The 47,518-nt window shown below is 43.0% G+C and carries 53 protein-coding genes and 2 pseudogenes (1 of these 55 only partly in view); 30 read left to right on the forward strand and 25 right to left on the reverse strand.

All coding sequences use genetic code 11. The features are described from left to right. From ICL16_RS08405 to ICL16_RS08450, 11 genes and pseudogenes are all read left to right on the forward strand, one after another. Positions 1-441 carry the 3' portion of a peroxiredoxin gene (locus tag ICL16_RS08405; RefSeq protein ID WP_190826386.1) on the forward strand. It extends 198 nt beyond the left edge of the window, so the window shows 441 of its 639 coding nt (coding positions 199-639); its start codon lies off the left edge, out of view; it ends in the stop codon at positions 439-441. Positions 442-591: 150 nt separating this feature from the next. Continuing rightward, a complete protein-coding gene (locus tag ICL16_RS08410) occupies positions 592-1,287 on the forward strand; it encodes an MBL fold metallo-hydrolase (protein WP_190826387.1) in 696 nt (231 codons plus the stop codon). A 104-nt stretch (positions 1,288-1,391) separates the two neighbouring features. Continuing rightward, complete coding sequence (locus tag ICL16_RS08415) at positions 1,392-2,210, forward strand: OBAP family protein (protein ID WP_190826388.1); 819 nt, start codon at positions 1,392-1,394, stop codon at positions 2,208-2,210. A gap of 104 nt (positions 2,211-2,314) precedes the next feature. Next, positions 2,315-3,277 (forward strand): cysteine synthase A, encoded by a 963-nt coding sequence (cysK, locus tag ICL16_RS08420; protein WP_190826389.1) that lies wholly within the window; start codon positions 2,315-2,317, stop codon positions 3,275-3,277. Further along, positions 3,232-3,420, forward strand: a pseudogene (locus tag ICL16_RS45455) (J domain-containing protein); the annotation flags it as partial. The gene cysK and the pseudogene ICL16_RS45455, both read left to right, overlap by 46 nt. Positions 3,421-3,525: 105 nt before the next feature. Next, a complete protein-coding gene (locus tag ICL16_RS08425; RefSeq protein ID WP_190826390.1) occupies positions 3,526-4,848 on the forward strand; it encodes an NAD(P)/FAD-dependent oxidoreductase in 1,323 nt (440 codons plus the stop codon). A gap of 140 nt (positions 4,849-4,988) precedes the next feature. Next, positions 4,989-5,177 carry a hypothetical protein gene (locus ICL16_RS08430; RefSeq protein WP_190826391.1) on the forward strand — a complete coding sequence of 63 codons (189 nt, stop codon included), beginning with the start codon at positions 4,989-4,991 and terminating at the stop codon, positions 5,175-5,177. 243 nt (positions 5,178-5,420) lie between these two features. Next, positions 5,421-5,765, forward strand: coding sequence for an ArsR/SmtB family transcription factor (locus ICL16_RS08435; protein WP_190826392.1), 345 nt, complete (start codon positions 5,421-5,423; stop codon positions 5,763-5,765). 2 nt (positions 5,766-5,767) lie between these two features. After that, the gene (locus ICL16_RS08440; protein ID WP_190826393.1) at positions 5,768-8,347 is read left to right on the forward strand and encodes a heavy metal translocating P-type ATPase; all 2,580 of its coding nucleotides are present in this window, start codon (positions 5,768-5,770) and stop codon (positions 8,345-8,347) included. 303 nt (positions 8,348-8,650) lie between these two features. Continuing rightward, the gene (locus tag ICL16_RS08445) at positions 8,651-9,022 is read left to right on the forward strand and encodes a hypothetical protein (RefSeq protein WP_190826394.1); all 372 of its coding nucleotides are present in this window, start codon (positions 8,651-8,653) and stop codon (positions 9,020-9,022) included. Positions 9,023-9,073: 51 nt separating this feature from the next. Continuing rightward, entirely contained in the window at positions 9,074-10,780 is a 1,707-nt protein-coding gene (locus tag ICL16_RS08450; RefSeq protein ID WP_190826395.1) for an IS1634 family transposase, read from the forward strand. Positions 10,781-11,172: 392 nt separating this feature from the next. On the opposite strand, the gene ICL16_RS08455 is transcribed toward ICL16_RS08450, so the two are convergent. Continuing rightward, positions 11,173-11,541, reverse strand: coding sequence for a hypothetical protein (locus ICL16_RS08455; RefSeq protein ID WP_190826396.1), 369 nt, complete (start codon positions 11,539-11,541; stop codon positions 11,173-11,175). 125 nt (positions 11,542-11,666) lie between these two features. On the opposite strand from ICL16_RS08455, the gene ICL16_RS08460 reads away from it, so the two are divergent. The 3 genes from ICL16_RS08460 to lspA all read left to right on the forward strand — a co-directional run bounded on the left by ICL16_RS08460 (position 11,667) and on the right by lspA (position 15,094). Beyond that, on the forward strand, positions 11,667-13,616 hold the full coding sequence (locus ICL16_RS08460; RefSeq protein WP_190826397.1) for a heavy metal translocating P-type ATPase: 1,950 nt from the start codon (positions 11,667-11,669) through the stop codon (positions 13,614-13,616). 190 nt (positions 13,617-13,806) lie between these two features. Beyond that, positions 13,807-14,412 (forward strand): cation diffusion facilitator family transporter, encoded by a 606-nt coding sequence (locus ICL16_RS08465; RefSeq protein WP_190826398.1) that lies wholly within the window; start codon positions 13,807-13,809, stop codon positions 14,410-14,412. A 199-nt stretch (positions 14,413-14,611) separates the two neighbouring features. Beyond that, positions 14,612-15,094 (forward strand): signal peptidase II, encoded by a 483-nt coding sequence (lspA, locus tag ICL16_RS08470; RefSeq protein ID WP_190826445.1) that lies wholly within the window; start codon positions 14,612-14,614, stop codon positions 15,092-15,094. Here lspA and ICL16_RS46700 read toward each other — a convergent pair. The 3 genes from ICL16_RS46700 to ICL16_RS08480 all read right to left on the reverse strand — a co-directional run bounded on the left by ICL16_RS46700 (position 15,091) and on the right by ICL16_RS08480 (position 17,931). Then, the gene (locus ICL16_RS46700) at positions 15,091-15,222 is read right to left on the reverse strand and encodes a hypothetical protein (RefSeq protein WP_273038559.1); all 132 of its coding nucleotides are present in this window, start codon (positions 15,220-15,222) and stop codon (positions 15,091-15,093) included. The two genes, lspA and ICL16_RS46700, sit on opposite strands and share 4 nt — an antisense overlap. A gap of 268 nt (positions 15,223-15,490) precedes the next feature. Next, a complete protein-coding gene (locus ICL16_RS08475) occupies positions 15,491-16,864 on the reverse strand; it encodes a ScyD/ScyE family protein (protein WP_190826399.1) in 1,374 nt (457 codons plus the stop codon). 362 nt (positions 16,865-17,226) lie between these two features. After that, positions 17,227-17,931: a hypothetical protein gene (locus tag ICL16_RS08480; protein WP_190826400.1), complete on the reverse strand. Its 705-nt coding sequence runs from the start codon at positions 17,929-17,931 to the stop codon at positions 17,227-17,229. A gap of 1,241 nt (positions 17,932-19,172) precedes the next feature. Here ICL16_RS08480 and ICL16_RS08485 point away from each other — a divergent pair. Continuing rightward, complete coding sequence (locus tag ICL16_RS08485) at positions 19,173-19,529, forward strand: ArsR/SmtB family transcription factor (RefSeq protein WP_190826401.1); 357 nt, start codon at positions 19,173-19,175, stop codon at positions 19,527-19,529. A 91-nt stretch (positions 19,530-19,620) separates the two neighbouring features. On the opposite strand, the pseudogene ICL16_RS08490 reads toward ICL16_RS08485, so the two are convergent. The 19 genes and pseudogenes from ICL16_RS08490 to ICL16_RS08580 form a co-directional block, all read right to left on the reverse strand. Further along, positions 19,621-20,250, reverse strand: a pseudogene (locus ICL16_RS08490) (sensor histidine kinase); the annotation flags it as partial. Then, entirely contained in the window at positions 20,198-21,079 is an 882-nt protein-coding gene (locus ICL16_RS08495) for a MalT transcriptional regulator family protein (RefSeq protein WP_190826402.1), read from the reverse strand. The pseudogene ICL16_RS08490 and the gene ICL16_RS08495, both read right to left, overlap by 53 nt. A gap of 320 nt (positions 21,080-21,399) precedes the next feature. Further along, entirely contained in the window at positions 21,400-22,068 is a 669-nt protein-coding gene (locus ICL16_RS08500; RefSeq protein ID WP_190826403.1) for a hypothetical protein, read from the reverse strand. Positions 22,069-22,281: 213 nt separating this feature from the next. Beyond that, positions 22,282-23,676, reverse strand: a complete 1,395-nt coding sequence (locus tag ICL16_RS08505; protein WP_190826404.1) for a hypothetical protein — start codon at positions 23,674-23,676, stop codon at positions 22,282-22,284. Between the two features lie 249 nt (positions 23,677-23,925). Further along, entirely contained in the window at positions 23,926-24,399 is a 474-nt protein-coding gene (locus ICL16_RS08510; protein ID WP_190826405.1) for an ATP-binding protein, read from the reverse strand. Positions 24,400-24,472: 73 nt separating this feature from the next. Beyond that, positions 24,473-24,850, reverse strand: coding sequence for a hypothetical protein (locus ICL16_RS08515; protein WP_190826406.1), 378 nt, complete (start codon positions 24,848-24,850; stop codon positions 24,473-24,475). A 133-nt stretch (positions 24,851-24,983) separates the two neighbouring features. After that, positions 24,984-25,397: a RusA family crossover junction endodeoxyribonuclease gene (locus ICL16_RS08520; RefSeq protein WP_190826407.1), complete on the reverse strand. Its 414-nt coding sequence runs from the start codon at positions 25,395-25,397 to the stop codon at positions 24,984-24,986. Continuing rightward, positions 25,387-27,366, reverse strand: a complete 1,980-nt coding sequence (locus ICL16_RS08525; RefSeq protein WP_190826408.1) for a DNA translocase FtsK — start codon at positions 27,364-27,366, stop codon at positions 25,387-25,389. The genes ICL16_RS08520 and ICL16_RS08525 overlap by 11 nt, the downstream gene beginning before the upstream one ends. Further along, positions 27,366-28,166: a glycoside hydrolase family 24 protein gene (locus tag ICL16_RS08530; protein ID WP_190826409.1), complete on the reverse strand. Its 801-nt coding sequence runs from the start codon at positions 28,164-28,166 to the stop codon at positions 27,366-27,368. The genes ICL16_RS08525 and ICL16_RS08530 overlap by 1 nt, the downstream gene beginning before the upstream one ends. Positions 28,167-28,188: 22 nt before the next feature. Continuing rightward, entirely contained in the window at positions 28,189-28,842 is a 654-nt protein-coding gene (locus ICL16_RS08535) for a M23 family metallopeptidase (RefSeq protein WP_190826410.1), read from the reverse strand. Further along, a complete protein-coding gene (locus ICL16_RS08540) occupies positions 28,842-29,714 on the reverse strand; it encodes a hypothetical protein (protein ID WP_190826411.1) in 873 nt (290 codons plus the stop codon). The genes ICL16_RS08535 and ICL16_RS08540 overlap by 1 nt, the downstream gene beginning before the upstream one ends. A gap of 17 nt (positions 29,715-29,731) precedes the next feature. Beyond that, complete coding sequence (locus ICL16_RS08545) at positions 29,732-30,118, reverse strand: hypothetical protein (protein ID WP_190826412.1); 387 nt, start codon at positions 30,116-30,118, stop codon at positions 29,732-29,734. Positions 30,119-30,123: 5 nt separating this feature from the next. Next, positions 30,124-30,615: a hypothetical protein gene (locus ICL16_RS08550; RefSeq protein ID WP_190826413.1), complete on the reverse strand. Its 492-nt coding sequence runs from the start codon at positions 30,613-30,615 to the stop codon at positions 30,124-30,126. 11 nt (positions 30,616-30,626) lie between these two features. Then, positions 30,627-31,103: a hypothetical protein gene (locus tag ICL16_RS08555; protein ID WP_190826414.1), complete on the reverse strand. Its 477-nt coding sequence runs from the start codon at positions 31,101-31,103 to the stop codon at positions 30,627-30,629. 5 nt (positions 31,104-31,108) lie between these two features. Then, the gene (locus ICL16_RS08560) at positions 31,109-31,954 is read right to left on the reverse strand and encodes a phage terminase large subunit family protein (RefSeq protein WP_190826415.1); all 846 of its coding nucleotides are present in this window, start codon (positions 31,952-31,954) and stop codon (positions 31,109-31,111) included. A 12-nt stretch (positions 31,955-31,966) separates the two neighbouring features. Next, positions 31,967-32,194: a hypothetical protein gene (locus ICL16_RS08565; RefSeq protein ID WP_190826416.1), complete on the reverse strand. Its 228-nt coding sequence runs from the start codon at positions 32,192-32,194 to the stop codon at positions 31,967-31,969. Continuing rightward, entirely contained in the window at positions 32,178-32,447 is a 270-nt protein-coding gene (locus tag ICL16_RS45460; RefSeq protein WP_337906953.1) for a hypothetical protein, read from the reverse strand. Before ICL16_RS45460 ends, ICL16_RS08565 begins: the two co-directional genes overlap by 17 nt. A gap of 8 nt (positions 32,448-32,455) precedes the next feature. Further along, positions 32,456-33,061 (reverse strand): hypothetical protein, encoded by a 606-nt coding sequence (locus ICL16_RS08575; protein ID WP_190826418.1) that lies wholly within the window; start codon positions 33,059-33,061, stop codon positions 32,456-32,458. Further along, positions 33,015-33,425, reverse strand: a complete 411-nt coding sequence (locus ICL16_RS08580; RefSeq protein ID WP_190826419.1) for a hypothetical protein — start codon at positions 33,423-33,425, stop codon at positions 33,015-33,017. The genes ICL16_RS08575 and ICL16_RS08580 overlap by 47 nt, the downstream gene beginning before the upstream one ends. Positions 33,426-34,237: 812 nt before the next feature. Here ICL16_RS08580 and ICL16_RS08585 point away from each other — a divergent pair. Continuing rightward, positions 34,238-35,089, forward strand: coding sequence for a class I SAM-dependent methyltransferase (locus ICL16_RS08585; RefSeq protein ID WP_190826420.1), 852 nt, complete (start codon positions 34,238-34,240; stop codon positions 35,087-35,089). A gap of 2 nt (positions 35,090-35,091) precedes the next feature. Here ICL16_RS08585 and ICL16_RS08590 read toward each other — a convergent pair whose 3' ends face one another. Next, positions 35,092-35,826 carry a hypothetical protein gene (locus ICL16_RS08590; protein WP_190826421.1) on the reverse strand — a complete coding sequence of 245 codons (735 nt, stop codon included), beginning with the start codon at positions 35,824-35,826 and terminating at the stop codon, positions 35,092-35,094. A gap of 247 nt (positions 35,827-36,073) precedes the next feature. On the opposite strand from ICL16_RS08590, the gene ICL16_RS08595 reads away from it, so the two are divergent. Continuing rightward, the gene (locus tag ICL16_RS08595; protein ID WP_190826422.1) at positions 36,074-36,673 is read left to right on the forward strand and encodes a hypothetical protein; all 600 of its coding nucleotides are present in this window, start codon (positions 36,074-36,076) and stop codon (positions 36,671-36,673) included. Positions 36,674-36,722: 49 nt separating this feature from the next. Here ICL16_RS08595 and ICL16_RS08600 read toward each other — a convergent pair whose 3' ends face one another. Continuing rightward, positions 36,723-37,484: a hypothetical protein gene (locus ICL16_RS08600; RefSeq protein ID WP_190826423.1), complete on the reverse strand. Its 762-nt coding sequence runs from the start codon at positions 37,482-37,484 to the stop codon at positions 36,723-36,725. Between the two features lie 237 nt (positions 37,485-37,721). Between ICL16_RS08600 and ICL16_RS08605 the strand changes: the two genes are divergently transcribed. The 13 genes from ICL16_RS08605 (at position 37,722) to ICL16_RS08665 (ending at position 47,518) form a co-directional block, all read left to right on the forward strand. Beyond that, positions 37,722-38,321 carry a hypothetical protein gene (locus tag ICL16_RS08605; RefSeq protein WP_190826424.1) on the forward strand — a complete coding sequence of 200 codons (600 nt, stop codon included), beginning with the start codon at positions 37,722-37,724 and terminating at the stop codon, positions 38,319-38,321. 75 nt (positions 38,322-38,396) lie between these two features. Continuing rightward, positions 38,397-39,581 carry a hypothetical protein gene (locus tag ICL16_RS08610; protein WP_190826425.1) on the forward strand — a complete coding sequence of 395 codons (1,185 nt, stop codon included), beginning with the start codon at positions 38,397-38,399 and terminating at the stop codon, positions 39,579-39,581. Positions 39,582-39,628: 47 nt separating this feature from the next. Beyond that, entirely contained in the window at positions 39,629-39,952 is a 324-nt protein-coding gene (locus ICL16_RS08615) for a GIY-YIG nuclease family protein (RefSeq protein WP_190826426.1), read from the forward strand. After that, positions 39,930-40,235, forward strand: a complete 306-nt coding sequence (locus ICL16_RS08620; protein WP_190826427.1) for a DUF3155 domain-containing protein — start codon at positions 39,930-39,932, stop codon at positions 40,233-40,235. The genes ICL16_RS08615 and ICL16_RS08620 overlap by 23 nt, the downstream gene beginning before the upstream one ends. Positions 40,236-40,311: 76 nt before the next feature. Next, positions 40,312-41,229, forward strand: coding sequence for a DUF5131 family protein (locus ICL16_RS08625; protein WP_190826428.1), 918 nt, complete (start codon positions 40,312-40,314; stop codon positions 41,227-41,229). A 468-nt stretch (positions 41,230-41,697) separates the two neighbouring features. Further along, positions 41,698-42,936, forward strand: coding sequence for an AIPR family protein (locus tag ICL16_RS08630; protein ID WP_190826429.1), 1,239 nt, complete (start codon positions 41,698-41,700; stop codon positions 42,934-42,936). A 117-nt stretch (positions 42,937-43,053) separates the two neighbouring features. Further along, positions 43,054-43,200, forward strand: a complete 147-nt coding sequence (locus tag ICL16_RS08635; RefSeq protein WP_190826430.1) for a hypothetical protein — start codon at positions 43,054-43,056, stop codon at positions 43,198-43,200. Positions 43,201-43,287: 87 nt separating this feature from the next. Further along, positions 43,288-43,887, forward strand: coding sequence for a siphovirus Gp157 family protein (locus ICL16_RS08640; protein WP_190826431.1), 600 nt, complete (start codon positions 43,288-43,290; stop codon positions 43,885-43,887). 57 nt (positions 43,888-43,944) lie between these two features. Then, positions 43,945-44,415: a hypothetical protein gene (locus ICL16_RS08645; protein WP_190826432.1), complete on the forward strand. Its 471-nt coding sequence runs from the start codon at positions 43,945-43,947 to the stop codon at positions 44,413-44,415. 458 nt (positions 44,416-44,873) lie between these two features. Continuing rightward, positions 44,874-45,488 carry a hypothetical protein gene (locus tag ICL16_RS08650; protein WP_190826433.1) on the forward strand — a complete coding sequence of 205 codons (615 nt, stop codon included), beginning with the start codon at positions 44,874-44,876 and terminating at the stop codon, positions 45,486-45,488. Positions 45,489-45,662: 174 nt separating this feature from the next. After that, positions 45,663-45,980 carry a hypothetical protein gene (locus ICL16_RS08655; protein WP_190826434.1) on the forward strand — a complete coding sequence of 106 codons (318 nt, stop codon included), beginning with the start codon at positions 45,663-45,665 and terminating at the stop codon, positions 45,978-45,980. Between the two features lie 135 nt (positions 45,981-46,115). Continuing rightward, positions 46,116-46,490 (forward strand): hypothetical protein, encoded by a 375-nt coding sequence (locus tag ICL16_RS08660; protein WP_190826435.1) that lies wholly within the window; start codon positions 46,116-46,118, stop codon positions 46,488-46,490. A gap of 332 nt (positions 46,491-46,822) precedes the next feature. After that, complete coding sequence (locus ICL16_RS08665; RefSeq protein ID WP_190826436.1) at positions 46,823-47,518, forward strand: tyrosine-type recombinase/integrase; 696 nt, start codon at positions 46,823-46,825, stop codon at positions 47,516-47,518.

Here is a 47,518-nt window from a genome sequence, read left to right on the forward strand (position 1 = left end):
CTGGCACTCAGCGTTGATGATGTCGAGTCCCATTTCGGCTGGACCAAAGATATTGAGGAAACTCAAGGAGTGACCTTGAACTACCCAATTCTGGCAGATCCGGATCGCAGGGTATCTGACCTATACGACATGATCCACCCTAATGCCAACGATACCTTAACGGTGCGCTCGGTATTCATCATTGACCCCAACAAGAAACTACGGCTAACACTGACTTACCCTGCCAGTACAGGGCGCAATTTTGATGAGTTACTACGAGTGATTGATTCGCTGCAATTAACAGACAACTACAGTGTTGCCACCCCAGCTAACTGGAAAGATGGAGATGACTGCGTGATTGTTCCTTTGATCAAAGACCCTAAGGAGATCAAGCAAAAGTTTCCTAAGGGCTACAAAGAGGTCAAGCCCTATCTGCGGATGACTCCTCAACCGAATAAGTAGTTCGGCTCATCTATAAAAGCGCTGGTCTAGTCGATAAAGAACAGCTTGCTGAGCGGGGAAAGCAGTTGCGCTTAACTTTACCAGTATCTCCGCCGCAACAGAATTTGCTTGGAGTCAATTGCATTGATTGGTGCATTAGGAGAGCTACAGATGTTTTTTCGGCAGTTGTTCGACCATGAGTCCAGTACTTATACTTACCTAATTGCTGACCCCAATACACAAGAAGCGATTCTGGTCGATCCAGTTTTGGAACAAGTTGAGCGTGACTACCATCTCCTCCAAGAGCTTGGTTTAACGCTCCGGTATTGTCTGGAAACCCATATCCACGCAGACCACATCACAGGAACTGCAAAACTGCGCTCATTGACTCTTTGCTTGGGGGTATTGCCAGAAAATGCTCAGGCAGACTGCGCTGATCAGTTTATTCAAGATGGAGAAATGCTGCATGTGGGAAGCATTACCATCCAGGCGCTTGCTACCCCTGGTCACACTGATAGCCACATGGCTTACCGAGTCAATGGCGACCACGTTCTTACAGGAGATGCTCTGTTTATCCGGGGCTGTGGTCGCACTGATTTTCAAAGTGGTGATGCGGGAGCCTTGTTCGATTCAGTGATGCAACGGCTATTTACGCTGCCCGATCAAACTCTGGTATACCCTGCCCATGACTACCAAGGATGTACAGTGTCCACGATTGGGGAAGAAAAGCGGTGGAATCCTCGGTTTGCCGGACGCGAACGCGCTAGCTTCATTGAGTTTATGGACAACCTGAATCTACCAAAGCCCAAAAAGATGATGGAAGCCGTTCCCGCTAACAAGCGTTGCGGTAACTTAGCAGACCCTTAAAAGCTAGCTAACTCCTCGTACTTAATAGTAAAGAGGTTAACGAGAGCAAATCCCTAGTCCGGAGCTACTTCGCTTCTTACAAGTTTTTTACAAAGGTACTACCGATGAGATTGTCCAGAATACCGTCCATCATCCTTCTCCTTGTCATTATTCTTCTCGTCAATCTATTGGCGGCATTCGGAGGTGGAAACACCGCAGCTGCAGCAAGCGCTACGCCCCCTGGTGAAGAGAAGTCGGTCAAGACCAAAATGCTGGAAACGGGTGCGGCAGTGTTGCAGAATAAAACACCGCTTGATGCGATCAATGTCTATGTGGATGCGTTTCACTTCCACAACGGAAACCTGGATAGACAGTTGGAAGCTCATCACTACTGTAGTGTAGTCAATGAGGACTTCATCCAGTGCACGCTCTACGACAGCAACGGCAAGAATGCACGGCTGATGGGCATTGAGTACATCGTCAGCGAGAAGAGCTTCCAAACTTTACCCCAGGACGAAAAGAAATTGTGGCACAGCCATGTCTATGAGGTGAAGTCTGGTCAGCTGATCGCCCCTGGTATTCCTGAAACGGCAGAGTACGAGCTCATGAAAAAGATCGCTTCGACTTACGGCAAGATTTGGCACACTTGGAATGTAGAGCAACCAAACATGACTCTGCCGCTCGGTTACCCAGCACTAATGATGGGGTTCACGGCTGATGGTCAAGCCAACCCCGCGCTTGTGAAAGACCGCGACGAGCGGTTCAACATTTCCACCTCTGCTAAAAAACAGAACCGAGCGGATATCCCGACTTCTGGCATTCAACCGGGTGCAGACGCTTGGGAAACTGGTCAAACTGTTCAGTTGCAACTAGTGCCTTTATCAGCGCAGGTAAACAAGCCTCTTTCCTCGGATGATGACACAAGTGCTACATACAAACCATAAGGTTAAAGGCTGAATGTTGAACGCCATAACTTAGTTCCTGCTTTGGTTAGGCGGAAAACTTCACAATTGATAATTTTTCTGACAACTAACAACTAATTAAAGCCATGCGTATTGCCAAAAACATTACAGAATTAGTCGGTCGTACTCCCTTGGTGCAGCTGAACAACATCCCGCAAGCAGAGGGTTGTGTCGCGCAAATTGTAGTGAAACTTGAGAGCATGAACCCTGCTGCCTCGGTAAAAGATCGGATTGGTGTGAGCATGATGAATGCGGCAGAGCTTGAGGGGCTAATTTCTCCTGATAAGACGGTTTTGGTCGAACCCACCTCAGGCAATACGGGAATTGCCTTAGCAATGGCGGCGGCGGCGAAAGGGTATCGGCTAGTGTTGACGATGCCGGATACAATGAGTACTGAACGGCGAGCAATGTTGCGAGCTTATGGAGCAGAACTAGAACTTACGCCGGGAATTGAAGGCATGAACGGTGCAATTCGCCGAGCGCAAACAATAGTTGACACCACGCCCCATGCTTATATGCTGCAACAGTTTCGCAACCCAGCAAATGTGCGGATTCATCGGGAGACAACAGCAGAGGAAATCTGGTCAGATACAGACGGGCAGGTAGATATGATCGTGGCTGGGATCGGCACTGGTGGCACGATCACCGGCGTGGCGGAGGTAATCAAACCCCGGAAGCCAAGTTTTAAAGCGATCGCCGTAGAACCCGCAAGTAGCCCAGTTTTGGCAGGAGGACAGCCGGGACCACACAAAATTCAAGGCATTGGTGCTGGGTTTATTCCCCAAGTCCTCAGAGTTGAATTGCTCGATGAAGTGATTGGCGTTACTAATGAGGAAGCGATCGCCTACGGTCGGCGGTTGGCAAAAGAAGAAGGTCTACTGTCTGGCATCTCTACTGGGGCGGCGTTGTGTGCGGCGATCCGCGTGGCTCAGCGCTCGGAAAATAAAGGAAAATTGATTGTGATGATCCAGCCCAGCTTTGGAGAACGCTACTTGAGTACGTCATTGTTTCAAGATTTGGAGCCACGAGTACCCGCTACTGTAAGTTAGCGCTCACCCTAAACGTTTATCCTCATGCAAGCCAAGCGGAAATTAAATAAGTCTATCGCCGCTTGGTCAAGATGTTCCATCCTGACAGCAAGCAGAAAACAGCAGATCGTGAGCGGATTATTCGCTTCAATGCGGTATACAAGACAACTTGCTGTTTTCACGTTTCCTTAATTATTTTATGAATGAAGAATAATTAAGGTCAACCAAGCGTTATTTCGTTTGCGACTTTTAAAGGAGAGAAAAGTATCATGTCAGCGCTAGCTAAGCCAGCGGCTCACAAATCAGCCATTTTAAATGACGCAGTAAGCGTGCAGCACCAAGTTGTAGTTGTCGGGGGTGGAGCTTCCGGCATCACAGTCGCTGCCCAATTGCTGAAAAAAAATCAGCAGCTTGATGTTGCCATTATTGAACCAAGAGACAAACACTACTATCAACCCGCTTGGACACTAGTTGGCGGCGGCATCTACAAAGCTGAAGATACAGTTAGGGACGAAAAAGACTATATCCCTGATGGTGCTACTTGGCTCAAAGACTGTGTAGCTCAGTTAGATCCAGACAACAATACAGTTATTACTCAGGAGGGAAAGCGTATTTGTTATGAATATTTGGTTTTAGCTCCGGGTATTCAAATTAATTGGCATTTAATTAAAGGGCTGAAAGAAGCAATTGGGCAAGATGGCGTTTGCAGTAATTATGCTTATGAATACGCCCCTTACACTTGGGAAGTAATCAAGAACTTCAAAGGCGGTAATGCTATATTCACTTACCCTAATACTCCCGTTAAATGTGGAGGAGCGCCACTGAAGATTATGTATTTGGCTGATGATGCCTTTAGGAAACAAGGGGTTCGCCGTCAGTCAAAAGTCATGTTTTGCACAGCTATGGGGGTAATTTTCAGTGTAAAAGAATTCGCGGAAACACTGCTTTCTGTAGTAGAGCGCAAACAGATAGATGTGAGATACAAACACAATCTCAAAGAAATCAAAGCTGATACCAAAACAGCAATTTTTGATGTATCAACAGATTCGGGTGTCTTAGAAATAGCTATCCAATACGACTTACTCCATATTACGCCACCTATGAGCGCACCAGACTTTATCAAACAGAGCAAATTAGCTGTACTTGATGGAGCAGGTCAAGGCTGGGTTAATGTAAACAAACACACGCTACAGCACAATGTTTACCCCAACGTTTTTAGCTTGGGTGACGCAGCGAGTCTCCCGACATCAAAAACAGCGGCTGCTGTGAGAAAACAAGCGCCAGTTGTTGTTCATAACTTACTGGCTTTAATGAACTCAAAAAACCTCGCTCAAAAATACAACGGTTATACTTGCTGTCCAATAACTACAGGATACGACAAGGTAGTACTTGCCGAATTTGGTTATGACAACAAGCTTTACCCCACATTTCCAATCGATCCAACTAGAGAGCGGTACAGTATGTGGCTGCTAAAAAAATATGGCTTCCCCTATATCTACTGGAATAGAATGTTGAAAGGTAAACCTTTTGAAGGGAAGTTGTTAGGAATTGGCTCAGCGATCTGCTTGCTGTGCCAAAGAGCGCCCAACTGATGCACATGCGCTTAATTCCATAAGCGCATGTGCAAGGTGCAAGCCGTCTGTTATGAAAATGCTCTTGCAGCTTGTAGCCAAAGCGGTCAAATGAAAAAATCCCCCCGCGAATTCGCATTGATTGAATAAGTCGCCCGATAGTGGCAAGTGTTCCCGCCACTGGCACAGCAGCTAAAGCAATCCGACAGAGTGGCGGCGGCATAGTTGTTATGACCGAATCACCTCTTGCTCTATCGGCTGCGGTGCAGGATTTATATACCAATTCTGCCCTAGCTGCTGGGCTAGGTCATAAGGGGAGACAGTTTAACTTACTAATAATCTTCGTTTGAGCAAGCACTCGCGCAGTATGAAGTAGTATTTTCCGAAGTTATCAGTCGCGCATCAACTTTTTTGGATGTCTTGCCGAAAATCAGTTCTCAAAAATCAATCGTTGATGTTTCTTGAACTGAAAGTGCCAGTCTGAGATTCGGCTATGTTCTGTGACATTCCTTTTTTATTACCTTGTTCATATCAGCATCTAGTGATATGATAATGTAATTGAAATACGCCTTAACAACTGGCAACTTAAGCTAATGCTGATTAATGCTCAATCTCAGGCTATCGGCTTGAAAGCGAAGCTCTTTCGCGGTTTTTCTGATACTTCGCGGCTAGCCATTCTTGACGCGCTGCGCTCTGGTTCACTGACTGTAACTGAAATTGCAACGGTAACTGGTCTGAGTCAGTCAAATGCCTCCAACCACCTTGGGTGTTTGCGAGATTGTGGATTAGTCCGAAGTGAGCAGGAAGGTCGTTACGTGCGCTATCAACTTAGCGATCCACGGGTCGGCACAATTCTGCATCTGAGCGATCAGATCCTAGCGGATGTGGCGAAAGGAGTTTATGAATGCACTCGCTACAACTGTTTAGAGGAAGGCTAGTTATGTCCAACCAACAAACCATTGAAGTTATTGAAGTTGTTGTCAACGGTATGGACTGTGCCGATTGTGCGCGACACGTCCAGCACGCTATCGGAAAACTGCCTGGTGTTGAGTCAGTTGATGCTTTATGGTCTTCTAAGAAGGCGGTTGTACGGTTTGATCCAGTACAAGTGGGTTTAACGGACATCCGCTCCGCTGTGATAGCTGCCGGGTATTCCATCCCTACACCAATACAGGACTTGCCTAGTCCATCCAAACATCAAACCCAAGAGTTTCTCGTTAACGGTATGGACTGTGGCGATTGTGCGCGACACGTTCAGAATGCCATAAGCAAGTTGCCTGGTGTTGAGTCAGTAGATGCCTTATGGTCTTCTAAGAAGGCGGTTGTACGGTTTAATCCAGTACAAGTGGGCATAGTAGACATCCACAAGGCAGTAGAAGCTGCGGGTTATTCAATCCTCACACCAACTGTGGACACGCCTGACTCATCTAAAAAGCAAACTCTTGAAGTTGTTGTCAACGGCATGGACTGTGCTGATTGTGCGCGACACGTCCAGCACGCTATCGAGAAATTGCCTGGTGTTAAGTCAGTTGATGTCTTCTTGTCTTCTAAGAAAGCTGTCGTCCGGCTTGATCCGGCACAAGTGAGTTTAACGGACATCCGTATGGCAGTAGAAGCTGCTGGGTATTCGCTTCCGACGGAAACTGTAGACGAGCCAAAACAGAAACCTCTTGGTGATTTCACTAGAACCATTCTGGTCTTGTTTGGCGTTGTCTTTGGTGCAGTGCTATTCATCACGGTGGTGGGCGAACGACTAGGACTCTTTGAAGCTTTGACCAAGTACGTCCCGTGGCCCATTGGCTTAGCCATCGTTTTAATTGGGGGTTATCCGATATTCCGCAACGTCATCCGAACTACGCTTAGAGGGAGAATCACCTCTCACACGCTAATGACCCTTGGCGTCATAGCTGCATTGGCAGTGGGAGAATGGGCTACGGCTTCAATCGTTGTGTTTTTCATGTACATCGGGGAGTATGCTGAGAATTTCACTGCTGAACGCGCCCGCCGCGCAGTCAAAGACTTGACGGCGATGGCTCCCCAGATGGCACGAGTCGAACGTAATGGTGTGGAACAGGTTTTACCAGTGAGTGAGGTTCAGGTTGGCGAGACAGTGATTGTGCGACCTGGCGACAAGATTCCCGTGGACGGGGAGGTGATTAGTGGTCAAGCCACAGTAGACCAAGCGGCTATTACAGGCGAGTCCATACCCGTTGAGGTCGGTCCTAATGCCAAAGTGTTTGCAGCTACTCTAGCGAGCCTGGGCAGTCTGCGTATTCGTGCTACTCATGTGGGTGCAGACACGACTTTTGGGCGGGTAATCAAGCTAGTGCAGGAAGCCGAAATGCACCGGGCTTATGTGCAGCGCATAGCTGACAAGTTCTCGGCTTACTTCCTGCCAGTCGTAATGGGTATTGCTGCGTTCACCTTCGCGGTGCGTCGCGATCCTTTAGCAACAGCAGCTGTATTAGTTGTAGCCTGCTCGTGCTCCTTAGCTCTGGCAACTCCGATTGCAATGCTCGCTTCCATCGGCGCGGGTGCCAAACGCGGTTTGCTGATTAAGGGGGGTAAATATCTGGAGGTTCTTGACCGTGCGGACGTGTTGTTGATTGACAAGACGGGGACACTCACCTTGGGGCGTCCGCAAATTACTGATGTGATACCGTTGAGAAACATTTCTGAGTCTGAGTTACTACTCGTTGCTGCTTCTGCTGAACGTTACTCAGAGCATCCGCTAGCTTTGGCTGTGCGGAATTCAGCCCAACAAAGCCAACTAACTCTGCATGAGCCTATTAATTTTGTCGCCGTTCCTGGTATGGGTGTGCGAGCACAAGTGAATGGTCATGCTGTGACTGTCGGTAATCGACGGATGATGCCAACAGCAGTCTCTTTGCCGATTGCTGATGAACTGGAAGCGCAAGGAAAAACACTACTGCTCGTAACGATAGATGACAAACTAGCTGGCATTCTCGCTGCTGCTGATACTTTACGAACAGAAGTTCCTGGGGCGATCGCTGCCGTGAATCAACTTGGTGTGCGGCATGTTGAACTACTAACTGGTGATAATGAGCGGACTGCTGCTGCTATCGCTGGACACTTAGGAGTGAGTTATCGCGCCAACCTCTTGCCAGAAGATAAGATTGCCATTGTGAAATCCTATCAAGCCAAAGGTCATACTGTCGTTATGGTGGGAGATGGCGTCAACGATGCTCCAGCATTAGCGCAAGCTGATGTCGGCATCGCTATGGGGGCGGCAGGAACCGATGTGGCGATTGAAGCTGCACACGTAGCGCTGCTGCGCGACGATTGGACACTTGTACCCGAACTATTTAGAATTGCCCGCCGCACTATGAAGGTGGTGAAAGGGAACATCGCTTTCACCGCGTTGTACAACCTTGTAGGATTGTCACTGGCAGCCCTAGGCTTCCTACCACCCATCGTAGCAGCAGCTGCACAATCCCTGCCCGACCTGGGTATTCTTGCTAACTCATCTCGCTTGCTCAGAATCCGCTCTCATAGCTGAAAAAATTACTTGGAATAGCTTACAGTCTGTGCGTTCGCTCATTTTTGAAGGGTGAGAGGAATTAATTCAAGACTGGGTAAGGAAACAAAAGAATTATGGATCGTCAAAAGGTAAGACCGTGTAATACTTGGAAAAAGAAGCCAGACCCCCATATATTACACGGAGACACCTGATTTCTCTTCTCCCGTGTAATACATGGAAGTGATTTGTCGTTAACGTCTCCTTAGTGTAATACACAAGTTACATTCTAGCCTTCATCAATAAGCGCGTTAAACTTATGGTGTAATACACGGAATCACAGTAATGTTAAAGCGGGACATTCAAGGGAAGTTTGCACTTAAAAATGATGACTATCGTCTAGTGCGCTCAGTCCGATTGACTGATGAAACCTGGAAGGCTTTGGGAATCACTGCCGAATGCTTAGGTATGAGTAGATCTGACTACTTGGAACAACTGATGAGAGGGAATGCCAACCCAAGTATTACACGGGAAAAAGAGCCGATACATCAAAACAAAACTACTGTTGTTGAACTTGCGACTACCCCATCGACAGTGGCAACACTGGAAACTTTACGTGACCAAGTTTTACTACAATTAAGATTGGGTAAGCAGGCTCCAGGCTACAAAGCAGCACTTAAAGCCCTCAATCACTTTATTGCCGTACTAACCAGCTAGTTAGCACAGGAGTATCAATCCGGTTTCTGTATTAGTGAAGGTCGAAAAACGGTGGAAATAAATTCTGAGCGCATTGACGATATTCCCGTAATAGTGCAGTGGCTTAAACAGATGGAGATTGCTAAATGTATTGACCAAAAACTGAAAGAACCACACGGAAACCACCAAGGACTGAGCTACGGTCAATTGAGTGTATTGTTATTAACATACATCATCACCGAATCAGACCATCGGTTGTGTGCTGTGGAACTTTGGGTGCAGAGGCATCGAACGATTTTAGAGTTAAGTACGGGGTGGTCAATAGGGGAAAAAGATACCACTGATGACCGATTGGCAAGGGTAGTCGAAGAGCTAGGTAAGCAATCAGAGGCAAGGCTGGAGATTGAGGTAAAGTTAGGACGGCATCTGATTCATGCCTACGAATTACCAACAGATGTGGTACGAACTGATACAACTAGTTTTAGCGTAAATCATACTCCAGGAGATTCCTTAGAAGAAAATCTACTGCGCTATGGCTATTCCAAAGATAAACGCCCAGATTTATTACAATACCGTCAACTACTGGCAACTCTTGACCCAATGGGAATGCCATTAATCAGCGCCACCCTCGAAGGTAATGGAGCCGATGACCCACTATATTTCCCCACTTGGGAAAAAATGGTCAAAGTAATTGGGCACAAAAACTTTGTCTTCATTGCTGATTGCAAAGCCGGCTCGATTGCTACTCGCGCTCAAATTGCCGCCAAAGGTGGTATCTACTGCGTTCCTGTCCCCATGAGTGGGCAACACCCCCAATATTTGAAGCAATGGGTACTAAACCCACCAGCAGAAATCCAGTCCATTCATTTACCGCGACAAGATGAAGAAGAACCAGCCGTGGGCAAGGGCTTTGAAGTAGAGTTAGGCAAGTTTTGGTTCAACGAAGAAACCAATAAGTGGGTACGTTGGCATGAACGCTATTTGGTAGTTTATTCCCCTAGCCTTGCAGCATCAATAATACGTGGTCAACAGCAACGCATCAATAGTGCTCAAACAGCTCTCAATAAATTAGCCGCTAAACCACCAGAAGATCCACAAGCATTAGCTCATAAAGTAGAAAACATTCTTGAGCGCTATCGTGTCAAAGATTTCTTCAACACGACAATTACAGAACAAATCATTCAACAGACTCGTCATGTTGGACGGGGACGACCATCAAAAAATTCTCCCACTGAATCGATAACCAGTACTTGTCTTCAACTTCATATCCAGCTTCAAGATGCTGCAATTCAAGAAGCAGAAACCTTGGCAGGATGGCGACTGTATGTCACTAATGCCCCAATTGCTCAACTGAGTCTATCACTTGCTGTCATGTATTACCGGGATGAATGGCTCTTAGAGCGAGGGTTTCACCGTTTTAAACGTGGTTCTCTACCTGCCCTACCCATTTACTTTCAAAATACTGACCGAATCATTGGCTTGATGTTCTTATTGAACATAGCTTTGCGCGTATTTACCCTAATGGAGTTTGTGGTACGGCAGGCACTTGTAGAAACTCAACAATCTTTGGCTGGTCTTTACGATGGCAATCCAAAACGAAAGACTGAGCGTCCATCAGCAGAGAAGATGCTCAAGGCTTTTTGTAATTTAACTCTCTATTTTTTACCCGATTCTAACATCTTCATCACACCAATTAACGCGCTTCAAAAACAAATTCTTTCTTTAATGAAAATGCCAGAGTCCCTTTATCAAGTAGCTCCGATGGGTACTTCGACGTAATTTTTCCATTTATAAAGAATAACACACGGAATTGAAGTCCGATTTCAATATTAGCCATTCGTGTATTACACGGCGCTGTTTAGATTCATGTAATACGCTCGCTCATAAATTGATTCTCCATGTAATACACGAATTTTCTCGGCTGGGTTTACCATGTATTACCCCGTGGCTCTCAATCCCCCTTTTCCACGTATTACACGGTTGGGTTTTTAGCTGATCCACAATCCCATTGAAACCTTACCCTGTCAGGCATTAATTCCTCTCTCCCTTCAAAAATAAGCGAACGTACAGTACAGTGTCCGCGCTTACAGTTGTTTCGTTTGGCTACAGCGACTTCACGTCAAAAGCGGTAGAGTACAACATGTACTCTGCCGCACTGCACTACTAGTCCACTAGACTGGTATAGGAGTTTGACCTCGCATTTGACGAAGAGCATTTATGCACACTACGCAATCGCAGCCAAACAAGGCTATTGAAGTATTACTCTCTTCATCGGTGAATTCCACTGAGGTGATTTGATTTGGTTGGAAGTTCCGCGCTACCTTCACCTCTGTTTTAGGGGCAGTCGCTGTAGTTTTGCTAACCTGTATACATACCAGGCGATGAGTTGCTGAGTGAGGGTCACGTACACAGGAAAGACGGGTTCCCGTAGAAGTTACTGTTTGAGTTGCACTAACTGGTTGGCTCATTATCACCATAGATATCATAGACGCAAACAGTGCAGGGCTGGAAAGCAAGGCAAGGAAAAATTTTTTGTTCATCTACTCAAAAACCTTTGTGACTATATAAGGTATGGCATTGGTAAGCATACACATAAACTCAAGGATGTTATCTCAATATATCATTAGTTGCTGATATGATGAATTAGTAGCTAAGGTGTAATGCTATGACTGAACGAGATGAGCGTGAGGAACTCCAAGCGCAGGCAGTTGATGACGATTTGGATGAGGTCGAAGGCTTTTCTGGACTATGGTACACCTTCCCACCGATTCGCAATGCGCTAATTGCAGGGACACTTTTGGTGACTGGCTGGCTCGTGAGTCAGTTCAATGTTCCGGTCTATGTTCCCAATAGCATCTTTGGGCTTGCTATTTTGATTGGTGCTTATTACTGGGCGCAGGAAGGTTGGAAAGAATTCATTGAGGAGCGCGAAGTTGGTATTGAAGCGCTGATGGCTTTTGCCACACTAGGGGCGGTCATCTTAGAGCAATGGTTTGAAGCAGCATTCCTAGTGTTTCTTTATGCTGGAGCGGAGTCGATCGAAGAATACACCTTTGCCCAGACTCGCACCGCCATTCGCGCTCTTCTAGACTTAGTACCAGAAACTGCTGCTCTTTTAACGGACACGGGAGAAGTGCGGATTCCTGCGAAGGAACTCAAAATTGACAACGTGTTTCTGGTACGTCCCGGTGAACGCATTCCGACTGATGGTGAGATTGTAGAGGGAGCCAGCAGCATTGATGAGGCGGCGGTGACGGGTGAGTCAGTTTCAGTTGAGAAAGCAGTTGGTGACAAAGTTTTTGCTGGAACGATTAATACAACCGGAGTCCTCAAAGTTCGGGCGACGACAAGCTTTGCCTCCAACTCTCTACAAAAAATCATTCAAACGGTTGAAGAAGCCCAGGGTGTCAAATCAAGTGCTCAACGCTGGATTGACCGCTTTGGACGCCGCTATAGCCCCAGCGTCCTAGTTGTTGCACTTCTGTTGGTAGTTATTCCTTTCCTCATTAAAGCCAACTTCACAACCTGGGCAGTTCGTGCGGTAGTCCTGCTCGTTGCGGCTGCTCCCTGTGCATTAGTGATTTCTACTCCTGTTGCAATCTCTGCGGCGATTGGGCGATCCGGTCAGGAAGGTGTGTTGATCAAAGGAGGCATTCATCTGGAGAACCTAGCAAAGGTTCGAGTTGTGGCGTTTGACAAGACAGGGACACTCACTCGTGGCAAACCCGTTGTCACCAATGTCCTTTCGACCACGAATGAAACTGCCTCACTGATGCGTAGTGCCGCCAGCATTGAGCATCTGAGTGAACATCCGCTTGCCAAAGCCATTGTCGAGAAAGCGCAGGCAGAAGGCGTTACCATTACAGAGGTGCAGAACTTTCAGTCACTCACGGGCGCAGGCGCGAAAGCCGACATTGAAGGGCAGACGATTTATGTGGGCAGTCCTGGGCTATTTCGGCAAATGGGTGTTACCTTAGAAAGGTTGAAACCCGAAATTGAGCGTTTGCAAGCAGAGGGAAAGACAGTTGTTCTAGCGGGAACAAAAGACCGCATTCAGGGCTTATTTGCCATTCGTGACGAACCCCGGAAAGAAGCTAAACGTGCGATTCAACAACTGCATAAGATGCAGGTCAAGGTGGCAATGCTGACGGGAGATAATGCCCGCACAGCTAAAGCGATCGCGGCTGAATTAGGCATTGACGAAGTTCGAGCTGACCTCAAACCTGACGACAAGGTAAAAGCCATTCAAGAACTAGAACAGCAGTATGGTCCGGTTGCGATGACAGGAGACGGCATTAATGACGCTCCGGCACTGGCAACCGCAACCGTTGGTTTAGCGATGGGGACAGCCGGGACAGATGCGGCGATTGAAGCTGCCGATATTGCGCTCATGGGAGATGACCCCAGTCGGGTTGCTTATGCTTTGAAACTTGCCAAAGCTAGCCAACAGATTAGCTTTCAAAACATTGTGTTTTCAATTTTGGTGTTGGCGGTTTTGATTCCCGGTGCGCTGCTTGGTCTATTGGGAATTACGGCTGCTGTGTTTGCTCACGAGGCGAGTGAACTTTTAGCGATCGCCAATGGCTTACGGATTACCCGTAAAAGATTGGCATAAAAATCACAGAACGCGCTTATCGTCCGGCGATCGCCCATCAAAGTGCGGATATGATCGCTGAATCTTCAACCTCAAGCCTAAAATCTTCCGTTTCATTTGCATCTGCTAGCAAGTAAGAAGCCATGAAAGTACAGAAATCTGTTGGACGAAACAATTTTCCAAATTATCTTTAATTGGATGGAAACTCGCCATGAACGACAAAGCCGTTGATGCGACGACGCCCCGGAAGCGTCGCGTTCTGTTTCAGGTTCTGGGACTGAATCTGCTACTGTCGCTTTCGCTGGCTGTAACCGGCGTACTTAGTGACTCCAGTGGTCTAATCGCTAACGCCTTGGACAACTTGTCCGACAGCGCTGTCTACGCGATCAGTCTTTTCGCGATCAGCCGCTCGCCAAGGCTGAAAGTTATCGCGGCGCGTGTGTCGGGCGTGCTTTTGCTCGTCTTCGCAATCGGAGTCTTGAGCGACGCGACCCGTCGTTTCATAACAAACACCGAGCCAGTTGGAACCGTTATGATCGTGATGAGCGTGATCTCGACGGCGATAAATCTGCTCTGCCTCAAGCTGCTGAAGCCCCTGAAGAATGCCGATGTGAACCTCCGTGCGGCCCAGACCTTCAGTATCAACGACTTCATCTCCAACCTGGGCATCCTGGTCGCCGGTGGGCTGGTCGCTTGGATCGGTCAGCCGTGGCCTGATCTGGTCGTCGGTGTCGCGATCGCCGCAATCGCCGTGAAGGGCGGGATCGACATCCTGCGCGACGCTGCACGGGAGTCGCGCTTTGGAGCAAGGCGATGACCCGCATTTTTACCAACCAGATTATTAAAGGAGCAGAATTATGAAAAAGCAGGCTTTACTCCCCAGGAGCAAACTGATTTAATACAATTTCTGCTGTCGATCAACAATGAACCTGAAATACTTCCCACACCATCAAGTTAGTTAAAGCAGGTTACTCCCCAAACGTTGTTTTTATAAGGTAGGACTGAACTGAGTGAGGATAAGAGTTAAGAATAAAGGTTTTTGGTGCGCGGGTTTTCTCTGTTTAGCCATCGATCAAATCACCAAGTTGTTGGTCGTTCAATTTTTTGATCTGGGTCAGAATCTGCCGCTTTTTCCAGGAGTGTTTCACCTGACCTATGTCACTAACAAAGGCGCTGCATTCGGCTTATTCTCCAATGGAGTTCAATGGCTGCGATGGCTCTCTTTAGGAGTGAGTTTGGCACTAGTTGTGCTGGCGCTACGTGTTAACCTCGGTCATTGGGAGCAGGCGGGTTACGGTTGCATTTTAGGAGGGGCTTTGGGTAACGGTATCGATCGCTTCGTAAAAGCTCAAGTAGTGGATTTTCTGGACTTTCGCCTGATTCATTTTCCGGTTTTCAACTTAGCAGATGTGGCAATCAACATCGGGATTGGCTGCTTGCTTGTTACCGCTCTCCGAAAAGAGCGGCGTAATGCTCGATCTCCAAGAGGCAGACGTTAGATATTTAGTCGAAGTTTACGCTGTACTACCGAAGTTACGCCTAAAATACCAAAGACTAGTAGACCTAAAGCGGAAACGGGTTCGGGAACAGCAGTAGGTTTAGGAACGGTGGTGTAAAAGCTACTCACCCGGATCAGAGTTAGTTCCTACAACACATTAACGTTGAGCAAGGCTTGGGCAGCTGTTGCCAAAACCGCGAATCCGGCACTGATTAAGGCGATTGGCAAATTTTTTACAAATCCTATGATGAAGTCTTGGTTGTATGATTTATGCTCGTTCCTGAACTACTTTTATTTTCAGGCATAGCCTGAGAATCTTGGAATGCAAGCTATTGCCTCACGTAGGCAACAGCTCAATTCATAAGCATTGCCTGACAAGGGTTTAAGGAGCGAGGAATTAGAGAATTTCTACCTTAGATAGCAACTCTTCGCCTACTTCTTCTTGGCGTTTGCGCTTACGCACTGCAGCACCTAAAGCACCAGCGGCTAAGAATATACCGATCGCAGAAGTAGGTTCGGGGACTTTCGTCGATGATCTAGGATCAATCTTGATGAGTTGTCCTCCTCGTTCCCCTGCTACGAGTCTGGTACGGTTTGAGGTATATAAATTACCATCAGGACCGAAAAATAATCCAGAAGCCGCCTCTAGTCCATTACCACTGATGATAGTTTCCTTGGTACCATCCTTAGCAATTTTGATGATAGAACCACTTGGGTCACCGATAATATTACCGCCCTGTTCAATTGCCTTCCATTCTGCCTGATTGATATGTTGCAACACATACAAATTGCCCTCAGAGTCATATGTCGCCCCAGTCAGCTGTGTAAAGCCAGTATCGATGACCTGTGCTTGCAAAGTATTGGGATTAACTGAAAAGACACGTGATGCACCTTCTGCATAGGGGAAGTAAGTGTATTCGGTTACTGTTAAACTACCATCTGGAGCAACTACGACGCCTGTAGGTACTGATTGTTGTGATACCGGAAGACCATTTTCAGCAACTGCAAAACCGGGGGGTAGTCCTAAGTTTTCCGGATCTGGGTTTACTGTCCCCTCAGGAAGAGTTGGAAATTGGAGTTGATTTGTTGGTATTGGTTGCTGAGGGAACGCAGCTACGTTCTTGATACCGCTGCCATCGAGTCCCACTTGGTATATCGTGTTTCCACCCCCATCAACGACGAAAGCATCATTACCCTTAATTGTGAAAGCATAGGGATTAGAAATGAAATCAGTGCTATCGGGATTATATTGGGCTTCATACTGGGCAAAATCGGCAAGAGTTGTCAACGCACCAGTGTTTAAGTCTACTTTATATAGTTTGCCCAGGTCAGGCGATTTTAACACGGTATCGCGGTTGTTTGGATCGCCAGCAAGACCCGTCAAAAGATAAGCGTTGCTTTGGGAATCAAATTTGAAGTCTGCTGGTCCTGCAGCTTGTTCACCAGAAGGCACTAATGCTATGGACGTAAGGTTCGAGAGGAAATTTGTTTTTGTACCGTCGGTCGCAATTTTGATCACGCCACCATTAGAACCAGCACATAAAGGGATATATTGCGCGCTAGGTGATGCTATGCATCTTCCGTCTTGTCCGTCACCCCCGCGACCACTTAGTGTCAGATAAAGATTACCGTCTTTATCCCAATCCATATTCCGTGGGTTATCAAGATAGTCGGCAACCACGGACAACGATGCAGCTTCTGCTGCTTTGGTTCCAGAAACAGCGGCAACACAGAAAGTGAGAAATGTAAGGGCAAATGACTTGAATTTCATACCTTTAAAGATTAAGTGTTGGTAATTTGAGAAAATTTTGTTGTTTTAAAAACAACGAGTCCCAGGAACTGGGATATAGAAGTAAAGCCTGCCCTACGACAGATACTCCCTGTTGAGAGGCACTGCCTGACACTAGTTTGAAACTTTTTACCTGAGCATTAGGAGTCCCGCTCTTGTGTTAGGTAGTGATTCTCTTAGCTGGTGGTCACGACTTCATCCACAAACTGTTTTCGCTTGCCCTTCCGCAATCGATTAACCTGAGCTTCTCGCTGTGCAAATGTACTAAAATGCCCAAAATGTCTAATAGATGGTGAATAAAACCATTACTAAATCGTCTAGCCTCTTAAGAAAGGCTTTATAAGTCAGCTATTAGGCAGTATGGTTTCAGTAGTTTTATGCTGCTTCAGTTTACGCTGTAGTATCGAAGTTATGCCTAAGGTGCCAAAGACCAGTAGACCTAAAGCGGAAGTGGGTTCGGGAACAGCAGTAGGTTTAGGAACGGTGGTGTAAAAGCTACTCACCCGGATCGGTCCATCTTGATCGGCTGGTGGGGGCGGTGCTGGTGGAATGATCCCACCACCAGGGGTTAGATCGGGCTGGGTTTTGGATTGAGTGAAAAACACGGTTCCGTTTGGTATTACGCCACCACTAAACGTGATGACGCTATCTGTGACGGTAACGTCTGTAAAGATATCCCTTAGACCTGGGACACTAGAGAAACCAATCTTGCCATCTCCATCTACATCTCCCCACTGCACCGGCTCATTATCAAACGATGGAGTAGAATTCGGATTACTATAAAATATGGTTTCTAATTTATAGACGAAGCTTCCGATATTCTGCCCAGTGGCATTTAGCAAGTTGTTAGTTATATTTGGGACACCATATTCCACGACTAGCCCGGGTTGAAATTCTGATCCAAGCGTTCTCGTTTCTATTAAATCTTCATTCACCGTCGTCACGATGGGTTCTACCAAGATCGTGGCACTTGCTGGTGTCAAAGATAAAAGACTAATTCCTGCGGCTCCTAGAACAGAAAATGCTATTTTGGTCGCTATTGTAGTCATGCTTAGTCCTCCTCATTTGATTGCTGTCTTTATATACTTTATGAATTAGTTCTAATTAGGCTGGAACTGCTACACCTATTCCCCAGTTTCATTTCCCAGCTTGACTGAAGGTAATATTGCTTCTTTTACATTTTTTATTTACTCTATATTATTACTTTATATACAAATATATCGGATAGTAAAATGCTGTTACAATAACTATCTTTTTATAATTTTGACATTTTTTTTGTTCACTAGATGCGCCTTCTTCAAGCTTGGAAATTTGTTCCGTGATCTAGGCGAAACTGGTTGAAGAAATGAACCGCTTGGTGATAGCCCACCAATGCAGTACTCTCCTCCACTCTGCCTAATGAAGAGCGATTTTCCCAATCTCTAAAGCTTTTATATCACTTTATTTTATATGACTATGTTTTATAAAAACATAAGCGTATAAAAACATTAATTTGACTCTAGTTTACCCAGAGTTCATGGCTAAATACCCTGTCCATCGGTTAATAATTTATATGAGTTTCTTGAATCCCAACTTGAAGTGAGCATTGTCAAAAACAGCTTCCCAAGGTTTAAGAAGATTAAATTAAATAATTTGCTAAATTATCAACCGTAAGTTGTTTCAAGATGGTTTCGTCCTTGAGTAAGTTGTGGCTTATTAAGAAACCTCTGAATTTTTTTCGTCCGCTGTCTACTTTTCCCAAATTACCGATGTATTGTCTCACTACATATTTTGTGATGCATAGGCTACTTGAGTTGGTCTTTGAAAGACTACCTCACGCAAAGGAGCTTTTTGAGTGGATGGTGCTTTTTGAATGGATGCTAGTTCCATGGATGACACACAACGTGAATGAGAACATACCGCCGTACAGTAAGCACAAATCTATGGTTTGCTGCTTATGGTAGCGTGTTAGCGGCACTAGCAATATTGACATTCAGGATTATAGAACTCAGTAGAGTTGGGGTTGTTAGCAGAGCAAGTAAAAATTTTTTGTTCACGTTTCACACCTTTATTCAGAAGTATTTCTATCGCAGCCGCCTTCTGGGCAAGCAGCTGGGGAGTATTGGCTAACATGTTACTAGCCTCTTCAAAAGAACAACAAAGACTATGATCCAGGTATCAACCTATAATCATGGTATCGACAGTCGAGTAAAATTACATGGCTCGACACACTATATATCAGCTGCAGCTGATATATAAAAAATACATCAGTGTCTGCTAATATGTCAATCTATTTATTAGGGCTTTGACGATGACTGCCAAAACTAAAATCGCCAAAACTCAAGCAACCGATCTCAAGGTCAAACTGTTTCGGGGATTCTCTGACCCCTCGCGCCTAGCTATTCTCAATGCGTTGCGCTCTTCTGGTTCGTTAACAGTCACAGAAATTGTCAAAGCAACGGGTCTAAGTCAATCGAATACCTCCAACCATCTTGGGTGTCTGCGCTACTGTGGGCTGGTTGTTTGCTTTCAACAGGGACGCTTTGTCCGTTATCAACTAAGCGATGAGCGGATAGCGACGTTGCTGCACCTAGCCGATGAATTGCTGGCAGATGTGGCTAAGGGCGTAGACGAATGCAGTCATTATGACGACAAGGAAGATTGCTGAATCGAACACTTTGGAGTTTAGTTGATGGAAGGCAGACAAAGAAACAATTTTGAGCGAGCGCGTACAGTTTTTCTGTTTCGCTACAGTGACCCTATGTTTGATAACGGGGCAAGCGAACGATGAAGGTGCTACCTTTACCAAGTTCGCTTTGCACCTGTATGCTCCCCTTGTGTGCCTGAACAATAGCTTGCGCGATGCCTGCGGCAAGCCGCTCCGCGTCTACGCCAATCCCAATCCAGATCCACCAGTGCTACGTGAGCGAGCCTCCTAACGGAGGAGCTTCGCTAACGCTATTCACGCGATAGAAACGGTCAAAAATCCGCTTTTGCTCACCTAGTGCAATGCCAATGCCCGTATCTTGAACTTCAATCACCGCATTACCGTTGTTGCGCTTGAGAATTACATTTACATAACCGCCAGCAAGAGTATATTGAATGGCATTAGCAATTAAATTAGAAAGCACACGTAAAAGTTGGTCTTCGTCTCCTATGACATATAACGGCTGATGGCATTGCATAGAAAATGTTAGTTGCAAATTGGCTGCACTCGCTAACGCGGAAAACTCTTCGATAATATCATTAATCAAAACGTTGAGACAGCAGGGTAGCCATTGTGTTGCCTGGGTTTGCTGATCCAATCTCGACAGCAGCAGTAGATCCTGAACCAGTTCAACAAGTCGATGATTCTGACGTATAATAGAAGCCAGCGTATCCCGTGCTTCTGCAACAGACAAATAAAGACTGGAGAGGTTTGGAGGAGCGATCTAGCACCTCCTCAACCAGGTAATCCAGGATGTAATGCTGAGTCCCTTTTAAAGATTCAATGACCGTCGAGATGTCTTGAGCACCCTGCATCGATAGCGCCGCTAACTGCAACCCTACAATCCATCCTTCCGTCCGCGCCTGAATTGCTGAAATCTGCTCTAGTGATAAATGGAGCTTCATTGATTGGTTGATAAAAGCAGCTGCTTCTGCATCGGTAAAGCGTAAATTAGCTGCTCGCAGTTCAGTCAATTGACCACTCGCACGCAGTCGAGCCAGACCCAAAGGCGGTAAGACGCGAGAAGCGATCGCTAAGTGTAGTTGGGGCGGCAGATGCTCCAGTAAAAAGGTAAGTACCGAATGAATTGGACGAGCAGTGATGAGGTGATAGTCATCCAGAACCACGACACAGTCATCTTGGAGATTGGCAATCTCATTAATTAAAGAAATTAGGAAAAACTCGAACGAAGTAGGCTCCGTTGAGCGAAGCATTGCCAAAGTTGATTCTCCTAGTTCGCTCTCAAACTTTTGAAGGGCAGCAATAAAATAGCTCCAGAATCGTGAGGGTTCGTTATCACTTTCATCTAGGGATAGCCAATTCACGGGCATCTTGGCTTGACGCGACCACTCGCTTAACAATGTTGTCTTGCCAAAGCCTGCGGGAGCCGAAATCAAGATTAACTTGCATCCGATGCCCTGATTCAACTGCAAAAGGCAGCGATCGCGCCTCACTAAGAATGAGCGGATTGACGGAATATGAAATTTTGTAGATAAAAGCGGGCCAGTCATAGACGACGCCCCTAAAACCTAATTCACTTGCTTGGCGAAGGCAACTATATTTTAACAAGTTAGACGGCTTCAATAGTTATTCGTTTCCTGGTTGGCGAGTCAATTTTTTAACATAAGTAGTAACAACCCACCCCCTTATGTCTGCCTGCGTGTTGCTTTGGAGGAGCTTTCAACGTCGTTGTCAACGCTATCTGCCACCTCTTAAGGCGAGATGGGCGATTGCGCAGAGCGCACTGCCCTTTGGGCGATCGCCTGAGTGCGTTAAAGGGGTAGTTGACTAATCCCCAGGAACACCAGGGTTGCATTAATCTAACTAATTGTTAAACTTGCAAGCACTCAACAATCTGACTAGAACTGACGGACAAACTTAGCAGATAGTCAACCAAGCTTTCCTTGCCACCACTATTTACATAAGCAGAATAGCCTGAGATCGGGGCTTTAGAACAGAAAATGCGTAATTTTCTGAAACTAAACTCCATCAACTTCTGCTTCTCAAGATCGATATTTACCACTAGCTGGTTTTCGACACCGGAAATATGGATGTCAGTGCGCACAAGACTAGAAACCTCTACACATGACTGGCTCCTCAAGTCGGCAGATCCTTGAGACAATTCCTCAAAGGTGACCACCTCTGTGCTTGAGTTTCTCAAGTCAACAAGAGTGGCGTGGGGATGTGAAGCACTCATCTGGCTCACCACTACAGTGTCCTGACCAATTTCCTGAAAATTAGAGATTTCATTAAAAGAAGCTAGTTCATTCGTTGGCAACTTTACCTCAATACCAAGCTGAGTATGCTCTTCAGGAATAAACTGTTGATTGGAAAAATCAACAGAAGGTTCTTGAATTAATACTTCCAAAAAGGATTTGGAAGTATGAGCTACTTGAGTAGTAGGAGTGTAAAATAGCCAACAAATAAACGAGAGAATCACAAACAGCAGGTAAACATCTAACAGTAAGTCGTAGGCTTTATCAAAAAGTTCAGTCATCATGTTCGTTTCTCCAAGTAGTTAATTGGGTAGATTTTTGTAGAGATTTAGCTACCCAGTAGTGGGGCGTTTACGCCCCGTACTGAGTGCCGTGTTCTACAAATTACCAACTACTATTAGGAGTAGGGAAATTAGATCAAGCTAACAAGACAAAAAGAAGCTCTTAGTTGGGAGTTGGTTGAAAACTTGGAGCGGGAAACTTCACATTACCTTACTTTACCGAGTACGGAAATAGTTGACAAGAGAAATCAGGTTATAGTTATACCTCAGTTCGCAAGGACAATTAGAGTCGTATGGGTCAATTGGTTGACCGTTAAATTTAAAGGAGTAGGATACTCCAGTAGAACAGTTGTAAACAACTATCCTATTTCTATCGACACGGATATCAGCACCATACAAACCTTTATTCAAGTCCCTGATTTTATCCAGGTGACTGTAGTCCTCTTCAACTATTTCCCGATACTTGAAGTAATGAACGTAGTCGCGCAAATCAGTATCTTCACCTAATTCAGGTAACTTGTCTGAAAAAGGTAGCCTAAAACCATCAAAGTCAAAATAAAAACTGCGACCAGAGTAGCTGTCTTTGACAACAACCTCTTTATCCATTTTGAAAACTTCAACATTATTCAAACCCTCATTAAGAGCAGAAATAACGTTTTGGTCTGAGTATTCACGCAGCACTATCCGGTCTGAAAGTTTCTTATCCGGACAATCAATTCCTGACCAACCAAAAGGATGTAGAGCACAAACAATTTTGTCTGCGCCATGTAAGTTAGAACAGCCGAGACAGGAATCCAGACAAGCATTTTTAAATTGCCCGTTTAATTTTGCCCAGTAGAAACTATTGTGAAGCTGGAAATATTCTTCTAACGCTTCAGTAGGGTCAGCTCGACGCGAATGGAAATATTTTCCTACCAGATTTTCTCTTTCAGGGTATTTAACTTCAAACAGAACGGCTAGTTTTTGAACTTGATGATCGTTAAGCCGAAAAGAAGCAATTTCTTCTCTAGGCTCGGATTTTGTACCGCAATGCGAACTCAAACGACACAAATGCAACCCGCACAAAACAGGATGTCCTGTAATTTGAGTCACGTAATAGGTGTAAATAGAATTCTGCCGCCAAGTGTATGTAACCTCTAGATTAGTTTCCTCGTTTTGTTCATCTTCCTCTTCTGACGACTCAAAAGAAGAATCATTCAAACCAAGTACTTCGTCCTCTGACTCTAAATCCTCATCGGAGGAGTCTGAATCATCAGATAATCCGTCAACTGAAGAATTACAGGAACGAAGTGCAATTATTTGGTTTGTCCGAGTAACAGTTTCTTCCTTCTCTTCCAATTTACTCACACCCATTACCAAACTACCAGCAGCAGCAGCAGAAATTGTACCAACCAAGCTAAATAGTCCAGTTGCAGTCGCAATAGTACTAACCCGTTCATAGAAGGGTTTATACTTTGCGCCTACCCCTGCGCTTGCCAAAAGGGTTAGCCCAACTGAAGCTGGTAAAACTATTCCCACTGAAGTGGTTGTAGCAAGTATTGATGCGATTCCTACACAAGAATTGATTTCTTGTAGTAGACGAACAACTCGTGTCTTGAATTTGCTCTTCATAATTTCCCCTTTTACATGCTTTAAACCGTTAGTTACTACTAGCAACCCCGGCTTTTCGAGGGGACTAGGGATTCTAACTTTTCATGAGATGAAACTTACTACTCTACTCCTGTCAGCTATAAATGGCACTCAGTTTTTTTAACCATTCTGGACTGATGTTCGAGTTCAATTCTTCTCTAAAAGCTATACTCCCAGTGGCAGCTACAAGCATCGAACTTGTTAATAACCCATACGTTGGCTGCCTATTTTCTAGAAAATATGGCTATTAGATTCGTTTACTTCTAATTCCTCAAAGCAGTCAGCAAAACTCGAAAAATGAAAATATCTCAAGGGCATACGAGAAATCGTTAGCAAAGATAAATTATCCAGAAGAGCTAACATCTGCAAGCTGAATAAATCTTCGGAAAACTTCTCACTAGCACAATGTAGCCTATCAAAATTATCTATTACCAATAGTCTAGCATGATTAAGTGATAAGTGTTGTACACTCGCGTGCCAATCTAATTGATAGTACAGACCAAAACTTATAGAAATAACTTTAAAAAGTTTATCCAAACAAAAGGGATAGGCTAAATCAAGATAAACAGATTCAATGTTAATATCTTTTAACAGACATGACTTAACTGTAAAGGTTTTTCCTCTACATGCCTTACCCCAGAGATTAACATTTTTACCAGTAGTAACTTTTTCAATTAATCGACTGTATTCAAAATGTCTCAACATGATCTCCAACCTCTCATAAGCTAATACTCAAACTTTAATATGAAAATACTAATTGCGAAGTCAACAACTAATCCTAGTTAATAAGTTTAATCAAACTAGAATAATTAACATTTATCCGGATAGGGTGACTAGTAGGAAATTGAGTAACAAAAAAAGAAGTAAGCAAGCCACAACTAACACCAACTGTAAAGATAGAAAACATCTTTAAAATTGAATTGACTTTTGATCCAAAGTCTGGCTGAGGCTGACGCTCTAGATTATGAAAAATATACACCCCGTATATCCTACCTACCAAACTTACGTCTCCTTGGTAAATACAATTATCAGGCGATCGCTCATCCAAAGGTACTATCTTAATCAGTCGCGTATCAACATTATGCATTTCAGCATAATATTTTTTAACCGATAGTACCTGGTATTTCAAATCATCAAAATTATCAATTTTACTCATCTAAATTCACCATTTCTATTGAGTGTCTCGCTTATCCCATCAAGTCTATATTCTCACTTTACCCTCTGGAATAACTACCGCTCATGCTAGAAGCGACAGTCACGCAATATGTTATACTTGTTTTAATTTATTATTATTTGTTAGTATACAACATATTTAATTTGCTAAAATGTTCTAACATAAAGTCTGGTGTTTTTGACATTCGTAGGATAACTTCATCCTTCTTGCTCCGATGGTAATAATGAATAACAGGAGACTGAATAGTACACAAATTATCGTTCTTAATTACTGCAGCTTCAACTAGCCCGTCCATGATGTACTTACTAGCTGCTGCAACATTATCATGATCGCGGGCAAAAGTTTTTAAATACCAGTGAAATTCTAGCCAAACTTTATCTTTAAACTTCACATCACAAGTACAAGCAAACTGGCAGATTATGTTCGTCCAGTGTTTCTTGTGTCTGGCGCTAACTTGCCAACCTTGTCGAGCAAAATTTATCTGGTCATTAAGCGTCGGTGGTAGACTAAGTGTAATCTCAAATATCATTGTCTCCCTCCAAGCCAGATATAAATTCAGCTACAGCATCGCGCAAGCGCTTATATCTCCTCCCATCCGAACGCGATAATTTAAATAGTTCTTGGACTATCTCATGAAGTTCATAACCGCGTTTATGTAGAGAAATAATACTAGATTTAGTATGCTCATCAAAAGCAATATTTGAGCTAAATTCTTCTAATTTATTGCCAAGAGTAGTATCAGGAATTGGGGCTGATTTTTCGGTAGTAGTAGAACTATCAAAACTAGAAAAACCTAATCCAGAATCCCAAGGAGTAATATCACTCGTGTGATTTTTAGCCGATTCTAGATAGTTTTCAAAATCCTTCTTTTCATCGCCCAGATACAGCCCCTGGAGGCGCATAACCCCCAAAGGTGATTTGTAGAGCATATCACCGAACCCCAACAAACTGGCTGCTCGGTTATCGTCGGGGTCGCCCAAAATAATTCCACTGTCTTCCGGTCGAGAAGTTGCAAACGCCACCTTTGCCGGACAGTTAGACCGGATAAGAGGTTTAATAACGTCTTTGTCCGGACGCTGGGTGAACAGCAAGATATGTATCCCCGCCGCCCCCGCCTTCGCTAACAATTTCATCAGCATCAGTTCTAGGAGATCCTTGTAGTTGGGGTCAGACAGCAGATCGAAGCATTCATCAATTAAACAAACTATCCGTGTCATCGGTACAGCAGGAAACATCTGATTGTACTGCGCGACCTTCTCCACAGAGACTCGTTCAAACTCAAGGTAACGAAGTTCTTGTTCCGCTACAAGGTATTCTAGTAAGTTTCGAGTAGCGATCGCATCCTTAGCCACCGGAGCAATCAAATGGGGTAGCCCGTCAAAGCAGCCAAACGTCACACGCTTAACATCGCTAAGAACCAATCTCACTACTCCAGAGGGATACCGCCTTGCCAAATACAAAACTGCAGCCCGCTCAAACTGACTCTTACCCCCACGAGTACGCCCACCACCCAAAATATGAGTTACATTTTCATCGTAGAGGGGTATTTCAACATAAGTACCGTCCACATCCACACCACCAGGAATAACAACCCGGTTAATATCAAACTCCCCTGAAAACTTGACATAATCAGCAAAATATGCCTTTTGTCTATCCAAACGAGGGATGTCAAACACAACCGCCCCCGGTACTACTGATATCATTGGTGGGTTTTCTATTTTGAGTTCATCCCCTAGCTGCTGTACCAAGTCATTTCCCAAGCCCTGGACTTTCTTGAAACTTACTCCCTTTGCTAGCTTAACCTTCACCCGATTAAAAGTAGGTCCAGTTTTCGTATCAACGTATTTGCAATCAATACCAAAGTCCTGGAGAACACCTACAAGAACATTTCCAGTGTCAATCATCGAACTAGACTGAGGATTTGAAGAGTTATTAGAGACAGATAACTCTGCTTGGTTTTGGGCGGCTGCTGGTAAAAAGATTTTTTCTCCCCTAGCCTTAGCAACCAAATTAGCTGCCTGATAACCCAACTGTTTCAGATACATATTTTCCGTTTTCTGGGCCAGTTGAACAAAATCGAGGTAGGATTTACCTTCGAGATACATTCCATATAAATCTTGCTGGAAAACCTGCTTTTCGTATTCGGAAGGAATCCTATTAATTAATATATACCTCAAAGATAGTTGAGCAAAAGCCAAATCTGATAAATTACAATAATCATGACAAACTTCTAATATGCTACTTTCAGACATACCTGAAAGCACAGCTTGATAAATTATCTCAAATAAATAGTCATGACTATAGCTAACAATTGGACGAGTAAGTTTTTCGGAAAACTCTAACTGTGAAAGAGTAGCAGCGATATAAGATTGTTGCTCCTGAGTAAATAATTCTCTTGCATCGGCTAAAATTTCGCTATTCGATAAACCCTGTTGCTTGAGGCAAATAATTGCCGATGTGATTGACTCTAGAGTGTGTTGATTGTTTTCCACATTCATTATCTACTTGATACTAATTGCTGTTGATAGTAGCTGATTAACTGTTCTAAACTTTTCGGATTTTGTCCGTAATTGTTATAGGGCATACTCGCCCATATTCTTCCAACTTTACGAACTGCACTATTAAAATTACCCGCGTTAACATCATTTAATGCACCTGCCTCTGTAATTAAAGCAACAGCCATCTTATCTTGGGAAGCAGGAGAAAAATCTTTCAGTTGAAGTCGATCTTTAAGGTAGTACCAATTCTTGTCCAACATCTGATATCCCCCAGCCGCAGTCGAGCAAACTGTTCTACCATTTATTGGTGCGCACTGCTTGCGTAAAGGGTGAGAACTAAAATCGTTAAATTCACCATTGAAAACTAGCTTGCGATAACTTTCACTTCCCGATGTACCTGTCTCTGCCCAGCGGATTGTGGCTAAAAAAGCTTGCATTTGTTTTGAATAACTATTGAAATCGCTACTACTAAATCTGCTTGAAGAAATAGAAGCAATACCTACATTATTCGGGATTTTAAATAGATATATTCCCAGGACAACTAACGAAGCAACTGATAAATGTATGGGCTGAAAACGCGATAATAAGTTGTAACGTGGATTCCATACTAATCCCACTAAACCACCAGCAATAAACCCAAATTTCCAACTATCAAGTGCCTTACCAAAACTGTTTAAGAGGCAAACCGTATCCGCACCCTTTGATACCAATCTACACGGTAAAGATGTCGCTCCATAGGAGAAAGCAACACAAGAGGCTGCACCAACCAAACCTGATATAAAAATCGGTATAATCCGCATTTTTACTTTCTCCCCATTACCTTCAACGATTCGCCAAATACTTGTGTAAGTAGGGGCGAGGGTTTTGCGCTACACCATTGACTCGTACTTCAAAATGCAAATGCGGTCCCGTTGACAACCCCGTACTACCAACTGCCGCAATCATTTGTCCCCGTTGCACCCACTGCCCGCTCGAAACATACAACTGGCTAGCATGACCATAAAGCGTTGATATACGAGCGTTATGACGGATAACAACTGCATTTCCATAACCGCCTTTGGAACCTGCACTCTCCACTCGCCCTGCATCCACTGCGTAAATTGGTGAACCTTTTGCTGCACCAAAATCCATGCCAGAGTGAAATCTTCGCTCCCCAGTAATTGGATGTATGCGCCAGCCAAACTCAGAGGTAACAGGTGAATTAATAGCAATAGGAAATCCAATCTTATGGGGCTGCGCTTGTAAACTCGTCGGCACTTGCTGTGGTAGAACTAGCGCTTGGAGCGATTTCACCAAAGTTTGAGATTCAACCCATGCGGAAATCTGAGGAACCATCATCATTGCTACTAGAACACTACTGGCGATACTCCAAAGGAGTCGCTTTGCGATCGCATACCTCCAACTAGCACTATCATTCGCTGTTATTACATTTCTTTTTGTTGCCTTCTTACCTTGAAAATTAACAACCAAGCGCATTACAAGTCACTCACATCCAAAATTGTCGTGTTAAATACGTAATTTGGTTGGGCGCGGTAACGGGGGTCAGCTTTTACCACAGACATAAATTGGTGATGACCATTTTCAGATTGAGCCGCAAGACACGCATATGAAGCCTTATTGACTTTAGACTGATTACTTCCCGAATGCTGGTTAAGCCCAATCATCCCTGACTGTATAAGTTCGCCATTAACATCACCATCTCGATTTACGTCCCGACGGAACTTCACTGGCGCAACCTGAACTAGCCCTTCTTCCACACGACCGAAGATGCCGTGATGAGTACCAACTCGCCAAGCAGAATATTGTCCTGGTTCAATAAACGCTGCACCCGCTTTCCCCAGTGGATTGCGTATTGCAGGTAATCCTGGCTTAACTGTAGCCGCCCAGTTACCTACAATTACAGGCTGACCGCCACGAAACATCAGCAGCAGGCGACGGTCACTCCAATCATTAATACGGTTCCCGTTTGGTTTACCAAGCTGATTGGCACCACGAATGTAAATGATATTCACTTCGCCCTCATTCTGCGATACCTTGTAGCTAAAGCGCTGCATCGCCTGATAAATACGGACAGCTAAACTATTAGGAGCTTGGGAAACTTGCGGGTTAACCAATATACGTACTTGCTGTACTACAGGTTGAGCGTCTATCCACTCTGAAATAGGATGCACAACAATAGATACTGCAAGCAATGCTGTACAAAGCGCATATTTCCAACTTGCTGAATCAAAATCACGCGCAGGAGTATGGACATCATCAGATGATGTCAAATCAGTAGAATCAGAATCAACAAAACCCCCAGCATCAGTATCTTGATCGTTCTCGCCAAACTCAAAAAGGATTCGCATTTTCCGTGCATAAGCGTTCAGTTTTTATTTCTTGCATTCGCAGGAACCGTCTGCCAGCAACCTACCTGAGAGTCAAGTAATACTGACTCAAAATCATTTCTGGCGACACGACAGTTAGAAGAACTAGAAGTAGGGGTAGAAGCAGGTACAGAGGACGCAGAAGTACGATTTGTTTGTTCACTAGGTAAATTGGTATACGACTGTTGGGGTTTTTGGGCTGGAGAAGAATGCTCATTAGATGCTGTCTGGTGAACCCCTCCAACTTGAGTTGACAAAGCTTTCTTCTGCACTTTCTGCAATAATTCCATCGCCTCACGCCAGTTATAAAATTGCAAATACCCTGGTTGAGCTATATCCGCAATCCACAATAGTAGTGTCAGCCAAAAAATAAGTCTTACCCACACAAGAACTATTCCAGTTGCTTAACGACTGGTAGTGTGAACTGGGGTACTTTCTCTGGAACAACCTCTATTTTCTTGCCAGAAACATACCCCGGTCCTGTGTAAGAACCATTCAAGAGAAAGTTAACTAGCATCACAAACAACCAAAGACCAACTAAGCCTACTCCTACAGGCGATTTAATACAATCCGATAGGAAATAAGCTAAATACCAGAAAAATCGCCAAGGATTCTGAGGATGTAACCGATGCGCCTTCCAAACTTCCACATAGGGAACTTCTATTTGAGGAACCCTCGGCTTGTAAGAAGTAGGCGAATTGACGTATCTAACCTCAACTGGTTGACTACTGTAGTCAATCGTCACAGGGGGAGTAGAACTAAACTGCTGTATGCCACCTGGCTGTTGTACTTGAGACAGCATTGATTGCAAGCGATTTACAGGTACAATTGCCCCACCTTCGGAATAGTCGGCATTAAATTCTCTACGTCTGTTATTACTCATGAATATTCACCTTAACTAATTGAAGAGTTAGTTGAATTGTCTTCGTCCCAAATGTCTTCCTGTTGCATCCGCTCGTAAAATTCCTGTGGTGACATTTCTCCTGGTTGGGAAACAACTCTAGTACGAAATTGCACAACATTAGGAGAATTTAGAACCGGGCGTACAGGTCGTGGAGATACACTTATGTTTTGCTGGGGTGAAACTGGCAGTTGATTTTCCTTTTGGGGTTGAGGTTGAGGTTGAGGTAAATCATCAGAAGCTAACTGGTTGTAGTCATTTATCCCCCAGCTCAAGAAGCAAGCAAACCCAGCTAAAAAAACAACCGCACTAAACCAATGAACACCGCTGTTTGGGGATGCCATCATTTCGACAGTAGTACGAGATGAACTTTCTAAGGTTGTTCGCACCGGTATACGTTTAACTCCTGCTATCACATTGAAAGAACACAACAGCAGACAAATAAGGGCAGCAGCAAACTTATCATACATAGGATTCACTCCCCTGATTGCTTACTAACAGGTTGCTTTTGATTAACTGACTGTGAGGGGCGCTTTTTCAAAAGCTGAATGTATACTCTGCGTGCTTCCTCCCGCTGCTTTATTCGTTCTCGAATATCTGCAACCTGTGCCATCTGCTCTACAGGATCGGTATACCCCCGCGCCCGTAGCAGTTGTGCCTGAGCTAAAGAGTACGGTTCTTGGGCATTTTTAATCTGAATCAACATCTGATTCAAATCCACAGCAGGTTGAGATTCTAAGTTCTGGGCATAATCGATCGCCTCAAGTTTACCCAACAGCAAAACAGCAGCAGCCCCTGGTGGTAGTTTTTCTTCTACCTTTGTCCCGTCAGTTCGCTTGTAGCCCCAGTAAAATGAATTGTTTCCAGAAGCAGCTTCTAGCAGTTTATCCAGCGAATTAAACTTAACTATTTCTAGCGCAGGCATATAGTGCAGGCGGTAGAAACCAGATTTTTCATCCGACTGCATCTTGGAAACTTCTGCCTTGAGTTGCTGTCCCCACAGGGCAGCTGCCAGTTGTCGCCATCCTGTTAAAGTGGGCGTACCCTCAACTGAGGAATAACTTGACAAATGATCCATATTGTAGTCAGTACGCGAGAGCTTCTCCAGGTAAACTTCCCGAATCTGAGCAACTTGTGCCTTCGCCTGCTGTACCTCAGATATTTGGTTAGCTGGTAGTTGTTGTCGCCAACCAACCATGAGCGCAACGCTACCAATTACAGATAATGCTCCAACAGTCGAACAAACAGTCCACAAAGCGGCATTTAGCTTTTTCTTCTTTCTCGGCTGCTTAGTATTTTGTAGAGGTTTAGGTGTAAACACAGCTACATACCCCTAACTATTATCACTATTATCAACAACCAAGTGTAAACGCGGACGTTTATTTATCTCACGGGCGATTGATATCACCGCGCCACCGACAACTATTCCAGTAAGTAAGAGCAATGGGTGCAAGGCAAGAGTAGCCCCTACTCCCATCAACTGCCCCACCATACCCGACACGCCCAGGTTCATTAACAACCCGCCGGAGACATTTACTAAAAAATTAACTGCTGCTTGCATTGCCTTTGTGCTCCCTGGTCCAGATAATAAATAAAGCAAGTACTAATCCAATCAGTTCACCAATCCCCACACCGACTAAGATTGGTTGAATACTCCTCACTTCAAGCCTATCTTGAGTGGGAGGAACCGCGATCCACGTCCCAACAACCGTTCCAGCTACTACGCTCAAGAAGTTTATGCCTACCGCCAAGGTAGAAGCTCCTCGCAATTCGGACAAACTCTCATCCCGCAACTGGTAGCAGATAGGTAATATCTGTTGAACTATTTCTTCTGAGATTGCCCGGTTTTCGGCTGCGAGGACTTCAACTGTTTCTGCTGCGGTGTCGATGAACCTACTAGCAGGGGATGATTGATCTCCTCCCAGTTGATCTGACCGAAAAAATTATCACCAATGCGACTTTCAACCCTAAGAACGGCTCGGTCAGAGTCAGTTTCACCAAATGAAGTAGAACCCGTACCGTGAAATATTCTTTCTTCAAGTGCCAAAGTAGAAGATTCAAGTACAACCTGATGGCGTAATTGTCCTAATTGAATGCCTTTATCTAAATCTCGGTAAAGTATACCCACAAAACTATCTGGTGCAGCTTCTTCTGGGTCAACACCAAACCTTTGTTTGATATACTCGCGCTTGTTGAAATGATATCCATCAGCTTGTTGGCATTCAGAACGCAATTGCAATAAATACAAAGCTGCATCGCGCAAAGATTTATTCTCTTTAGAGGCAACTTGCTTAACTTGTAACAAAGAATGCTCGGTAGGTTCAGATATTTTATCTCCGTCAACTTGAAGATTTAATAAATCGCATACTTCACGCAATTCTTCAAGCGACACTTGCAACTGAGAAACCATCTGGTTGATATGCTTCATTGTTTCTTATCTTCTCCAAAATTTCTCTAACTACAATATCGTTCTTCCTCGCATCTTCAGGAATATATCTAATAATAAATTCCTCAAGAGACATCAAATTAGCCTTCAATAAATACTCGCTCAACCCCCCAGCAGGAAGTACATCGGATAAATATTCGCTATGGGTTAACCTCCTGTACTTAGTTGCTATGTAAAAGTAGTCTGCTGCCTCTACACCATCGTTAGTAAAAAAGCCTCCCTTCTTTTTAGGTGGAATAATCCCAGCAAATCGATACCACTTTTTTAGTGCAGTAGTTGTAATTCCATATCGCTGCGCCAACTCGGTTTTTGTATAAAGCCTATAGAGATATCTTACTTGCTCCATCAAATTTACCCGCAATCAATCAACAAACTGAGCAGTTTAATAGAACTGTAAACAAAGCTCTAACAAATCTCTAGTTGAGTAGCCAACAATCAAATCATAGATTCAAACAAAGCTTATTTCAACTATCTAGTAAATACTCAGTTAATCCCAATTTAGTTTGGTAACTCCTAAAAGATTACACAGCTTCAAGTTTAGCGGCAATCTAAATAAATAGATTTACCCAGTATTTCTGGATAATAACTATTGAGAATAATATCTTCTAAAAAAGGTAAAGTTGACAAAAACAACCTTACCTTATGGAAGAAACACTCTATTCTCGGTTGCAACAGTATTCGTTCCAAGCCAATCGCCCCAACTATAAAGCTGCTAGCTCTATCCATAGATGCCGGACTAAGTGCAAGTGAATGTATGGAACGGATAATTAGGGAGATTGATACTGATTAACTACTTTTGACTACGATATTTAAGGATTAGATCGCCGTAGCGATCGCGCATTAAAATACAATGCACTTGTTGATTTTTGGGGATATTGGATATGTTTTGGGTTGTCAACCTCTTCACCCTGTCGCACTGTGACGAACGTACAAGGTAGGGTACGCTTGTCACAATACTGGTTGGAAGAGTCAAAATAGAAAGCCACAGCCAAAGCCAGTGCTACGGCTACTGTGACGATTAACCCGCTTGCGGGGAGAAATTCCGGATTATTGTACGAATAATGGGGGTTGTCACCGTTAATTGTCGTTCAATACTTAAACAGCAAAAAAACGAATTTTAGATAAAATAGCTCAAAAGCAAATAATTCTTTAATCAACATGGAAGTTCAATTTAGTAAATCCCCAACAATTCAATCAGATGTATGTCGCACCGCAGTAGTAATGGCTGCAAAACGAGCTATCGAAACAGAAAGACCAGATCGGTTATTTGATGACCCCTTCGCCGCACAACTAGCTGGTGATGCTGCAATTAATTTACAAAAAGAATGGCTCTCGAAAACCCAAGACTCAGCAAGCCAGCTAAAAGTACAGTTTGTAGCAGTTCGTACAAAGTATTTCGATGATTTCATCATGGAAGTGGTGTCAAAAATTCATCAGGTAGTATTCTTAGGAGCAGGTTTAGACACACGAGCATATCGGCTATCTTTCCCACCAGAAACACAATTATACGAAATTGATTTACCAGAAATTATTGATTATAAGCGAGAGATTCTCAAAGAGATTCCGCCAAAGTGCCGTCATCATACAATCGCAACCGACCTCAAACAGCCTTGGTCGCATTTGCTTTTACAACATGGATATCAATCGAATATTCCCACAGTTTGGCTTTTAGAAGGACTTCTGATGTATCTTGATGAAACAGAAGTTCATCAATTGCTTTCAACAATCAGCGAATTAAGTCCTACTGGTAGCTACTTAGGCGCTGATTTGGTTAGTGTAAAATCGTGGCAGATTGGTTCTCAAAATAGCAAAGCCGTAATTAGCGGTCACTGGCGATTTGGAACAGATGAACCAGAAGAATTATTTGCTACTTATGGGTGGGAAACATCAGTAATACAACCAGGTGATCTCCGTGCGAACTACGGACGGTATACGGTTGAATTAGCACCACGAGAAATTCCAGGAAAAAGACGTTCCTATTTGGTTGTAGGAGAAAAGAAAGAAAATTAAGTTCAGTTTGAAGGTGCTATGCGTACAACTTCAAAATCCTCTTTGTGAGAGATACCAAAACGAGTAGGCTCTCCCATATAGTCAATCAAATAAAAATCCGTTGAATAACGACACCTCGAACGATCTGGGCGAATGCCCTCGTACTCATAACCCTTAACGTGCTTATCTCTTGCCAAAATCAGCTGCAAAGTCTCCAGTTGTGGAAGAGTTTCACGCCAAAATTCTAAATAGTTGTAACCAATCAATCGAGGTGGACTCCAAATAGCTCTACTCTGCTCCAAATTAGGATTAGTATGAAGGCAAACGTTTGTAACATTACTCACAGCACAAGTTATCAGACCTTCGGATGTACACTGCATAATTGTTTCTTGAAACCGCATATAATCCAGACCAAGAATATCTTCCAAAGCTCGAATCGAAGCCATAGATAGCACCTGTTGTTTTTGCAAAAAAGGATTTCGAGTTGACTTGTGCTTCAAAATACAGTTGGGAGATACGCAAGCCTCCACATCAAAAAAATCCCAAACATCCTCTCCGTACTTAATAATTACAGAACTTAAACCAAAGCGTATCGCCCAGGATTTTAAAACTTCACGAAATTTTTTAAGAACATAAGTAGCAAAACAATAATTATCAACTTTGACTATCAACGCATCAATAGTAAAGTCGGGAGTGCAATTCCAGCCATAATGCTGTAACTCGTTCCAAAAAGCCAAAGACAAATCAGCTAATTCCATCGCTGTAAGTCAGAAACGATTAGTATAAGACAAATTTCTTACGGACAGTGCCCGTGAAACTTGTCAATCCTAATGGTGATATTACAACATCTGGTACAAAATCTCAATGTTCAAAACTGATTTTCCGATGAAACATATATTTAAATTTCAATCCACCGCTTAATTTGTCAGGATCATAGCTTACGGGAGATAATAGTAAAGACAGAAAATCCGATTGTGTGTCGCCCCCTCAGCTTAAAGCCATATCATGCCAAACCCAGAAACACCTAAAAAACCTGTAACTCTTGAAGAACTAGAGGCAGATAAAAAAGCCCACCCTGAAAGGGGGATGATAAATGGAATATCAGTAGTTGAAAGAGGATCGCAAGAATTGAGGGGTCATATCCCCAAACCTTTATACGACGAAATGATTTACATCACCCGTGCTTTTTCATTAGGTAAGGCAGAAGCAGCACAGTATGGTGCATGGGAAGCAATAGATAGAATGTGCGTTCATGAAAGCGGACAAGATTTTTTGAAATGGAAAACTATTCAATATGACGGACCATATAGATTATTTAGAGGAGGCATGCCTATAGGGTTATATGAATCATTAACTTCAACGCTAGAAGAAAAAGGGTATGCTCCAGAAGATATGGCTACTATAGTAATTAGTTGCTTTGTCAGCAAATGCAATAAGGCTTATCAAAAGAGATTAAAGCAACTAACAGAAAAATTTCAGGTCAGCGAAGCAGAAATTCTTGATATATTTGCAGATGATGCCAAGAAAATAGCAAGAGACAAAAAAATAGAAAAGTTAAAGTTAGGAGAAGAATTAACAGAAATAGATCGAGAAAAAATGGACTAAAATTTATCCTTGATAAATATGAACATTATAATATATTTATCAAGGATAATCACATCTTGTCATTATTTTCATTTTCACAATGACAATCAGAATGCTCTCCAGAACAACCATGCATAAGATAATAAATTTTATATAATTGTCTAGTACGCACTTTAAACTTATTAGCTAAAAAAGTCATTTGTTCCTGGTCTGGAAGAGTATCCATATTTAATATAAATTCTAATAAATCATGGCAAGAAGATGAATCAGAAAAGTATTTTTTGACCCATTCTTCAGTTCCTAAAACCGTAGGTTCTGGTATATTTTGATTACGCAAATTAGCTACAAGCTGCTGGTAAGCAAAATAACCTGCAGCTAGCTTTTTAATCAACAAAGAAACACCTTCTTTGCCTACAGGTTGAATAACATCTAATTCATCTGCCTCAATAATTTCTAACAAATCACGACCTAGTTGAGTTTCTGTAGAAATTCGCTTACCTACAGTATTATCCTGAACATTTTCATTAGTTCCAGCATCTGGCAGTACTGTAGTTCCAGACTTATAAATAGCCCAACCAGATGCCGCAAAAAATCTGTCAAATCCACCAGGCGTTGGTAAAGATATACCGTTCAATATTAAATATTCTAAAAAAGCAAAGGCAAAATCCACCAAATTACGCAATCGCTTACTTTCAGGTTTATTCCCCCTAGATTTATTACCTGTTGTTCTCTCCCAAGCCGGTGGCAAAGACATCAGCTTTTGTTCCATTTCATCATTCAATGGAACATCAATATATTTGTACTGCTTATTTTTATCGGAAGTATCACTCATATCTATAAGTCTATAACTCTAGCACAAATCCAACCCCCGCATCATCAAAAACGCTTACGCAGCAAAACAAGTATAAAGCAAGCGGTGTAAAGCAAACGAGAATTTTCCTAAAATGGTAAATTTTTGTAAAGTATTTAGTAAAATAAACCAAATTTTCCGTAAAGTGTTAGGAAACATCTCTCCTCAAGAAAATCTCTTAAGTAGAAAAAACATCCAAAAACAAAATTACCGACCTATATGAACAATTGCAAAATCCTAAGAGTATTACCACAGCAGGGATTAGAGCCAAGGCAATTTCTCCGCCTCTGTTTTGGGATAGCCGAACTCAGCCCAGAACTTCTGCTCGAAGAAGAAACAAGGTTTCAGTACAGCAGCGCGTGTATCAAACTGCTATCAGGACTACTGGGAGTCACAAAACAAGCTGTTCGCAAGTGGGGTAACAACCCTAGCTTTGACAAAATGCCCCAGCACACAAAACTAACACTGGCTTATATCAACAAGTGCAACTTAGACAGAGCCACAATCAACGCAATTGTAAAAGGAAAAAAATACACTCCACCAAGCGCAAGTGCAGAAATTTTCTTAAAAAAAGTATTCTTCGAGGGAATGACACCAGCAGAGCGGCTAGCTACAGTAACGCACATCAACTTTCGTCCGCAGTGTGTCAAAAGCTTATCGCAGGTACTAGGGATTGCACCCTCCACAGTACAGGAGTGGGGGCAAGATATCTCATTCAGAAAAATGCCCAAATACCACCAACACACCTTGGGCTATGCGATCGCTGTCTTACAGCAGCACCAAGAGCAATACGCTTTGCTACCAATAACAGCAGCATAGTATTCAGTTTACCAAATAGGGAAAGTTGGTCTTAAAGAAAGACCGACTAATTATAATAGCGAAACAAATTTTATCATGGAAACTACTCAGAAGGCAATCTCCTACTCCCAAAAACATCAACTAGAACCCAACCCAACCGCACATATTGAAAACAGCAGTCTAGAATATCTCCACGTCGCTTTCCTGCTTTGGGAATATAAAACCAGTTATAGCAAAAAAGAATACCGCAGACTGTTAAATACTTACGGTTGGGATAAGGGAAGCGCAGAAGAAATACGGGCGCTCAAGATAGGTGAAAACTTCCTTGAGTTCGCTTGCTGTCCCCAGCATCTAGCACCCATCCCAGTCACAATTTTACTTAAACTGTGTTCTGAAAAATACAAACCAATTATCAACCAACTTCAGGATTACCCTATCGGTGGATTAACCTGCGAAGTGGTACTGGAATTGATTGAGGAACGCAAAGCCTTACTTAAAGCTGAGAAACAAGCTTCTCAAAATAGCTTTGAAGAAAAACCATCAATTTGGCGCAGAACCCCCAGAGGGGAGAGATTTGTGCAATTTCCACCCCTGTGGGAAGAAAATCACCAGACAGGGGTACTGGCACAGGAACTAATTGACGAATACGGACTACTCCCACAAGCTATACTGCGTGAAGCGATCACCGACTATCATGCCAAACTTACACAGGAAAAAGAGCAGTCCCAAGAGACTGCTGAATCTGAAATGGTTGTGGTTGATTCGGAGATACCCCCACAAGTGGAAATATCCCCTATAGAGAGTGAAGAAACTAAAAAAGAAGTTATCTCTAGCGTAGAGCAAAACGAGCAAGCCATCACCCTCCAAGTTCGGGAGTTTGCCACCGACGGAAACCGCCAGAACGGCTACTCTCCCACCAGTAGTGTTACCGAACAGCAGCCAGTTGAAGTAGAGGAAGCATTCATACTAGCAGAGAAACTCCGCTCATCTAATAGCTACTATCAAATCCGTTGCTCTTTATACAGACACTTCAACGTTAAAGACCAAGCGTGGGAGCTACTTTCTCCCGAAGAAAGGTCAAGAATTGAGAAACTACTCCCACAAGAAGTATTAGCCCTAAACGAAGCAAGAAATTCAGGGTTGATTGTAGATTTTTATGAGTTAGAAACTGGCTGGTTTCAAATATTTATACATGGGGTAGATACGCCAATTAGTGTGAGTAAGTCGAATGTATTTGATTGGTTGAAAGAGCAAGAGAGTATTACCTCTGTAATCGTATAAACCACCACTAATAACTCACGCTTCAACCCCAAAAATCAACCAAAGTAATGGAAATAGGAGAGAAAATACCCTCCTATCCGTGCTGCTATCTCATTGAATTATCTGAAGCACTCGGTAATGAGAAACATTCGGCTCGTTACTACTTAGGTTCGTGCGCCAATCTTAAGAAAAGGTTCCAGCAGCACTTACAGGGGACAGGAGCAGCATTCACACGCGCAGCAGTAAAGAGGGGTATTCAATTCAAAATTGTCCATATTTGGAGAACCTCAAGCAAACAAGAAGCACGCCAGCTTGAAATTCAACTTAAACGTCAGAAAAACCACGCCAAATTATTAAGGAGAGTGCAGGATGGAAAGACTACCAAGAGCTAAAAAAATAAAATTTCTGCTGAGAACTCGCAGAGATGGAAAGAAAACTCTATCAAGAATACCGCAATACAGCGTAGTTCACACAAACCCAAAACAGAAAACCTGTACAACAGCCAGAAAGTATATAACATCTAACAAAATCACTGCACCAGCAGTAATTACGGTTATCAAACCATCTCTCATTGAGGACAAATTCTTCCTTTCCCAAATCGGTTTATGGGACTACAAATACGCCGTCATGAACTACAAACATTTCCTTCCAGAAATACTACCAGTCGCTAGTTAAAAAAGGCGTACAACTTGCATCACAGCCTGTCAGACATGGCAGGCTAAAAACTTTCGTCCCCAAAATATGGAATAGTATGACTACTAAGATTCAATGGACAACCGAAACTTGGAATTATATAGTTGGGTGTTCAGAAATTCGGGCTGGATGTAATAACTGTTATGCCAAACAATTGGCACAATCACCACGTCTTGCTAAGTTCCCTCAATATCAAGCTGTCAAAGAATGGGATGGAACTGTAGTGTTAGTTAACAAAGCAATTGATATCCCACTCCTCCGTAAAAAACAGTGTGTTTATTTTGTTAATTCAATGAGCGATTTATACCACGAAAATGTCCCTGAAGAATGGATAGACATGGGGTTTGGAATCATGGCAATGTGTCCGCAACACACCTTTCAGATTCTTACAAAACGTCATAACAGAATGCAAGAATACCTACATCAACCGCGTTTGGTGTTACTGGAAAAATGGTATAAGTCTATCTCAAGACAATACGGATTACAGTGGGAATTTGATGATTCAAAAAGCAATATTATCCGCAGGCGAATTGAAAGTACATTTGATGGAATAAACCCTACAATACCACTTCCAAATGTCTGGATGGGAGTATCAGTCGAGAATCAAAAAGCTGCTGACAGCGCAATTCCTACCCTTATCAATACAAAAGCTGCTATACGCTTCCTCAGTTGCGAACCGCTGCTTGAGAAAATTGATATTACCCATTACTTAGGTTGGCGCGATGAACAAGGTAAAACCCTTATCAATTGGGTAATTGTCGGCGGTGAATCTGGATTGCGATCGCGTCCATGTAACTTTGAATGGATTGAGGATATTGTCAACCAGTGCTACAAATACAATGTTCCAGTATTTGTTAAACAGTTAGGAAAAAATAGCAACTGGAAAACAAAACATCCTCAAGGGGGAGATATCAATGAATTTCCCAAACAACTTAAAGTTAGAGAGTTTCCATTTGTTGACGCTCTCCTGCCTTAAATCCTTAAGTTTGCCCATGTTTAAATCAGCGCCTCATCATTAGGGCGCTTGTCGGTTGTGCTTCTGTACGCGATTAAGATTGCGGTTTGTGCGCTTGGGCATGGTGTTAATCAAACTCCTCCTCGGTTAGTTTGACACCTCAGCTTGCCCTAAATATTTAAGCAATAAAGCTTATTGACAAACGTATCACTGTCTTAACCTGTCACGAATGCTGCCAATAAACAACCCACTCGTATTAGTTCTGTGACGCAATCGAACGCCGGGAGCGCTTTCTAGAGGTATTATACCAGTGGTACGGTATCCCTGCGTTATTTGTCTAAAGCTTTAGTGAGCCTTAGCCTCAAAGATAAAAAATCAAAAAATCGGCATTTAAAGTAACAATCTTTAACAATTGTACTGAGAAACTAGTAAAAATGATAAAAATATAAAGCTAACCAACAAAGTCCCAACTATTAGTCAACAAGGAACATGCCAAAAACCTACAAACTTAAGGTAGACAACTATTCATACTTAATATCATCACCCAAACCCCAGTGTATTATAGCCTGTGCACATATAAAAGACTTCCCCTACGAATTACCTCTTACACCTAACATTAGAGAGCCAAATCGCAAAAGCTCAGTCTACAAGCAAATACTTGACTCGCTCTTTGTTGCTCCAGAAAAATTCGTAGAGAAACACAGTGGTATTACAATATCAGTTAACAAGATCAAGGTAATAAACTCACAAGAACTGGAACTAGAAATTTTAGAGTACTCAGAAGGTTATACCCACCACGGCATTTTAAACGGTGGGCATTCTGTTTTAGCCTTTGAAAACGCTATAAGGTACGATTACAAACTCAAAAACGCAAAGGTCAAAGTAATTATCCATGTTGGTTTAAGCGAAGAGGAGGCACGAGATATTAGTCTTGCCGCTAATACCAACTCCCCTGTAGACGCACGGTCTAAAATCAACGCCCGAGGTGATTATGACTTTATTAAACACTATATCACCCAGCTGGAGCGTACAGAAAAGAAAAAATTCCGCATCGCTTACTACCAAAACCAAAGTAGCGCTCCCAAAGATTCGCACTGTTCGGTCAACCACATCTACAAGCTTCTTACGTGTCTGGACTGCAACCGCTACAACCCTGATAATGAGAAAAAAAGAGGAAAACACCCTACAAGTCTTAGTATTCCAACTGAAATAACTGACTCTGAAAAGGAGAGGATAAGCAGACTTTTGCACCTGCTACCCCAAAGCTTGTGGGTAGAACAGCGCCTCTACGAAATCATTTACGAATATCTAAGCAATCCCCAAAGAAAAGGTAACAATAACCTCGCATCCATCGACACCAAAAAAAACACCCTTCTTCCCGACAGTCAATACTCGTTCGGATTTGGCGCACCAGCTGATTTGGCTCTTCCTGTAGTAGCAGCATTTCGCGTCTTCCTAGACAAGGAATACAAGTGGGTATTACCTTTTGAAGAATTTAGCGAAAACCTTCTACAACACTTATGGAAAAAACACTTCCTAGACTACCTCAAAGAAGAAAAAGCTGCAGGCAACTCGGTAGGTGCCAAAATAAGCCGCAATATTGAAGTGTGGGAAAATCTATATACTTGCGCTTCTCTTTACCTTAACGAATTATATAGGAAAATTATCAACGAGAAAGCAAGCGATCGCAACTCTAAAACTAAGCCCAAAGAACTGATTCTAACGTAAAAACCCTCATCCCATTAAACCTAAATAGTCGAAGGAAATTAACACATTTCCCTCGGCTATTTTTAAATAACATCAAGTGCTACGCACAACTTCTATGACCAAATTAGAAGTTGCAACATGAATACACCAGTTAATTATACAACAACTCCTCAAAAGTCAAAACAAAAACAGCAACCAATAGTTACTGAAGCACAATACTACGACTACGAGGCAGAACTGGCGCAAGAAAGGCAAGACTACTACCACATGCAGTATGGGTACTAAGTCAATCTTCCTCACAGCATCAATTCTTTATTGTCAATAACCAGTCTTCTGTTACTGAAGACTGGTTTTTCATATTAGGAGTAAATCATGACTCAAGCAATCGAAAGAGAAATCAACCAACTTTCCCTAAGAGAATTATGCCTTGACGCTGCTAAACTCTGGTCTCTTATTGAAGAGTTATCAGAATTAGGAGAAGAAGGGAAAGTAGAAGAACTCGTCCAACAGCTAATGTCCGTCCAGGATGGTATTGAAAACAAAATCGATGCGATCGCCTGGGTTGTTGATCAGTTAAATGTGGACATCGAAACCTGGGAGGAGAGGAAAGCACGAGTTGTAGAACTTCACGACCAAGTAATTTCACGCCGTAAAACTCAACTTGAGGAAATTAAGCACACATTAATTCACCTACATGAAATAGGATTAATCAACGACAGAAATATCGGCAGGGAAAGAGAAATCGAAATTAGGCACAACCCGCCTAAAGTGGCTAACTTATTAGTAGAGGTAGATGATGAATATTTCCCAAATGAATTTAGAACTATCAAGTACCAAGCTAATAACAAGGCAATCCTCGAAGCATACAAATCAGGTAAAGATGTCAGCAATGTTGCTGAGGTAACTATTGGGAAACAGGTACGATTTAAGGTGAAATCAGTCAGAAAAACTCATAGTAAGAAAAACAGCTAACAGCAACATTCAGCCGCCTATCTCAAAACCAGGCGGCATTATTTCTGAGCATCTAACATGAAAAATCAAACTACTCCCGGCATCATCACCATCGGCGCTTGTTGCAGTAACAAAAGAACTCCGGAGACTATAATTATCCGCTGCACCGCTCCCCAAAATAACCACCATGCACTCCTACTCGCAAATCCCTTCTTAATTACAAACCCCAGCCAAAAAGAAGCCGTAACTCGAGCATATAAACAGTGGCTGTGGATCAACATGAAAAATCGAGAACAATACATCCCTCTTGAAGGGTGGACTAAACGCGGACTAACCGTAGCCCCCGACTACACCGCACGTTCGGCTAAGTACGTATGGCAGACGTTTTCACATACGTTGTGGCTGCACAACAAAGGGGAAGATATAGAACTTATTTGCGACCAACCAGACATTGCGGAAACTATTCGCAGTGCCTTGTTATGGCTATCTTACCCCAAAAATCTAAACTTCAAGTGGCTGGCTGATAAAGCTCAAGATGCGCGGATTTAGACTCGAAAAACCTGAATCACCCACGGTCAAAGATAACTACGACCGCTTCAAAGGCATGTGCAAAGGGAGATATCTAGTCGAAGACTGGGCTTGTGCCACATTAGCAGAAGCTTATGACAAAATGTTGAATGTTAATTACTGTTGGGAATGTTGGTAAAGAAGTTATTTCAGATAAAATAACCCAAGTCATTTTATAACGACTTGGGTTACTTTTTGATTGGGTTGAAAGAAAATTATCGGCACTCTATAAAATAGCTCAGACTCTTTCACAACAGCACACTTCACAAAAAGCAGTGCCACGACAGTGAAGGGGTTACTCGCAGTCGCTTTGGTGCAGCGCCATGTACAAGTGTTCGCGTCTCCACAGGTGACAAAATTATTCAAACAATCGACTAAAAAGTAACCCACAACGAAGGTTACACCTTCGAGGAGGATAAAATTAAATTCACGCATTAGAGATGAATTCAAACATACAAACTTATTCAAAAATCCGCCTCATTTACTTCAAAAATAGTGGTAAGTTCTACACCAACGGCAACCTTGACTTACTACCAGAAGAAATATCCACAGATGGCAAACTAGCGCTAATGTGGAAAATTAGCCAAAGGGTAAAACAGTTAAGCATCAGTAAAAAACTTCCTGCCGTCAATAGCAATTGGCTAGAAAACGAATGTTTTATCATGGTTGATGTTCCTAGAATGGGATATCCCTGTTTGCTACTACCCTCAAACAAAGAGAAGCTTTTCTCAACCAATTCGACTCAATACAAGCCCGTTAAAACACAGAAATCATCTGAAAAGGAACTTCCTTCAATCCGACTCATATACTTCCGCGAGTATGGTAAGTTTGATGACGAGGCAACCCTAGAAATGCTACCATCCGACAAGAGTGATGATGGCAAAGTCGCACTTATTTATAATATCTGTGACAGGATCGAATTCCTTAATGAACAAGGAAAACTGCCAGGTAGAAGTAGTAAATGGCTCTACAACAATGGTTACATTATGGTAGAAATACCTGACGCTAAAATTTCATCTTGTCCGCATCTAATTCTACCTCGTATACCATATTAAGTACTAAAAATATAAACAAAGTAGCACAACTTGAATGATAAGTTGTGTTTACTTTTTTCTGAAGAATTAACATCAAGTAGTTAAATCTACTTTAAAAAAATCAAATTACAAACCACCTCGCTCTTAGCAGACAACTGCTACGCAGATATTCCTGACATATTTGGGAGTATTACAATGTCCAAAACTTTTTACAAATGTCTTGAAAGCCAAAATACTGAAACTCTTGTAGAATCAGTACCTAGCCACGTAGCCTATGATATTGCCAAATTCTGTGATTATTACGAAGAAGGCGTACCCATTTTATTCACCAAGAAAGACCTTCCTAAGCTTCGGGAATACTACCGCCAAGTTCGTGCTTTCCATACCGAATTTTCCACATCCACAACTACTGTAGGTCGAGTCACTTACTGCGGCATTGATGCCGATTATATACTTGATATCCTCACAAAAATAGGAAAAACACTCCACACTTATCAAGTATTTATGATTTAATTAGTAAAGGAAATACCTAGCAGGGGATTTCCTTTTCAAACACCACAAAAGCTAACGCTTAGTATGAATAAAAGACTGGCATATCGCTTCATAAAACAGCCAGTCATTAGTTATATCAGCAGGAAGAATAGGACAATGGAATTAGCACAAGTTTTATTAACAAACCTTCTCTACATCCTTATATACAGCTTCTCTACACTGTTCATTTGGCAATTTATCTTAGAACTATCTATTGCTTTTGAGAAACACTGCAATTGTAGTACATCCACATCACGCGCAGTAGCAACAACCAAAATAGTAGCTAAAAAATCTAATCTCCAAATATCCAAATCCAACGTTAATCTACCACCAAGAAGCAAACAACTAACTGTTCAACAACTAAGAAAAAAATGTTCGCAGGCTGGAATAAAATGGAGTTATGCCATTAAAGAACCCCAATCAGGTAAGAAGAGACATCTCAACAGACAAGAAATGTTAATAGCCTTAACTCAAATTAAACAGTCGGCATAAACAATTATTACTGGTAGTAGAATACATTGCTACCAGTAGTTTAAAGAGGGATATAAATGAACAAATACTGTTGGACAGCTAGAACTACTAGTCGGTAAGTCACCTATATATGCACAAATAGTTAAACCACGACCAATAGCTAATGCTCATTATAAAGAAACGTTCATAGATTCTCCAGAATGAGCTATCATCTGAACACTTATGTCTTATTAAATTCTAAATAACAACAACAACAACAGCGTAGCTAAAGTTAAGTTTTTTTACTACGCTGTTTTTGCGTTTCTTCCTTTTGTAGTATAAAATTACAATGTAAACAAAGAGGGGTAGTGAGGATGAAAGTCCAAAAAGGTATCCTCCCGGACACCAACCGTCAGGTTTGGATGGTGCTGGATGATGACTATTTACCCATTGAGCCAATTCAAAAATACCTGTATTACTTAGACAGCATAGGGCGGAGTCCAAACACAATTCAGACTTATGCTCACAACCTGAAGCTGTTCTGGGAGTTTTTGCGTTCTTCAAAGCTAAATTGGCGCGAAATTAGTATGGAGCAGCTATCAAACTTTATCCACTGGTTGAGAAACCCTAATTCCGGGGTTTTATCTGTTCAGCCTATTGTTTCTCTTCGTTCCGAGAAAACCATTAATCACTGCCTGACAACTGTTTGTGGATTCTATGAGTTTCAAGAACGTATAGGGGTAACAAAGGGTGTGAATGCCGAGCGCTATCAATTACAGCCAGGAAGTAAATACAAGCCTTTTTTACACCATATTAGCAAGGGTAAAGAAGTTAAGACACGACTATTAAAGATAAAAGAACCTTCTAGATTCCCTGGTTGTTTAACACCTGAGAAAGTGAATACGTTAGTTGAATCTTGTAACACGAGACGTGACAAGTTTCTCATTAGGTTGCTATACGAAACAGGGCTACGAATAGGTGAAGCACTGGGTTTATTATGCGGAATCCACGTTGTGGAAAGCTTATTAGTCCAGAGTTTTGGAGAAACACTCTACAACGTAACTGCCTAA

The organism is Iningainema tapete BLCC-T55, from assembly GCF_014698965.1.
In the GTDB taxonomy this organism is placed as follows: domain Bacteria; phylum Cyanobacteriota; class Cyanobacteriia; order Cyanobacteriales; family Nostocaceae; genus Iningainema; species Iningainema tapete.

Bases quoted from the DNA above. Each gene is read 5' to 3' on its own strand.
- ICL16_RS08410 (WP_190826387.1), top strand. From the start codon at position 592: ATGTTTTTTCGGCAGTTGTTCGACCATGAGTCCAGTACTTATACTTAC.
- ICL16_RS08415 (WP_190826388.1), top strand. From the start codon at position 1,392: ATGAGATTGTCCAGAATACCGTCCATCATCCTTCTCCTTGTCATTATT.
- cysK (WP_190826389.1), top strand. From the start codon at position 2,315: ATGCGTATTGCCAAAAACATTACAGAATTAGTCGGTCGTACTCCCTTG.
- ICL16_RS08425 (WP_190826390.1), top strand. From the start codon at position 3,526: ATGTCAGCGCTAGCTAAGCCAGCGGCTCACAAATCAGCCATTTTAAAT.
- ICL16_RS08435 (WP_190826392.1), top strand. From the start codon at position 5,421: ATGCTGATTAATGCTCAATCTCAGGCTATCGGCTTGAAAGCGAAGCTC.
- ICL16_RS08440 (WP_190826393.1), top strand. From the start codon at position 5,768: ATGTCCAACCAACAAACCATTGAAGTTATTGAAGTTGTTGTCAACGGT.
- ICL16_RS08445 (WP_190826394.1), top strand. From the start codon at position 8,651: ATGTTAAAGCGGGACATTCAAGGGAAGTTTGCACTTAAAAATGATGAC.
- ICL16_RS08455 (WP_190826396.1), bottom strand. From the start codon at position 11,541: ATGAACAAAAAATTTTTCCTTGCCTTGCTTTCCAGCCCTGCACTGTTT.
- ICL16_RS08460 (WP_190826397.1), top strand. From the start codon at position 11,667: ATGACTGAACGAGATGAGCGTGAGGAACTCCAAGCGCAGGCAGTTGAT.
- ICL16_RS08465 (WP_190826398.1), top strand. From the start codon at position 13,807: ATGAACGACAAAGCCGTTGATGCGACGACGCCCCGGAAGCGTCGCGTT.
- ICL16_RS08475 (WP_190826399.1), bottom strand. From the start codon at position 16,864: ATGAAATTCAAGTCATTTGCCCTTACATTTCTCACTTTCTGTGTTGCC.
- ICL16_RS08480 (WP_190826400.1), bottom strand. From the start codon at position 17,931: ATGACTACAATAGCGACCAAAATAGCATTTTCTGTTCTAGGAGCCGCA.
- ICL16_RS08485 (WP_190826401.1), top strand. From the start codon at position 19,173: ATGACTGCCAAAACTAAAATCGCCAAAACTCAAGCAACCGATCTCAAG.
- ICL16_RS08495 (WP_190826402.1), bottom strand. From the start codon at position 21,079: ATGACTGGCCCGCTTTTATCTACAAAATTTCATATTCCGTCAATCCGC.
- ICL16_RS08500 (WP_190826403.1), bottom strand. From the start codon at position 22,068: ATGATGACTGAACTTTTTGATAAAGCCTACGACTTACTGTTAGATGTT.
- ICL16_RS08505 (WP_190826404.1), bottom strand. From the start codon at position 23,676: ATGAAGAGCAAATTCAAGACACGAGTTGTTCGTCTACTACAAGAAATC.
- ICL16_RS08510 (WP_190826405.1), bottom strand. From the start codon at position 24,399: ATGTTGAGACATTTTGAATACAGTCGATTAATTGAAAAAGTTACTACT.
- ICL16_RS08515 (WP_190826406.1), bottom strand. From the start codon at position 24,850: ATGAGTAAAATTGATAATTTTGATGATTTGAAATACCAGGTACTATCG.
- ICL16_RS08520 (WP_190826407.1), bottom strand. From the start codon at position 25,397: ATGATATTTGAGATTACACTTAGTCTACCACCGACGCTTAATGACCAG.
- ICL16_RS08525 (WP_190826408.1), bottom strand. From the start codon at position 27,366: ATGAATGTGGAAAACAATCAACACACTCTAGAGTCAATCACATCGGCA.
- ICL16_RS08530 (WP_190826409.1), bottom strand. From the start codon at position 28,166: ATGCGGATTATACCGATTTTTATATCAGGTTTGGTTGGTGCAGCCTCT.
- ICL16_RS08535 (WP_190826410.1), bottom strand. From the start codon at position 28,842: ATGCGCTTGGTTGTTAATTTTCAAGGTAAGAAGGCAACAAAAAGAAAT.
- ICL16_RS08540 (WP_190826411.1), bottom strand. From the start codon at position 29,714: ATGCGAATCCTTTTTGAGTTTGGCGAGAACGATCAAGATACTGATGCT.
- ICL16_RS08550 (WP_190826413.1), bottom strand. From the start codon at position 30,615: ATGAGTAATAACAGACGTAGAGAATTTAATGCCGACTATTCCGAAGGT.
- ICL16_RS08555 (WP_190826414.1), bottom strand. From the start codon at position 31,103: ATGTATGATAAGTTTGCTGCTGCCCTTATTTGTCTGCTGTTGTGTTCT.
- ICL16_RS08565 (WP_190826416.1), bottom strand. From the start codon at position 32,194: ATGCAAGCAGCAGTTAATTTTTTAGTAAATGTCTCCGGCGGGTTGTTA.
- ICL16_RS08575 (WP_190826418.1), bottom strand. From the start codon at position 33,061: ATGAAGCATATCAACCAGATGGTTTCTCAGTTGCAAGTGTCGCTTGAA.
- ICL16_RS08580 (WP_190826419.1), bottom strand. From the start codon at position 33,425: ATGGAGCAAGTAAGATATCTCTATAGGCTTTATACAAAAACCGAGTTG.
- ICL16_RS08585 (WP_190826420.1), top strand. From the start codon at position 34,238: ATGGAAGTTCAATTTAGTAAATCCCCAACAATTCAATCAGATGTATGT.
- ICL16_RS08590 (WP_190826421.1), bottom strand. From the start codon at position 35,826: ATGGAATTAGCTGATTTGTCTTTGGCTTTTTGGAACGAGTTACAGCAT.
- ICL16_RS08595 (WP_190826422.1), top strand. From the start codon at position 36,074: ATGCCAAACCCAGAAACACCTAAAAAACCTGTAACTCTTGAAGAACTA.
- ICL16_RS08600 (WP_190826423.1), bottom strand. From the start codon at position 37,484: ATGAGTGATACTTCCGATAAAAATAAGCAGTACAAATATATTGATGTT.
- ICL16_RS08605 (WP_190826424.1), top strand. From the start codon at position 37,722: ATGAACAATTGCAAAATCCTAAGAGTATTACCACAGCAGGGATTAGAG.
- ICL16_RS08610 (WP_190826425.1), top strand. From the start codon at position 38,397: ATGGAAACTACTCAGAAGGCAATCTCCTACTCCCAAAAACATCAACTA.
- ICL16_RS08615 (WP_190826426.1), top strand. From the start codon at position 39,629: ATGGAAATAGGAGAGAAAATACCCTCCTATCCGTGCTGCTATCTCATT.
- ICL16_RS08620 (WP_190826427.1), top strand. From the start codon at position 39,930: ATGGAAAGACTACCAAGAGCTAAAAAAATAAAATTTCTGCTGAGAACT.
- ICL16_RS08625 (WP_190826428.1), top strand. From the start codon at position 40,312: ATGACTACTAAGATTCAATGGACAACCGAAACTTGGAATTATATAGTT.
- ICL16_RS08630 (WP_190826429.1), top strand. From the start codon at position 41,698: ATGCCAAAAACCTACAAACTTAAGGTAGACAACTATTCATACTTAATA.
- ICL16_RS08635 (WP_190826430.1), top strand. From the start codon at position 43,054: ATGAATACACCAGTTAATTATACAACAACTCCTCAAAAGTCAAAACAA.
- ICL16_RS08640 (WP_190826431.1), top strand. From the start codon at position 43,288: ATGACTCAAGCAATCGAAAGAGAAATCAACCAACTTTCCCTAAGAGAA.
- ICL16_RS08645 (WP_190826432.1), top strand. From the start codon at position 43,945: ATGAAAAATCAAACTACTCCCGGCATCATCACCATCGGCGCTTGTTGC.
- ICL16_RS08650 (WP_190826433.1), top strand. From the start codon at position 44,874: ATGAATTCAAACATACAAACTTATTCAAAAATCCGCCTCATTTACTTC.
- ICL16_RS08655 (WP_190826434.1), top strand. From the start codon at position 45,663: ATGTCCAAAACTTTTTACAAATGTCTTGAAAGCCAAAATACTGAAACT.
- ICL16_RS08660 (WP_190826435.1), top strand. From the start codon at position 46,116: ATGGAATTAGCACAAGTTTTATTAACAAACCTTCTCTACATCCTTATA.
- ICL16_RS08665 (WP_190826436.1), top strand. From the start codon at position 46,823: ATGAAAGTCCAAAAAGGTATCCTCCCGGACACCAACCGTCAGGTTTGG.